60 protein-coding genes and 1 pseudogene (2 of these 61 only partly in view) are annotated in these 56,805 nt (G+C 47.4%); 9 read left to right on the forward strand and 52 right to left on the reverse strand.

Translation table 11 applies throughout. The annotated features are described in order from the left end of the window. Both BUA14_RS11465 and BUA14_RS11470 read right to left on the reverse strand, forming a co-directional pair. Positions 1-223 carry the 5' portion of an alpha/beta fold hydrolase gene (locus BUA14_RS11465; protein WP_072772726.1) on the reverse strand. It extends 554 nt beyond the left edge of the window, so only the first 223 of its 777 coding nucleotides appear in the window; it begins with the start codon at positions 221-223; its stop codon lies off the left edge, out of view. Between the two features lie 95 nt (positions 224-318). Then, the gene (locus BUA14_RS11470) at positions 319-894 is read right to left on the reverse strand and encodes a Uma2 family endonuclease (RefSeq protein ID WP_072772727.1); all 576 of its coding nucleotides are present in this window, start codon (positions 892-894) and stop codon (positions 319-321) included. A gap of 205 nt (positions 895-1,099) precedes the next feature. Between BUA14_RS11470 and BUA14_RS11475 the strand changes: the two genes are divergently transcribed. Then, a complete protein-coding gene (locus tag BUA14_RS11475) occupies positions 1,100-1,786 on the forward strand; it encodes a vitamin B12 dependent-methionine synthase activation domain-containing protein (protein ID WP_072772728.1) in 687 nt (228 codons plus the stop codon). Between the two features lie 75 nt (positions 1,787-1,861). Here BUA14_RS11475 and BUA14_RS11480 read toward each other — a convergent pair whose 3' ends face one another. The 3 genes from BUA14_RS11480 to BUA14_RS11490 all read right to left on the reverse strand — a co-directional run bounded on the left by BUA14_RS11480 (position 1,862) and on the right by BUA14_RS11490 (position 4,191). Next, positions 1,862-3,022: a sensor histidine kinase gene (locus BUA14_RS11480; RefSeq protein ID WP_072772729.1), complete on the reverse strand. Its 1,161-nt coding sequence runs from the start codon at positions 3,020-3,022 to the stop codon at positions 1,862-1,864. Then, a complete protein-coding gene (locus tag BUA14_RS11485) occupies positions 3,015-3,695 on the reverse strand; it encodes a response regulator transcription factor (protein ID WP_072772912.1) in 681 nt (226 codons plus the stop codon). The genes BUA14_RS11480 and BUA14_RS11485 overlap by 8 nt, the downstream gene beginning before the upstream one ends. 76 nt (positions 3,696-3,771) lie before the next feature. Then, complete coding sequence (locus BUA14_RS11490) at positions 3,772-4,191, reverse strand: hypothetical protein (protein ID WP_072772730.1); 420 nt, start codon at positions 4,189-4,191, stop codon at positions 3,772-3,774. A gap of 249 nt (positions 4,192-4,440) precedes the next feature. Here BUA14_RS11490 and BUA14_RS11495 point away from each other — a divergent pair, with 249 nt between their 5' ends. Together BUA14_RS11495 and BUA14_RS11500 are read left to right on the forward strand one after the other, a co-directional pair. Then, complete coding sequence (locus tag BUA14_RS11495; protein WP_242954636.1) at positions 4,441-4,842, forward strand: HEPN domain-containing protein; 402 nt, start codon at positions 4,441-4,443, stop codon at positions 4,840-4,842. Further along, positions 4,812-5,132 (forward strand): nucleotidyltransferase domain-containing protein, encoded by a 321-nt coding sequence (locus BUA14_RS11500; RefSeq protein ID WP_072772731.1) that lies wholly within the window; start codon positions 4,812-4,814, stop codon positions 5,130-5,132. Before BUA14_RS11495 ends, BUA14_RS11500 begins: the two co-directional genes overlap by 31 nt. A 271-nt stretch (positions 5,133-5,403) precedes the next feature. Here BUA14_RS11500 and BUA14_RS28860 read toward each other — a convergent pair whose 3' ends face one another. The 6 genes from BUA14_RS28860 to BUA14_RS11525 form a co-directional block, all read right to left on the reverse strand. After that, positions 5,404-5,748, reverse strand: coding sequence for a DUF4829 domain-containing protein (locus BUA14_RS28860; protein WP_345788634.1), 345 nt, complete (start codon positions 5,746-5,748; stop codon positions 5,404-5,406). Beyond that, positions 5,694-5,825 (reverse strand): hypothetical protein, encoded by a 132-nt coding sequence (locus BUA14_RS28730; RefSeq protein WP_282433355.1) that lies wholly within the window; start codon positions 5,823-5,825, stop codon positions 5,694-5,696. The genes BUA14_RS28860 and BUA14_RS28730 overlap by 55 nt, the downstream gene beginning before the upstream one ends. 419 nt (positions 5,826-6,244) lie before the next feature. Beyond that, entirely contained in the window at positions 6,245-7,309 is a 1,065-nt protein-coding gene (locus tag BUA14_RS11510; RefSeq protein WP_072772732.1) for a hypothetical protein, read from the reverse strand. Between the two features lie 322 nt (positions 7,310-7,631). Continuing rightward, positions 7,632-8,297, reverse strand: coding sequence for an ABC transporter ATP-binding protein (locus BUA14_RS11515; protein WP_072772733.1), 666 nt, complete (start codon positions 8,295-8,297; stop codon positions 7,632-7,634). Further along, on the reverse strand, positions 8,294-9,571 hold the full coding sequence (locus BUA14_RS11520; protein ID WP_072772734.1) for an ABC transporter permease: 1,278 nt from the start codon (positions 9,569-9,571) through the stop codon (positions 8,294-8,296). The genes BUA14_RS11515 and BUA14_RS11520 overlap by 4 nt, the downstream gene beginning before the upstream one ends. Positions 9,572-9,590: 19 nt before the next feature. Continuing rightward, positions 9,591-10,727, reverse strand: coding sequence for an ABC transporter permease (locus BUA14_RS11525; RefSeq protein ID WP_072772735.1), 1,137 nt, complete (start codon positions 10,725-10,727; stop codon positions 9,591-9,593). Positions 10,728-11,032: 305 nt separating this feature from the next. Between BUA14_RS11525 and BUA14_RS28865 the strand changes: the two genes are divergently transcribed. The 3 genes from BUA14_RS28865 to BUA14_RS28735 all read left to right on the forward strand — a co-directional run bounded on the left by BUA14_RS28865 (position 11,033) and on the right by BUA14_RS28735 (position 12,345). Continuing rightward, positions 11,033-11,167, forward strand: a complete 135-nt coding sequence (locus tag BUA14_RS28865; RefSeq protein ID WP_143153451.1) for a transposase — start codon at positions 11,033-11,035, stop codon at positions 11,165-11,167. Positions 11,168-11,402: 235 nt separating this feature from the next. Further along, on the forward strand, positions 11,403-12,176 hold the full coding sequence (locus BUA14_RS11540) for a transposase (protein ID WP_072772737.1): 774 nt from the start codon (positions 11,403-11,405) through the stop codon (positions 12,174-12,176). Further along, positions 12,139-12,345: a hypothetical protein gene (locus BUA14_RS28735; RefSeq protein ID WP_072772738.1), complete on the forward strand. Its 207-nt coding sequence runs from the start codon at positions 12,139-12,141 to the stop codon at positions 12,343-12,345. The genes BUA14_RS11540 and BUA14_RS28735 overlap by 38 nt, the downstream gene beginning before the upstream one ends. Positions 12,346-12,480: 135 nt before the next feature. Here the strand turns inward: BUA14_RS28735 and BUA14_RS11550 are convergent, their stop codons facing one another. From BUA14_RS11550 to BUA14_RS11660, 23 genes and pseudogenes are all read right to left on the reverse strand, one after another. Next, the gene (locus tag BUA14_RS11550) at positions 12,481-12,753 is read right to left on the reverse strand and encodes a DUF4367 domain-containing protein (RefSeq protein ID WP_282433356.1); all 273 of its coding nucleotides are present in this window, start codon (positions 12,751-12,753) and stop codon (positions 12,481-12,483) included. A 235-nt stretch (positions 12,754-12,988) separates the two neighbouring features. Next, the gene (locus BUA14_RS11555; RefSeq protein WP_072772739.1) at positions 12,989-13,891 is read right to left on the reverse strand and encodes a hypothetical protein; all 903 of its coding nucleotides are present in this window, start codon (positions 13,889-13,891) and stop codon (positions 12,989-12,991) included. Between the two features lie 353 nt (positions 13,892-14,244). Next, the gene (locus BUA14_RS11560) at positions 14,245-14,673 is read right to left on the reverse strand and encodes a hypothetical protein (protein ID WP_072772740.1); all 429 of its coding nucleotides are present in this window, start codon (positions 14,671-14,673) and stop codon (positions 14,245-14,247) included. Between the two features lie 168 nt (positions 14,674-14,841). After that, positions 14,842-15,588 carry a DUF4367 domain-containing protein gene (locus BUA14_RS11565; RefSeq protein WP_072772741.1) on the reverse strand — a complete coding sequence of 249 codons (747 nt, stop codon included), beginning with the start codon at positions 15,586-15,588 and terminating at the stop codon, positions 14,842-14,844. Then, positions 15,575-16,144, reverse strand: coding sequence for an RNA polymerase sigma factor (locus BUA14_RS11570; RefSeq protein WP_072772742.1), 570 nt, complete (start codon positions 16,142-16,144; stop codon positions 15,575-15,577). Before BUA14_RS11570 ends, BUA14_RS11565 begins: the two co-directional genes overlap by 14 nt. Positions 16,145-16,361: 217 nt before the next feature. Then, positions 16,362-16,830, reverse strand: a pseudogene (locus tag BUA14_RS11575) (P-loop NTPase family protein); the annotation flags it as partial. Positions 16,831-16,846: 16 nt separating this feature from the next. Continuing rightward, positions 16,847-18,163, reverse strand: coding sequence for a cell wall-binding repeat-containing protein (locus BUA14_RS11580; RefSeq protein ID WP_242954638.1), 1,317 nt, complete (start codon positions 18,161-18,163; stop codon positions 16,847-16,849). 283 nt (positions 18,164-18,446) lie between these two features. Beyond that, complete coding sequence (smc, locus tag BUA14_RS11585; RefSeq protein ID WP_072772744.1) at positions 18,447-22,043, reverse strand: chromosome segregation protein SMC; 3,597 nt, start codon at positions 22,041-22,043, stop codon at positions 18,447-18,449. Next, positions 22,036-22,824: a ribonuclease III gene (gene rnc / locus BUA14_RS11590; RefSeq protein WP_005813421.1), complete on the reverse strand. Its 789-nt coding sequence runs from the start codon at positions 22,822-22,824 to the stop codon at positions 22,036-22,038. Before rnc ends, smc begins: the two co-directional genes overlap by 8 nt. A gap of 20 nt (positions 22,825-22,844) precedes the next feature. Next, positions 22,845-24,083 carry a beta-ketoacyl-ACP synthase II gene (gene fabF, locus BUA14_RS11595; RefSeq protein WP_072772745.1) on the reverse strand — a complete coding sequence of 413 codons (1,239 nt, stop codon included), beginning with the start codon at positions 24,081-24,083 and terminating at the stop codon, positions 22,845-22,847. A 49-nt stretch (positions 24,084-24,132) separates the two neighbouring features. Continuing rightward, complete coding sequence (locus tag BUA14_RS11600) at positions 24,133-25,077, reverse strand: NAD(P)H-dependent flavin oxidoreductase (RefSeq protein ID WP_072772746.1); 945 nt, start codon at positions 25,075-25,077, stop codon at positions 24,133-24,135. Between the two features lie 243 nt (positions 25,078-25,320). Continuing rightward, entirely contained in the window at positions 25,321-25,548 is a 228-nt protein-coding gene (gene acpP, locus BUA14_RS11605) for an acyl carrier protein (protein ID WP_005813415.1), read from the reverse strand. Positions 25,549-25,586: 38 nt separating this feature from the next. Next, on the reverse strand, positions 25,587-26,330 hold the full coding sequence (gene fabG, locus BUA14_RS11610) for a 3-oxoacyl-[acyl-carrier-protein] reductase (RefSeq protein ID WP_072772747.1): 744 nt from the start codon (positions 26,328-26,330) through the stop codon (positions 25,587-25,589). Between the two features lie 5 nt (positions 26,331-26,335). Beyond that, positions 26,336-27,277 (reverse strand): ACP S-malonyltransferase, encoded by a 942-nt coding sequence (gene fabD, locus BUA14_RS11615; RefSeq protein WP_143153452.1) that lies wholly within the window; start codon positions 27,275-27,277, stop codon positions 26,336-26,338. Between the two features lie 18 nt (positions 27,278-27,295). Then, positions 27,296-28,243, reverse strand: a complete 948-nt coding sequence (gene fabK, locus BUA14_RS11620) for an enoyl-[acyl-carrier-protein] reductase FabK (protein ID WP_072772748.1) — start codon at positions 28,241-28,243, stop codon at positions 27,296-27,298. Between the two features lie 3 nt (positions 28,244-28,246). Continuing rightward, the gene (locus BUA14_RS11625) at positions 28,247-29,242 is read right to left on the reverse strand and encodes a beta-ketoacyl-ACP synthase III (protein ID WP_072772749.1); all 996 of its coding nucleotides are present in this window, start codon (positions 29,240-29,242) and stop codon (positions 28,247-28,249) included. Between the two features lie 40 nt (positions 29,243-29,282). After that, positions 29,283-30,287 (reverse strand): phosphate acyltransferase PlsX, encoded by a 1,005-nt coding sequence (plsX, locus tag BUA14_RS11630; protein WP_072772750.1) that lies wholly within the window; start codon positions 30,285-30,287, stop codon positions 29,283-29,285. A gap of 18 nt (positions 30,288-30,305) precedes the next feature. Beyond that, complete coding sequence (fapR, locus tag BUA14_RS11635) at positions 30,306-30,875, reverse strand: transcription factor FapR (RefSeq protein ID WP_072772751.1); 570 nt, start codon at positions 30,873-30,875, stop codon at positions 30,306-30,308. Between the two features lie 291 nt (positions 30,876-31,166). Next, complete coding sequence (locus BUA14_RS11640) at positions 31,167-32,606, reverse strand: hypothetical protein (protein ID WP_015944820.1); 1,440 nt, start codon at positions 32,604-32,606, stop codon at positions 31,167-31,169. 338 nt (positions 32,607-32,944) lie between these two features. Then, positions 32,945-33,124, reverse strand: a complete 180-nt coding sequence (rpmF, locus tag BUA14_RS11645) for a 50S ribosomal protein L32 (protein WP_015944821.1) — start codon at positions 33,122-33,124, stop codon at positions 32,945-32,947. 30 nt (positions 33,125-33,154) lie between these two features. After that, positions 33,155-33,664, reverse strand: a complete 510-nt coding sequence (locus BUA14_RS11650; RefSeq protein WP_072772752.1) for a YceD family protein — start codon at positions 33,662-33,664, stop codon at positions 33,155-33,157. A gap of 65 nt (positions 33,665-33,729) precedes the next feature. Next, complete coding sequence (locus BUA14_RS11655; RefSeq protein ID WP_018307020.1) at positions 33,730-34,929, reverse strand: acetate kinase; 1,200 nt, start codon at positions 34,927-34,929, stop codon at positions 33,730-33,732. A 212-nt stretch (positions 34,930-35,141) separates the two neighbouring features. Then, on the reverse strand, positions 35,142-35,900 hold the full coding sequence (locus BUA14_RS11660) for a patatin family protein (protein WP_072772753.1): 759 nt from the start codon (positions 35,898-35,900) through the stop codon (positions 35,142-35,144). A gap of 81 nt (positions 35,901-35,981) precedes the next feature. Here BUA14_RS11660 and BUA14_RS11665 point away from each other — a divergent pair, with 81 nt between their 5' ends. Continuing rightward, complete coding sequence (locus BUA14_RS11665; RefSeq protein WP_005813391.1) at positions 35,982-37,136, forward strand: nucleoside recognition domain-containing protein; 1,155 nt, start codon at positions 35,982-35,984, stop codon at positions 37,134-37,136. Positions 37,137-37,343: 207 nt separating this feature from the next. On the opposite strand, the gene BUA14_RS11670 is transcribed toward BUA14_RS11665, so the two are convergent. Then, entirely contained in the window at positions 37,344-37,853 is a 510-nt protein-coding gene (locus BUA14_RS11670; protein ID WP_427846687.1) for an ATPase, read from the reverse strand. Between the two features lie 20 nt (positions 37,854-37,873). Further along, positions 37,874-38,416 carry a 16S rRNA (guanine(966)-N(2))-methyltransferase RsmD gene (gene rsmD, locus BUA14_RS11675; RefSeq protein ID WP_072772755.1) on the reverse strand — a complete coding sequence of 181 codons (543 nt, stop codon included), beginning with the start codon at positions 38,414-38,416 and terminating at the stop codon, positions 37,874-37,876. A 294-nt stretch (positions 38,417-38,710) separates the two neighbouring features. On the opposite strand from rsmD, the gene gpr reads away from it, so the two are divergent. Then, positions 38,711-39,697 carry a GPR endopeptidase gene (gene gpr / locus BUA14_RS11680; RefSeq protein ID WP_011460511.1) on the forward strand — a complete coding sequence of 329 codons (987 nt, stop codon included), beginning with the start codon at positions 38,711-38,713 and terminating at the stop codon, positions 39,695-39,697. A 46-nt stretch (positions 39,698-39,743) separates the two neighbouring features. Here gpr and BUA14_RS11685 read toward each other — a convergent pair whose 3' ends face one another. From BUA14_RS11685 to BUA14_RS11710, 6 genes are all read right to left on the reverse strand, one after another. After that, positions 39,744-39,866, reverse strand: coding sequence for a small, acid-soluble spore protein, alpha/beta type (locus BUA14_RS11685; protein WP_005813383.1), 123 nt, complete (start codon positions 39,864-39,866; stop codon positions 39,744-39,746). 139 nt (positions 39,867-40,005) lie between these two features. Further along, positions 40,006-42,528 (reverse strand): ATP-dependent DNA helicase RecG, encoded by a 2,523-nt coding sequence (gene recG / locus BUA14_RS11690; RefSeq protein WP_072772756.1) that lies wholly within the window; start codon positions 42,526-42,528, stop codon positions 40,006-40,008. Continuing rightward, positions 42,525-43,388 (reverse strand): L-serine ammonia-lyase, iron-sulfur-dependent, subunit alpha, encoded by an 864-nt coding sequence (sdaAA, locus tag BUA14_RS11695; protein ID WP_072772757.1) that lies wholly within the window; start codon positions 43,386-43,388, stop codon positions 42,525-42,527. Before sdaAA ends, recG begins: the two co-directional genes overlap by 4 nt. 40 nt (positions 43,389-43,428) lie before the next feature. Continuing rightward, positions 43,429-44,100 carry an L-serine ammonia-lyase, iron-sulfur-dependent subunit beta gene (gene sdaAB / locus BUA14_RS11700; protein ID WP_072772758.1) on the reverse strand — a complete coding sequence of 224 codons (672 nt, stop codon included), beginning with the start codon at positions 44,098-44,100 and terminating at the stop codon, positions 43,429-43,431. Positions 44,101-44,182: 82 nt separating this feature from the next. After that, positions 44,183-45,865 (reverse strand): DAK2 domain-containing protein, encoded by a 1,683-nt coding sequence (locus tag BUA14_RS11705; RefSeq protein ID WP_072772759.1) that lies wholly within the window; start codon positions 45,863-45,865, stop codon positions 44,183-44,185. A gap of 142 nt (positions 45,866-46,007) precedes the next feature. Further along, complete coding sequence (locus tag BUA14_RS11710; RefSeq protein WP_015944834.1) at positions 46,008-46,364, reverse strand: Asp23/Gls24 family envelope stress response protein; 357 nt, start codon at positions 46,362-46,364, stop codon at positions 46,008-46,010. A 279-nt stretch (positions 46,365-46,643) separates the two neighbouring features. Between BUA14_RS11710 and rpmB the strand changes: the two genes are divergently transcribed. Next, entirely contained in the window at positions 46,644-46,835 is a 192-nt protein-coding gene (gene rpmB / locus BUA14_RS11715; RefSeq protein WP_005813371.1) for a 50S ribosomal protein L28, read from the forward strand. A gap of 796 nt (positions 46,836-47,631) precedes the next feature. On the opposite strand, the gene hslO is transcribed toward rpmB, so the two are convergent. The 10 genes in view from hslO to BUA14_RS11775 are tightly spaced (at most 48 nt apart) and all read right to left on the reverse strand, a layout consistent with a single transcriptional unit that may run on beyond the window. Next, entirely contained in the window at positions 47,632-48,516 is an 885-nt protein-coding gene (gene hslO / locus BUA14_RS11730) for an Hsp33 family molecular chaperone HslO (RefSeq protein ID WP_072772761.1), read from the reverse strand. 43 nt (positions 48,517-48,559) lie between these two features. After that, positions 48,560-49,255, reverse strand: a complete 696-nt coding sequence (locus BUA14_RS11735) for a thiamine diphosphokinase (RefSeq protein WP_072772762.1) — start codon at positions 49,253-49,255, stop codon at positions 48,560-48,562. Further along, positions 49,252-49,926 (reverse strand): ribulose-phosphate 3-epimerase, encoded by a 675-nt coding sequence (gene rpe, locus BUA14_RS11740; RefSeq protein WP_005811794.1) that lies wholly within the window; start codon positions 49,924-49,926, stop codon positions 49,252-49,254. The genes BUA14_RS11735 and rpe overlap by 4 nt, the downstream gene beginning before the upstream one ends. Position 49,927: 1 nt before the next feature. Continuing rightward, on the reverse strand, positions 49,928-50,818 hold the full coding sequence (gene rsgA / locus BUA14_RS11745) for a ribosome small subunit-dependent GTPase A (protein ID WP_005811796.1): 891 nt from the start codon (positions 50,816-50,818) through the stop codon (positions 49,928-49,930). A 36-nt stretch (positions 50,819-50,854) separates the two neighbouring features. Next, a complete protein-coding gene (pknB, locus tag BUA14_RS11750) occupies positions 50,855-52,594 on the reverse strand; it encodes a Stk1 family PASTA domain-containing Ser/Thr kinase (RefSeq protein ID WP_072772763.1) in 1,740 nt (579 codons plus the stop codon). Beyond that, complete coding sequence (locus BUA14_RS11755) at positions 52,591-54,009, reverse strand: peptidoglycan D,D-transpeptidase FtsI family protein (protein ID WP_072772764.1); 1,419 nt, start codon at positions 54,007-54,009, stop codon at positions 52,591-52,593. The genes pknB and BUA14_RS11755 overlap by 4 nt, the downstream gene beginning before the upstream one ends. Next, positions 54,006-55,292, reverse strand: coding sequence for an FtsW/RodA/SpoVE family cell cycle protein (locus BUA14_RS11760; RefSeq protein WP_072772765.1), 1,287 nt, complete (start codon positions 55,290-55,292; stop codon positions 54,006-54,008). The genes BUA14_RS11755 and BUA14_RS11760 overlap by 4 nt, the downstream gene beginning before the upstream one ends. Before the next feature lie 4 nt (positions 55,293-55,296). Beyond that, complete coding sequence (locus BUA14_RS11765; protein WP_072772766.1) at positions 55,297-56,016, reverse strand: Stp1/IreP family PP2C-type Ser/Thr phosphatase; 720 nt, start codon at positions 56,014-56,016, stop codon at positions 55,297-55,299. Next, positions 55,997-56,446 carry an FHA domain-containing protein gene (locus BUA14_RS11770; RefSeq protein WP_005811806.1) on the reverse strand — a complete coding sequence of 150 codons (450 nt, stop codon included), beginning with the start codon at positions 56,444-56,446 and terminating at the stop codon, positions 55,997-55,999. The genes BUA14_RS11765 and BUA14_RS11770 overlap by 20 nt, the downstream gene beginning before the upstream one ends. Positions 56,447-56,494: 48 nt before the next feature. After that, positions 56,495-56,805: the final stretch of an FhaA domain-containing protein gene (locus tag BUA14_RS11775; protein WP_072772767.1), read on the reverse strand. It continues 493 nt past the right edge of the window; only the last 311 of its 804 coding nucleotides appear in the window; its start codon lies beyond the right edge, outside the window; its stop codon occupies positions 56,495-56,497.

Raw genomic sequence — 56,805 nt, forward strand, 5'->3', positions numbered from 1 at the left:
CCTTATAACTCTGTATGGAATGAACCGCTTCTCCCTCCGAAAGTCCATGGCCGGGAAGGTCGAGAGCAATAAGATGATAATCCTTAATCCCGGATAGTTGATTTGCCCACTTTTCTCCGGTTCCGCCGGCACCATGCACACATAAGATGGTCGGTCTGTGGGAAATAGCGTTATCGCTTTGCCGGTAAAAAATACTTTTCCCTCGGACTTTAATATAAGGCATTTTTCCCTCCCGTTAAAAAGTTTTTAAAAGCAATGATAACTCTGGATTGTTGCTTTTATGATAAGCAGTATGCTGTTCATCTTCCAACCTTCATGCTAAATATCCTTAAAGACAGCATCAAGATCAACCGTTAAATCAGGAAACATGCCAAGGTGTATCCGACCCTGTTCAGAGTATATCTCCGGCCTGCCATAACGGCCATCCCTTTGAAGAGCAAAGACACTTATAAGCTTGGCCTCCGGTTCAACGATCCAATATTCTTCAACTCCAGCTTTCTCATACTTATTAAATTTATCCAGTCTATCCCTTTTATTCGTTGATGGTAATGTAATCTCTATGACCATAGCCGGAGTCCCAGAGTATCCTGTCCCTTTTAGCCCCGCCTTGTCACATATTACAACCAGATCAGGCTGGACTACAAAAGCAGTCTCTTCATCCTTTTCTTCTTTTTCAGGAATTCTCAAATCAAAAGGAGCAGCAAAAATCATACAGGATGACCCAAAAAGGCCATTGGATATTTGCCTGTAAAGCTCACCCGATACTTTCTGATGCTGCCACGACAGAGCAGACTGCATATAAGGCATACCATCGATGATCTCCCATCTTTCATCAGTTGGCCATGTCAGATAATCTGCATAGGTATACTTCCGGTTCTCCTCCGGCAAGGACATAAACCCCACTCCTTTCAGGAATAATGCAGGCCATGTTAAAAACACTCTTATTACAGATTATACCATGAATTTGAGGAACAAAAACCATCAGGGGGTATATACTTCCCCTTTTGGACATAAAAAATGACATAGTAGTTTTGATTGTGAGAAAATTCCTGTTATGCCATAATTAAAGTAATCCATTTTAACTTGAGGAGGGTACTACATGAATACAAAAGTAATGGCGCCTATTCCCTTTACTATCGATCGTGATTTGCTGTTTAGACATTTAGATATCAAGCCGGACAAACCTTATGCCGAAGAAGTCGAAAACATGATTGAGCAAGCATTGAAAATCGGCAAACCCAAGGCTGCCTACCGATTAGTCTATATAGAATCCAAGGGCGAGGATTTTGTCGTCGTGGATAGGATTAAGTTCACCAGCAGAGTATTGCGGGTCAACCTGGAAGAAACCTTTAAAGTCGTCCCTTATGTTATCACTTGCGGAGAAGAACTTGAAGAATGGGCAAAAACCTTTCATCATATGTTTGAAACCTATTGTGCCGATGGAATTATGGAAGCAGTTATGCGTTCCGCCCAGGTGGGATTTTTTGCCCAAATTGCGGAAGAATATAATTTAGGCCATGCCGTCAATATGAATCCCGGTTCTCTTGAAGATTGGCCGCTCAAAGAACAAGCACCTTTATTCCAACTTTTAGGTGATACCAAGGGTTTAATCGGAGTGGAACTGAAAGAGAGCTTTCTCATGAGCCCTATCAAAACCGTATCCGGTTTCCGCTTTTCCAAGGAAGGAAGCTACGAGAATTGCCAGCTTTGCCCCAGAGAGAAGTGTCCCGGACGGAGAGCCCCCTATGAGCAAAATTTGTATGCGGAAAAGTATCAATTAAAGTGATGCTATTAGATCAGGAACTGGATAGAGCCCACCGGGAGATGTATGAGCATAGCGGCTTGGTTCGCCTTTTTACAGTTACAGGACCACCCTGACTTTCGTGCCCATGTTCAGTTTGCTTTCTACCTGAATCTCTCCACCGTGCCTTTCGATAATCGTGCGTATGATGGACATCCCCAAACCGTTTCCGGGAATCTGCCTGATGCAGGAACGGTCTGCACGAAAAAACGGCTCAAATACCCGCTCCGCTTCTTCTTCCGACATTCCTATGCCTGTGTCGCATATGGATACGGCGGCTTTTCCGTCAGGCGTTTTTTGAAAGGTCACCTCCACCGTACCGCCCTCTTTATTATACTTGACGGCATTTTCAAACAGGTTGTAGAAAGCCGAGCGGAGCAGCATCGAACTGCCTGTGATCAGACAGTCGTTTTGCGGAAGAATACAGCAAAGATTTTTATCTTGAATAGCCTCTTTGAGTTCTTCAACTATCCCGCCAAACAAAGTATGCAGGGAAATTTCGTCATTGAGTTCCGTTTTCCCCTCGGAGGATAACAAAAGCAAATCGTTGACGATCGAAATCAGCCGCTCAATATTGTGCTCCATAACCGCAATGGCATCCTTATAGTCGTCAAGGCTTGGAGAATCGTCCAGTTGCAATACCTGCAGGGAGGTCTTCATGGTGGCCAGGGGTGTTTTTAATTCATGGGCCGCGCTGGCGGAAAAGCGTTTCTGCTGTTCGAAGGAGCCTTTAAGCCTGTCAAGCATACCGTTAAAGGAAACGGTGATGCTGCCCACCTCATCTTTCGCGCTGTTCTCCGCGATGGATTTGCTTAGATTATGGGCGTTGATATCGTGGATGGTTTCGCTTAATACTGTAAGGGGCCTTAACGCCCTGCCCATGATCCAATAGGTAATGACGAGACCAAAGACGATGATGACAATCAACACGGCAATACTTTGAAGGGAAAATCCCCTCTGCGCGGTTGTGATTTGCATCTGGACCATGTTGTCAGGTGGATTTACAAACTCATCAAATCCATGCTCTATCTGGAAATTCTCCAGCGTCGTGATCTCCACTGGCTCTATGGATATTGGCGTAAAAGTGGCCTCCTGTAGCTGGGGCATGACAAAATAATGGTTTGCGCTCAGAATAGAAGCTATGGTCAGCGCCGTTGTCAGCAGCACCAGAATGAGTCCCACCAAAAGGGTAATGCGCAACCTGAGCGATATTTTATGCATCAGCCTTTTCCTCCCGTATGACATAGCCCTGCCCCCGGATATTTTTGATGCAGTCCCCCCCGTTTTCCGACAATTTCTTTTTCAGGGAATGCATGTGGTATTTGAAGGAATTGGAAAACAAATCCGCTTCGCTGTCCCAGACATGCTCAATGATTTCTTCAGCCCCAACAACTTTTCCCATATGGAACATCAGGTACTCTAAGATGGAATATTCTTTATTGGTCAGGTTGACAGGCACGCCGCCGACAGCGACAGCCTTGCCCGGTATATCCAGTTCAAGACCGCCGCAAGTCAAGTGGCTTTCCTTATAGGTAAAGGACCAGCGCAGCAGATTCCGTATTCTGGCGGTCAGCTCTTCAAAATCAAAGGGCTTTGCCAAATAATCATTGGCGCCGCTGTCCAGCCCCCGCACTTTATCCTCAATCTCGCTTCTTGCCGATAAAATCAACACCTTGAGCTCGCTATCGGCTTTGCGAAGGGTATTCAGGACGGTTAGGCCGTCCACCTTGGGCATATTGAGGTCCAGTATGAGCAGGTCATATTCATTTATTTCAAGATATGCCAACGCGTCCTCGCCATCATAAATTTGGTCGACCGCATAGCCCAACTTTCTGAGTCCTTTGGCAATGGCTGATGACAAAGACTTTTCATCTTCCGCCAACAGTATTTTCACCATGTCTCACCGCCTTTAACGCCTCAAAGCCACACAGATATTGTGCGGCTTTGAGGCGATTATATCATTGATGGGGTCATTCTTCAACAACCATCTTATGCATAAACTGAGCGTCGATCGGCATGATGGACATCGCTCCTTCCGGAAGCTGCACCATGTTGAACTTTATTGCGCCTTCCGGGATAACGGGCAGTTCACCTTCGGCGTAGATTTTCAGCTCAATCCCACCTTCAGGGATTCCCCATTGAGCAAAATTAACAAGCGGCGTCCCACTCACCGGCATGAAAGATATCTTGCCTTCAGAGAATATCACTTTGTTGAGATCTATTGCGCCTTCCGGGAGGACAGGCATTTCACCGTCAGCATAGGTCTGGATGGTGAAAGTGGTATTTGGGGATATGTCCTTGATCTCAGGAGTGGCAGCATAGGCGCTTGCCCCTGCGGTTGCAACAAAAGCAAGGGCCAAAGCCGCAATCAGCGTTTTCTTTCGTTTCATGTCTAAAGACCTCCGTTCATTTTTTGTAGCGCGACTACATTCTGAGTTTAACTGAACGAAAGTTAGATGAAAGTTAGATCCGAAATGGGCATACTATTTTAGGATGCCCCTCCGTAAAAGAAAAGCATCCCTTTCAACTCAAGGCCGTTAGGGCCGATGACCTTAAATTTTTCTTCCCATCTTGTTTTGGAAATAATTACAATATCAAAATTATATGCTATACTTTATATAAATATGGGGGGTGCTAAGATGATGCAGACGGAAGACATCATTAACTATTGGAGAGATTCATCAGATAAAGACTATTTTACGATGATGAATTTGTTCAAGAGTAAAGATTATCATTGGAGCCTCTTCCTTGGACATTTAGTTCTCGAAAAACTTCTCAAAGCACTATTCGTTAAAAATATAGGTGAAGAAAATGTACCCCGAACCCATAATTTGCTTCTACTAGCCAATAAAGCAAGGCTATCTACGGATAATGCAAAAGAAGACTTGCTTGACCTTATAACGACTTTTAACATAAGCACCAGATATCCTGATTACCAGCACACTTTCTATAAGAAATGTACAGATACATATACCGAAGAAAGAATAGCCGAGATTAAGGAGCTGAGATTATGGCTAATTTCGATCCTGGAGAGCAATTAAATACAATTATTTTCAAGTATGCCGCCAACCTCAAAAAACATTTGGATTTGCATAGTGTATATCTTTTTGGTTCTTATGCCAATGGCAAACATCAGCAAGATAGTGACATTGATATTGCTGTAGTTGCCGAAGGTTTCTCTGGTGATATTATTGAGGATACACATATGTTAATGAAGTTAAGAAGAAACATCGACAACAGAATAGAACCTCATCCCTTTTCCATCCATGAATTTACTGAGAATAATCCGTTTGTAAGAGAAATAATAAATAACGGCATAAAAGTTATTTAGGAACTTCCCTATAAAAACCGTATCCGGTTTCCGCTTTTCCAAGGAAGGAAGCTACGAGAATTGCCAGCTTTGCCCCAGAGAGAAGTGTCCCGGACGGAGAGCCCCCTATGAGCAAAATTTGTATGCGGAAAAGTATCAATTAAAGTGATGCTATCAGATCAAGCCCCTCACATCGGAGGGGCTTGATCTTTGCCCTACACTCCGGCACCCTCTATCATCCACCCCCTCTCATTATTTTTACTGATTATTAATCACTATAGCCTTAAATTCTCTAATATCCCGAATCGTCTATTCTCCAATTACCTGACTCACTATCTCTGATAAGTATCCAATTCCGGTCATTGTATAGTGAATACGGATTCAAGCTGCCTTTTCCACCGGTACCACCGACATAGAAATTCGAAAATAAAACAATCACATTTTCCTTTTTAACTCCATTGACCGAACCTTTTCCAAAAGACATATAAGTTACAAATTCCGAATTTGATTCTTTTTCGTCATACCATAGTTTGAGAAGATAACACCCCTTGAAGCTTTCCTCAAAATTCTCTATTACACAGTTTACTGCTGTCTGTACTTCTTCTTTGCTAAATTTTGTAGATTCTCCAATATCAATCTTTTTGCATTTAGATCAAATATTAAAACTATAAAACAAACCAAAATCACACAAGCAATTGTTAATATTTTTTTCATTAGGAGTTCCCCCTAAATGCAGAGACTTTTCTTCTGGATAGTTGCAATTTGGTGACAGATTAATTGATAACCCCCGAGAGGAAAGGCTGGCCAGATGGAAGGCCTTTCCTCGAACATTTTTTGGAGAGGTTTAATCGATTAAGTTATCTGTACTTTGACCTCCAAAAAGTCGCTTAACAATTCTCAAGGTTTCTTCGTAGTAAAACTATTTTGGCATCATGTTCGCCACGAAAATAAGATTGCGTACTCTCATCAGATACATTAAGCAAATAGTGGCCCTTTTTTGATCTAACACTTATTGTATAGGGGCTATTCTCTGCAAAAGTAGGAGCAATTGGCCTAATGCCTGCAAACTTAATTGATTCCATTGAAGTCAAGAAGCTTAGGCACATAACTTCTTCATCATGTGCCCTTAGAAATTAAAGCTTATTCTCCTTTATTACGGATCTAAGATTTGCTTTTGAAACAAACAAGAAGAGAGCGCCTATGGTGCAGACAGTATTGCGAATTAAGAACATTTTTTCATCGTAAAGAGAAAAAAACGGCTTGGTCAGCAGGATAAATACTTGACTGTTAATTACAGCTTTTACCCAATTATCTGTTTCCGCATATTGGAGTCCCGTGTAAAACAAACCTATCAGCAGCATGTAAAAAACTGTTACTGAAACAAAGATAAGACCAATAATGAAAATTATCTTTTTTGATTTTGCCGATAAGTGGTCTACGTTAAGAAGCCCAATTTTCGTTAGTAAACCTGCAATCAATAAGGCAGCGCTCACTAGAACCAGAGGCTTAACCCAAACAAGATAGATGATTCCAGTCAAAATATGATGAGATGTGCTTTCCGCCGTCTTTTCAATATATATTCGAAAGCTGACACCGCAGATAAAAGCCAGTCCTAAAACACTATAGAAAAGCAATTGCCCAACGTTTCCTTTTTTTATGTTGGTCTTATTTGGCCTCTCCCTAATCCCGTTCTCCAATCTGTTTTTGGCAAGAAATAGGAAGAGAGCGCCTACGGTACCGACATTATTATAGAAAAAATAAACAGCTTTATAATAAACGGAACGAAATGGCTGGTAAAGTGTTTGATATAACTGACTGCGGTTTACAGCGCTTACCCAGTTATCTGTTCCCGCATATTGATACCCCATACAGAGCAAACCCATCAGTAGCATGTAAAAAGCTGTTATTGTAACCAAGACCAAGCCAATAAAGAACAGTATCTTTTTTGCTTTTGCAGATAATACGTCTGTGTTAAGTAGCCCTATTTTTGCTAGCAGACCCGCAATCAGTAAGGCAGCACTCACACCAATTAAGGGTTTGATAATCAACCCATATATCATTACTAAAATCCTATTGTTAATTTCATCTAAGTTTGCAACGTAGACACTAAATGAAATACTGCAAATCAAGACTAACCCGCATAGGATGAAAAAGAATAGTTCCCTCACCTTGTTTTTATTGGCATCCGTACTATCCATTTGCCCGTTCCCCCTCTTAATCTTATCCTGCATCGATGTGGAAAACATCAGGCCTTAGGCAATATAGTGCCGGTTGATACTTATTACATTTATATAAATACTGGTAAACCTCCTGCTCAATGGTAAAAATAAACCACCCTGCTTGAGCGGATTGCGGCTATGGATCACAACCACTTACCGTTTTCATGTTTAAAAAATCCTTCCTTTCGAATAAACGAAAAAGAAGGATTTCTGCGTATTAATTAGGCTCACTTATATCTATGCTCACCCTTTCATCGCCTCTGGTAAACTGACGACGAACACTTGTAAATTGAAAATAGCATCAAACAATTTCGCCGTCATTAATTGTTATTATCTTATTCGCATAGTTTGCCGTTTTGTTGTCGTGGGTCACGATCAAAATTGTTTTCCCTTCCTGATTAATCTGTTTTAACAGCAACAGCAGATTTTCTCCCGTTTTTTGATCTAACGCGCCAGTTGGCTCATCAGCCAAAATGACTTCTGATTCGCATACCAGAGCTCTGGCGATGGCCGCCCGTTGTTGTTGTCCACCCGATGTTTCCTGGGGTTTTTTCCGAAGAATACTGTTTATTCCAAGTTTTGAGGCATAATGCATGATTTTTTCCTTTTTTTGTTTAGCCGGTATTTTCCGATGAAGAAGGGGTAACTCAATATTTTCATAAAGGCTGTAGTCTTTGAGAAGAGCAAAATTCTGAAAAATAAAACTGACCGTATGATTTCGGATATTGCTTAACGCCCTGTCGGACTGCGAATTTGTTAGAACTCCATTTAAATAATACTCTCCGCTTGTAGGAACATCCATACAACCTAAAATATTTAAGAAGGTAGATTTTCCCGAGCCGGAGGGCCCCATAATCGCCAGAAAATCTCCTTTTTCTATGGCCAGATTTATATTATTGAGCGCGATAGTCCGGTAATCGCTTTTGCCGTAAATCTTATAGATTTCTTTCAGTTCAATGATATTCATCGATCATTGCCTCCTATCATTTCCACCGGTTTTAAGGAATTAACCTTATGAACGGGTAGTATCGATGAAAAAAACGTTATCCCCATAATAATGATGATTGACAATAAGACGGTTTCCAGACTGCTATCTTGCATTGGATTTATCATTTCTCCGTCGTTTATTGCTTGTTTTACGGCGAGATAATTCATAGTCAAAATAGCTAGACTTGCCAATAATGCGGAAATGGCAATAATAATAAAGTTTTCTTTTATGATTAAAGATCGAATATACGCTTTGCTGGCCCCCGTCACCATCCTTATCCCAAATTCTCTCTTCCTGGCTAAAACGGTGGAGACGCTGACGGTAATCAACCCAAAAAGCGACATAACCCCCAGGAAGATACAGATGAATAGGTGGCTAAACATAATCTCCCTGTTATTTTGTTTGTAAAGGAGCAGTTCTTCTCTGATCGATTTACACGCGATTCCGAGGTTCAATTCCTTTGCTTTGTTTTCAATGAGCATGCTGATATTCTCCTGCTCTTCAGTATTGCTGAGGGTATAAAATAACGAGTTGGACTTTTCCAGTATTGAATTTTCCGAAGACGAAAAAGGGGCAACGAATTTATCGGACAGGCTGACCAGCTTATTGCCGATATAATCATGCTCATTGAACCAACGGCTGTCATTGCCGATAAAACCGATCACTTTATATTGAATTCCGGTATTGCTGTCTGTTATCATCTGATCCAGTTTTATTATTTGAGAATAAGCTTCGCCAATTAATATCGGAATCGTTTTCTGATCCGGATTGAAGTCACTGTCCTGAAAATTCCTGCCCTGGACTATTTGTAATTTTGCTAACTGATATACCCCTTGATCCATCTTAATGATCTCGACGGCATGAGGGTATTGCTCCTTAAAGGAGCCTTTGGTTAATTCCTTTCTTTTCGTCAAAAAAGCGTTATCATTCTCAAGTTCTGCAAAAAAGGTATTTGTTAAGTCGTACCCTCCAAAACCTTCAACTCCCGGCAGGTCATTTATATACTCGGCGAGGGTAAGAAAACTTGACCTGAAGTATTCGGCATACGTTACGTTGAATAGCGTTAAATGCATTGTTTTATTAATATCTGCGTTGAGATACCTGTTGATTTGATTTTCTTGATAAGAGTTTGTCTTGATACCCATAACGGCTGTATGCAACATATAAATAGTAATTGTAAACTGCACGATGAAAAGAATCGTTGTCAGTTTTCTTTTTCCCAAAGACTTTAAGGCAATCTTAATGGATGGCATGCTATCCTCCTGCTGGGTTTTACTTTCTCATGATTTCAATAGGTTGAATTTTCATAGCTTTGATGATGGGAATGATGGTAGCTGCAAGAGACGACGCCATGGTGAAAAGGATAGCCGTTAACCAATTAACGTATGTTACAGCTGACGGATAATCCAGCATGTTACTTAAAATTTGGTTTAATAGCATATGTAAAACCAAGGCGATAATGCAGCCTGTCAATAAAACGAGAAACATTTCCGAGAATAACATCATGGCAACCTGAATGTTCGTATGACCAAAAGCCTTTCTTACCCCAATTTCATATCTTCGGTCATTGATCCAATAGGATGTGATATTAACTAGATTTATTAAGGCTATTACATAAACCAAGAGAGTAAAAATCACCAAACTATCCTTCTGTGCAAATAAATCAATGATAATATTTTCGCTGCCTGCGTTTAATTCCTCAGCTGTGATCATGGCGTCTTTATCCACTTGAAGGATTTTATCCTTCAAGGTATTAAAATCATCCATGGGCAGTTTTTCATCATTATACAAGATCATATTGCAGCCGCTGCTTTCAATTTCGCTCCTGGTACTCTCAGGGACTGACGTAAGGGGCATCAATATTCTGGAATCCCATGTCGTGTATTGATTTTTTACACCGATTAAGCCAATCACTTCATACTCTTCGCCCTCAATATCCAGGTACTTTATGCCATCTCTCTTATGGGTAAGCCCTAAGAGGTTTTTACCGATTAAAATTACGCTGGCTCCTTGATCTATTTCACTTGTTTTAAAATATCTTCCATCATAATACGGATAAGTCCATTTGGATTCTTTTTGAAAAAAGATAGCGGTTAAGGGATGTTTGGATTTATCTTCGTTAAAATAAAGGGAGTGGTTCCCTACCATAACGCCGGAATTTACGGAGATATTTTTAATTATTTCTAAATGATCGTCAAAACTGGACTTTTTACTAAAAGCATATGTCATGGCCAAAGCATTTTGCGGCGTGGCATTTTCTTTCATTATGGCGGCTTGTTTTAACCCAAATACAGCACTGGTTCCAATGGATATAAGCAATATTGATACGATAAAGCCTATCAATAAAAATATGATGGAAACGGTGTGGGCTATGAACTGCCGTTTTAATAAAGTTATTATTTTATACAAATTAACCTCACAACTTCTTACTTAAAAATAAGGACAGGATATTGCCCCTCAGGGGTATTGGCGAGCACGGCTTCTGGTTGCCGGATTCAGAACCGAAAAAAGATTACCGTGCCGAATTTTGGAAGGGTACGACCCCTAAAGGGAAGATTGAGCGGATGGGGGATCTTCCCTCGAACACTGCAATTGTATTTAGATTTAGACAAATACTGGTGAATCTCCTGCACAATGGTAAAAATAAACCGCCCCTGTAGTTATGTAAAGGTAGACAGCAGAGATTAAGTTATCGCCTGCCATCTGCCTTTAACATGAGGAAGCCTAGTCACCCTAAATGGATCGACCCGGTCTCCCTGTCTAAAATCGTTTTCATACAGCATCTGTATGGGATTCGAAGCATGCGCCAGACCATTAAAGACATTGAAGTGACCATGGCCTACCGTTGATTTATCGGGTATGACCTTGGGGAAAGCATCCCCCACTTCTCCACCTTTGGCAAGAATTACAGCCGGCGGTTTCAAGGAACTGATGTCTTCCAACGCATCTTTGAACAGATTCTTCAGGAAGCCATTCGGTGTGGCTTTGTGGATGCCCAGGCTCTGTTTATCGATGCAACTCATATCAAAGCCAGTGCCAACCGGAGCAAAGCTACTCAAGTGATGGTGGAAAAGCAGGCCACAATTGGAAGAAGAAATCGAACGGGACCGTACAGAGCATGGGAAAAAGCCTCTGAAAAAGAAGGGCTCGGATGATGACTCGAATCCCCCGACCCCAGAGACCAAAACGGTTTTACAAAGCCAAGTGGATCCAGAAAGCGGGCTGTTTCATAAAGCAGAGCACAAGAAATGTTTCGCGTATGTGGCCAATACAGCCTGCGATCAGCATAACTTTGTCGTGGACTTCGTGGTGGGAGCTGGAAATCTCCATGACAGCGTCCTGTTTGACGACCTGTACAAAAAGCTCTTGTTGAAAGTTCCTGAGGTCGAAGTGATTGCGATGGATTCGGCTTATAAAACACCGTGGATCATGAAACAAATCATTGACAGTGAACGAATCCCGGCGGTACCGTACAAGCGCCCCATGACCAAGAAAGGGTTTTTCAAAAAAAGGGACTATGTCTATGATGACTATTACGACTGCATCCTCTGTCCGGAGAACCAGCTTTTGAAGTATAGCACAACCAACCGAGAAGGATATAGAGAGTACAAAAGTAATCCGGAAGTATGTTGGAGTTGTGCAAAGTGCAATGAGTGTACAGCAAGTCAGGGGTGCCAAAAAGTCGTCACCCGGCATGTGTGGGAAGAGTATATAGAAAAAGCGGAAGATTACCGACATACCCCGGAATACCGGGCCATATATGCACAAAGAAAAGAAACCATCGAGCGAGTGTTTTGCCGATGCCAAAGAAAAGCATGGAATGCGATACACCCAGTTGCGTGGACTGGAAAGAGTTAAGATGCAGGTCACGCTTATCTTTGCGTGTATGAATTTAAAAAAGTTGGCCACCTGGAAACGAAGGAAGAGGATGCTTCCCCGGATTTCGTTATCTCTTGAAGGGTGGACTCAGCTTTTGTATCAATTCAGGTTCATTCTAAGACAAAAAGAGGCATTACGCTTTGCGTAAGCCTCTTTTTGTCTACAGTCTGAGCTTCTCCACCGAGAAGCCTCCAAACAATTATTTTATTACCTCTTTTCCGCAGGATGTATTGCCCATTCAACTTGCGGATTCTGCGATTTTTATGAGCTCTGCCAACGGCAGCTATCCCCTTAGTTTTAATAAAAGCCCCCGTTGATACCACGATAAAACATTCATATCATTCTTCTCTTGTAAAAGGGTTGCCGATGCTCCATTTATAGTAATGGCTTGAGAAACCGAATCATCCGTGTCGGACAACGTCCCCTGGGAAACTGATGAAGTCATATTTTGCTGAGTGAATACGATCAACTGCTCCTGAAGACTGTAATTAATAGTGATCCGGTTAACATCGGCACTAAGGTTAGTCAGGATAATGTTCTTATTCTTTGTGTTCAAAGGTAAATGTGTCGATAAGAGAGAGGCAGACTCCAGGGAAGCTCCCGAGCAAGAATTTAAGACTACCGTAATGAAGTCACACCCATGTAGAGCGAATCCAAACCAGCTTGAATAGCATTTGCAATCAATATGCCAGCAATCACAATGGATATAGCGATTATTATTCCAGCTAGTAAAGTCTGATAATTTTTCATTTCCTGTTAAGACCTTTCGCTTTAATATAATTTAATTCAGTTTAAGGATATACACCAAAGATTTTATCATTACTATATGCGGGGAAAGAATTGCTAGAAGAGCTTAATACAGCTTTAATTCCAGCTGTATTCCCACTAACACCAAATTCGACACTGGTGAGGGAAGTGCTTGCCCATGTATGAATGTAATAACCTGTTGCTAATCCGCTGTAAGTTCCGAACCATGAATCGTAAGTACTAGATCCATACCACTGATATCCTACATACCCAAGAGTTCCGTCATTATTGTATCTGGTATAATCCTGTAACCTGAATCCAAATCCCTTACTGCCATCTCCGTCAGAACGATTGGACGTAGCCACACTTACGGAAGAATCTTTATTTGCAATATATCCCCAAGAACGAACAACCGAAGATTGATATGGTTTTGTTGTATTAGTATATCCGACACCAAAGCCATCATATCCGCCAATATTACCTAGAAGAATTGCTTCATCCCAGTTATCATTTCTCCAATTACCACCACAGGTTACAGTCCAGGTATTTTCCCATGATTCGTAAAAAACAGAAGGTGTTGTTAAATACACATCATTAGTCGCACTATATGGAACTATCGTTGTGGAGGGGGATAGATCGGGAGCATATTCATATACACCGAATTTTTCTAGCGTCTGATTAATTTTCTCTTTTTCTTGTCCTGTTGCAAAAGTGGATTGCCTCATTAACTCTTCGATTTCTTCAACGGAGCCTTTCTTCACCGAGCCATTTTGTAGGTCTGTAGCAAATTTAGCATCCATTTGTTTAGCAAAAGTATTTTTACTATCTGCATCCATATATACTGATGTTGAATCCAAAACTGGTGCGGATGTTTCTGCTGCGGAAACTGGAATTACCATTACGGACAATAGCATTAAGGAAAGAAATAATGATAATAATTTTTTCATTTTCTTACCTCCTAAGTTTAATAATTATTGATTACTCTCGAATCCACCAACTTCACAATAATATTTAGCACATTGGAACAGCGCCTTTGACCTCTTCGGTGTCAAACTCAGCTTGAGTCTGAATCCATAACTCTTTTGCCATTGTGGCCTCCCGCGATATCACCCCCATCATTTAGGAATACTTCGCCTGGACCAATTGAAAAAAATTCTTAATTTCACCCCCAAATTTAATCTTTTTTAGAAGATGCCATTAGATCACCTGTGATCCGACGGCTTTCTATATTGAATGGCAAAAGCCATCCGAATAGCCAAAAGGATAATAATTACTTGACATATACCGCAACCGCTATCCTCTACTGAACATAAACGGCTTCAGTATAAGAGAACCCTGTTTCATAAGTTGACCCGTTATAGGCAGTATGTTCTGCCAACACTCGGTAATAATACCCTTGTGATACACTGAGTTTTTGCCCTCCCGACTTATATGACGCGTTATTGGCCGTGTAGCTATAGGACTGGAGCGTATACCAATTTCCATTGGACAAATACTGAAGGTTCAAGGTTAAACCAACTTCAGTGACCGGAGAATACGTTGAAGTATCCCCGGAAATGCTGATATTTCCGTTCCCGTTGTTCGACAGCTGGCATCCCCCGTCTGCAATCAGTTGATAGGCATAGGGCTGTACCATCTCACTGCTCGTAACCTGGTTCGTTGCTCCCAAAGCGGTTAAGGGAGTTAAGAGAAGCAGCAGGGATAAGAACACGATTGACCATTTTCTCATGAATCATCCTCCTTAAAATGTCTCTCATAAGTTAGACAATTGAAAACAAGCTTTGGTTACAAAAAAATTAAAAAAAATTAAACTTTTTTTGAAAAGAAAAAGCTTCTCACCGAGAAGCCTCCAAAACAATTATTTTATCACCTCTTTTCCGCAGGATGCATTGCCCATTCAACTTGCGGATTCTGCGATTTTTATGAGCTCTGCCAACGGCAGCTGTCCCCTTAGTTTTAATAAAAGCCCCCGTTGATACCACGATAAAACATTCATATCATTCTTCTCTTGTAAAAGGGTTGCCGATGCTCCATTTATAGTAATGGCTTGAGAAACCGAATCATCCGTGTCGGACAACGTCCCCTGGGAAACTGATGAAGTCATATTTTGCTGAGTGAATACGATTAATTGCTCCTGAAGGCTGTAATTAATAGTGATCCGGTTAACATCGGCACTAAGGTTAGTCAAAATAATTTTCTCAATCTTGGCACCCGGCGGTAAATACTTAGGTTCAACAATAAGAAAATTAACCTTCTTTTGAGCCTCTTCTAATGTAGTCTCTTGTTCCACAAGTTCACCGAGATTGTTAACCTCAGGAGGTTTCATACCGGAGGAATCATTATTGATCGTCTCTGTTTTATTTTGAGTAGTCTCACCCACCATATGCGTTAACATTTGTAAAAAACGTTCACCCAAAGCATAGACTTGATTCGGCTTAAATAACGCCAGGGAACCCAGTAATAGAACAACGACCGCCGCAGTAGCAGCAAGGGAGTTTCGAATACGGCGGCTTCTTTGCTCTTTTAAAACAAGACGTTTAAACTCAAGCCATTCCTCATCGACTGAAGGGGCTGGTATTTGCTCCAATTCCCAAGTTATCCGTTCCTTGATTAACTTATCAAGCTCTTCATCACTTAATTTCATTGAACTTCCCCCCATAACCCAGGTCCTCCGCGGCTTCCTCAAGAACCACCGCTTCTCTGAAGTGGGCCCTTGCTCTATGCAAACGGATTTTTACATTCGCTCCTGTTAGATTTAAAATAGTGGCTATCTCTTCTACCGTCAAGTCCAAGTAATACCTTAAAACCAAAATTTCCGCATCATCAGCCGGCAGAACATTGAAGATACGTTTCACTTGATCTTTTATGACGAAGGCATATTCAAAAGAATCGGCGGTTCGGCTGGCTTTCATGTCGTCCGTTATTTCAGCTAGGGGAACAAGATTGAAGCGATTGGCTGATTTGAGCAGATTTTTGGCTTCATTGACTACTATTGTGGCAGCCCAGGCGGAGAATTTTCCTTTGTCCTTAAGTTGATCTCTTTTTCGATACATTTTTAAAAAAGCCTGTTGAACCGCATCACGACTCAGTTCTCTATCTTTCGTTATGGAAAAGGCCAGAGCACAAAGCTTCGTATGCTGCTGCCTATACAAAATTTCGAATAAATCAAACTCTGTATTCCGGTTCCTCCAAAACCCCATTTATCAACGCCTCCTCTCTCTCGCAAAAAACAGAAACTTTTGGGTTATCTTACAGATTATGATAACAAAAGCTTTGTCTTTTGACTAGGCTAAAAACTCAAAGGATGCCTCCCTTTAAAAGAGAAGCATCCTTTTCAACTTAACTCTATTCCTTGATATCTCCAACTAAAGACAATCATCAGGCCTATCTAAACCCATCCAACCTCACGCAATCCTCTCAAGCTGTCCGGGTATCCTTGCCCTGGCCTTCCAACTGAACAGAGAGCAGCTTAAATACACCCACTCCTCCATGGTGATACCATAGAGGACATCGGCTGCTTCCATGGTTCCTTTGCGGTGAGAGAGACCAGGAACTGGGTGGAGTCCGACAAGCCGTGGATGTATTGGGCAAAGCGGCTGATATTGACATCATCCAGGGAAGCCTCGATTTCATCAAGGACACAGAAATAGCTAGGCTTCACCTTCAGCAGGGCAAAGAGCAGACCGATAGCGGTCAAGGCCCGTTCTCCTCCGGAGAGGAGGGACAGCAGCTCAATCCGCAGTTTAATCTCCTGCACCCTGGCCGCCAGCTCGGCACAGCTTCTTTCACTTTGATAAGTTTGAGCCTCATCCCAGGTCATGTCGAATTCTTCCAGCAAACGCTTGGAGCCGGTTTCCCATTCGGCATCCCATTGGCCCCTATTTAAGCGGCTCAAAGTTTAATTATCTGGAATTTCTCCAAGCCGGTTCAACTGACTTAAGAAAGGCATCAATCTTATTAGTATCTAAATCACCTTTTACAACATCATAGTATTGCTCATTGATTTTTATAGGATTCACAAAAGTAACATCCATTATTCTGACGTTATTTTCATCATAGAACACAGCCTTATGTATCCATCCTATTATATTGGGATCAGATATTTTTTTTACAACATAACCATCCAAGTAATCAATGAACTCCTTAATATCTTGTTCATCCTCAATGATTAAGGGTTTATTTAATCCCCTTCCATCATAAAATACTATTTTCGTAATATCATTAAAGTTTGTTTTAGCTGCATCGCTTATTTTCTTTTCTTCAAAATCAATAGTTGGAGAGCTGACTAATTCCATATTATTTACCCTACCGCCAAGAACAACAAGATTGTAGTTGGTTATTGAATTATTATCTAAATAGTCTTTTGGTGCTTTGGCATTTTCAGCAACTAAAACTATTGGATTATAACGTATACTTGCTAAAGCAGCACCGGATAGTCCATCTGCATAATCTTCCCCAGTAGTTAAGTAGATGGAATCCAAATCCAATTCGCTTTTGAATTTATCAATAATAGCTAGGTTCCTCTGATATTTATCCATTCCATTTATTTGCTCAACATTGGGAAGCTCATCTAATAATGATTTATCCAGCGAAGATCCGGCACCCACAACGTAAGTTTTAGTCGGTTTACATGTATCTAAAAATTCCTTTACATCATCAGGAATCTTATTATGCTGAATCAATAGTATTGGCATATGCTTATTTGCAGCAATAGGGGCTATTGACAAAGCATCTGCGAAGTCTTCGCCGGTTACAACTGCGATCTCGCTAATATCATTCTTACTGCTGATTTTAAAATGTTTAGCAATATTAACACTGGTTTCATATCGGTCACGACCATCTATTCGACTAGTTCTTATACCTAAGGAGGCTAGTTCACTTTCTACGGATGTCGTAATTACGCCAGTTCCACCGACTATAATCATATCAGTTATTTCTAATTGCTTAATGGCATTTAAAATATCTGTTGGAATATAATCTTTCTTGCTTAATAGAATTGGTGCTGAATAGTATTTTGCTAAAGGAGCGGCACTTATAGCGTCTGGAAAATTATCGCCCGGAACTAATATTGCATACATAGAGCGGTTCCAGCCAGTTAAGGCTATTTGTGCCGATGTTTCATATCTATCAATACCTAATAATTTTTGGGTAGATGCTAGAGCAGTAGTAGAAAAAGAAAATAATAAAAATACCACCAAAAGGAATATTAGCTTTTTCATTATGATTCCACTCCTTATAATTAAATCTCCTTCATTTATAATTTAAATTCTCCAAATATATCAAAATGCCTTCATTTATCAATATCAACAAAAAATTACAAATAAGAAATAAACAAATCCAGAAGGAATTGTAATACGAAAAGATTTAAGAAGTAGCTAAAAGCCAAAGGATGCCTCCCTTCAAAAGGGAAGCATCCTTTTCAACTTAACTCTATTCTCTGATATCTCCAACTAAAGATAATCATTAGGCCTATCTAAACCCATCCCAACTTCCGCAATCCTCTCAAGCCGTCCTGGTATCCTTATCCTGGCTTTCCAACTGAACAGAGAGCAGCTTAGATACACCGGACTCCTCCATGGTGATGCCATAGAGGACATCGGCTGCTTCCATGGTTCCTTTGCGGTGCGAGATGACCAGGAACTGGGTGGAGTCTGATAAGCGGTGAATGTATTGGGCAAAGCGGCTGACATTGGCATCATCGAGAGAAGCCTCGATTTCATCGAGGACACAGAAGGGGCTGGGCTTCACCTTCAGCAAGGCGAAGAGCAGACCGATGGCGGTCAGAGCCCGCTCTCCACCGGAGAGGAGGGACAGCAGCTGGGGCTTTTTCCCCGGGGGCTGGGCGATGATCTCCACCCCTGTGTCCAGGAGATTGGTTGGGTCCACCAAGCGGAGTTCCGCATAGCCTCCGTTGAACAGCTCCTTGAACACCACTTTAAAGGCTTCGTTGACCGCTATAAACCCTTCTTCGAAACGTTCCGACATGGTCTTATCCAGTTCGGCAATGAGTTGCTGGAGGGATTCATTAGCTTCCTCCAGATCCTGCTTTTGCACCGATAGAAAATCGTAGCGCTCCTGGAGCTTCGGATATTCTTCAATGGCCGCCTGATTCACAGGGCCCAGCAGCTCCATCCGCAGTTTAATCTCCTGGACTCTGGCCGCCAGCTCGGCACGGCTTCTTTCACTTTGGTAGGCTTGGGCCTCATCCCAGGTCATATCAAATTCTTCCAGCAAACGCCTGGAGCCGGTTTCCCATTCAGCATCCCAGCGGGCCGTTTTAAGCTCCAGGTTATGCAGCTTTTGTTCCAGGGCTTGCTGCTCCTGCCTTTTCTTTTGGGCAAGGCTTTCCTGAGCCATCAGCTCTTTGGATAGGACCTCCCGCTCCTTGCGCAAAGCGATGAGGACCTCCTGGGCTTGCCGCTGTTGCTCTTCTGCTTCCCTGCGCCGGCTCTCCCAGTCTCCCTGCTCGAAGGCCAGACGGGCTTTGCTCTCTTCTAAATCCTGCAAATCCTTGCGCTTGCGCTCCAGGAGATGCTTGTTCTCCCCCAGCAGGGCCTGATCCTGGGCCAGGCGCTCCACGGCCTGCTTGAGCTCCTGTTCCCATTTGGCAGCCTGCACCTTGGTTTGGGTCAATCTTTCCTGAAGCTGTTCCATCTCCCGGCTTGCCTGGCGATTCTTTTCTTCCTGCCGGGCCAAGGCTTCCTGAGCCTCTTGGATGCTGTCTGTAAGCTTGCTTTGCTCTTCTGCCCCCAGGGCCTTATGGCTTTGCAGCTTATCCCGTTCCTGCTCTATCCCGGCCACACGGGTGATTATGGCGATTATTTCCTCACGAACCCTCTGGGTCTGGGCCCGGAGATTAAGCTCTTGAGTTCTTAACACAGCCAAAGCGGATTTAAGCTCCTGCTCTTCACCCATCAGCTGCTTAAGGTTTTCCTCACTCTTTTGGATCTGAGTCATGAGAGCCCCTGCTTTGAGTTCCAGTTCCTTTTGCTGGGTACGTCTCTCTTCGCACTCCTGCCGGAGTTCCTGGATTTCCCGGGAACGTCCCAAGATGTTGGAGCCTTTTCTTTGCAGGCTCCCCCCGGTCAGGGAGCCGCCAGGGTGAACCTGATCCCCTTCCAGGGTCACGATGCGGGCGCGATATCCCGAGGCTCTGGCCACCCGGGTGGCCGCCTCCATATCCGTGACGATGAGGGTTCTCCCCAATTGGGATTCAAAAGCCTTGCGGTATTTTTCGGCGAAGGTGATAAGATCCACCGCCACGCCGATAAAGCCGGGGTCCTGGGCGGCCTCTTTGGCCACAGTGGCCTTGCCCCCTTGAATCACATCCAGGGGTAAAAAAGTAGCCCGGCCCAGATTGTGGCTTTTCAGATAATGAACGGCTTCCTTGGCGCCTCGTTCTGTTTCAGTAACGATATTCTGAATACCTGCCCCCAGGGCCACCTCGATAGCAACCTCATAACGCTCTTCAACCTGAAGGAGATCAGCCAGGGTGCCGCAGAGATCCCCGCAGGAAGGCTGGTTTTTTTTCTTGGCCAGCATCAGCTCCCGGACACCCCGTTGATAGCCTTCCAGGGAGTCTTCCAGGTTCTTCAGGGCATGATAGCGGGCTGATTTTTTCTCCAGGTCACGGTTCAGCTCCCGGAGTTCCTGCTGCCCTGCCTTGCTCTGCTCACGAAGTTGGGCTATCTCCTGATGGGCCCTCTCTGTCTGTAGCCGGATATCCGTCTGCAGCCCTTCCTGGGCTTTAAGCTGCTCCTGAACCTGAGCCTCCTGCTGCTCATGAGAGAACAGGGCTGCTTCTTTATCCTTTTTTTCTTTAATTAATTGTTCATGGGTTGAATTCAAGGTAGCCAACTGATGGGAAAGGCGATTTAATTCTGCGGTAGACTCGGCCAGCTTACTCTGCAGATGGGAGAGGCTGCCCCTGAGAATTTCAATTTCCCCTAAGCCATTCCTGGCTTTGGCTTCAGCCAGGCGCTGTTCATCCGCCGCCAAAGCCTGATTAGCCTGGTCCAGAGTCTTATGTAAGAGGGCTTTTCTGTCCTCTAAGGCTCTGAGCTGTTCTGTACTCTGGCGAACCTTCTCCTCATGGCTGGAGAGCTCCGTGGTGACACGGTTAATTTGCTCGCCGAGATAACCTTCCCTCTCCTGACGGAGCCGCAACTCCTGAACGATTTGATTGACTCTTTGATCCAATTGGTAGGTGGTTTCCTGTTGCTGCTGGATCTGCTCATCGAGAAGGTTGAGCTTCACTTTGTTGCCGAGGATTTCGCTTTCCTTCTGGCTTAGAGCCGCTACTGCCGCAGCGATGGCCGACTGAAGTTCTTCCGTTTCCTGAACGGAGGTTGTCAGCTTATGGCGAACTTCTTTTAAATCAAAGGCCACTATCTCAATTTCCAGGGCTTTTTGTTCCGTGGTCAACTCCACCGCTTCCCTGGCTATGGTGGCTTGCTCTTCCAAAGGTCCTAATTGCCCTTCGATCTCGGCCAGGATATCCCTGATCCGCTCTAAATTATGTTCCGTTTCATCCAAACGCTTAAGTGCTTCCCGTTTGCGCATGCGGTATTTGGTGATTCCTGAAGCTTCTTCGATCAAGGTGCGCCGTTCTTCGGAGCGCAGATTGAGAATCTCCTCGACCCGGCCTTGACCAATAATGGAAAACCCTTCTTTGCCCGCACCGGTATCCATAAAAAGTTCATGGATATCCTTAAGGCGGCAGGAGGAGCGGTTGATAAAATATTGTCCCTCTCCGTCCCGATAGACTCTGCGGGTGATGATCACTTCCTGATACTCCAGGGGGAAAATCCCCGTGGAGTTATCAAAAAACAAGGAGACCTCGGCCATCCCCACGGGGCGCCGCACACTGCTGCCGGAGAAAATGACATCCTCCATCTTGCTGCCCCTGAGGTTTTTGGCGCTCTGTTCCCCCAGAACCCAGCGGATGGCATCGGCCACATTGCTTTTGCCGCTCCCGTTGGGCCCCACTACCACACTCAAGCCCTGCCCTAATTCCAGCTTCACTTTGTCCGCAAAGGACTTAAACCCTTGGATTGTAATGGATTTCAAGAAAACAGGGAGAGTATCGGCTTTAGCCATTGTTCTCCCCCCCAAACTCATCTAAAACTTGTTGGGCTGCCCGTTGTTCGGCTTCCTTTTTGGTCCGTCCGATGCCCTTGCCCCGCAGGTTTCCCTGGAGAAACACTCCGGCTGTAAAGCGCTTATTATGATCGGGGCCTTCCTCGGCCAGGATGCGATAGGTTACTTCCGTCTCTTCCCGCTGGGCTTTTTCCTGGAGCATGGTCTTATAATCGCCATAGTTGCCTTGGGCTACTTCAGCAATCTCTTCCTTCAGCAAGGTCAGAACCACTCTCCTCGCCTCTTGGAAGCCATACTGCAAATAGACAGCCCCTACAATAGCCTCCCAGGCATCGGCTAAGATGGAAGGCCTTTCCCTGCCCCCTGAGACCTGTTCTCCTTTACCCAGGAGCAATTCTTCCCCCAGCCGGATCTTCTTGGCGGTGCGGGCCAGGGTGCTCTCATTAACCACCGCCGCCCGCATCTTCGTCAATTCTCCCTCCGGCCGCTCCGGATAACTCAGGTAAAGGTACTCCGCTACCACAAAATCCAGAATGGCATCACCCAGAAACTCCAGCCTTTGGTTGTTCTCCAGACCGGATTGTGGATTCTCAAACAAATACGAGGGGTGGGTTAAAGCAGTCGTGAACAAGCGATTGGGGGACTCATCCAACTCCAACCGTTTCGCTAAACCTATTCCTGTAGGAATCCGCTGCAAAGTATCGGCATGATACTTATGACGTTTATTCCCCTGCAGATTATGCTTAGTTGTTTTTGCTGTACCCTGATGTTTTTTTTCCACCGCTCATACTCCTTACTTACCTAATAACGTTTTAATACAATTGTAGCATTATGTCCTCCAAAACCAAAGGTATTTGATAAAGCAACCTGAACTTCTTTTGGCCGGGCGGCATTGGGAACATAATCTAAATCGCATTCCGGGTCAGGCTCTCCATAGTTTATGGTGGGTGGAATCATGCTATTCTTAATGGTTAAAGCACAGGCGATGGCTTCGATAGCTCCTGCCGCTCCTAAGAGATGCCCGGTCATGGACTTGGTGGAGCTGATGGCGACGCTTTGCGCCGCTTCGCCAAAGAGGGCTTTAATCGCCGCCGTCTCTGCCGAATCGTTGGCATTGGTTCCTGTGCCATGGGCGTTGATATAATCCACTTCTTCCGGCCGCACCTCAGCCCCTGCCAAGGCCATTTGCATGGATTGGATGGCTCCTGCTCCTCCCGGCGCCGGAGAGGTGATATGATAGGCGTCACAGGTGCTGCCATATCCGGAAAGCTCAGCGTAAATCCTGGCCTGCCGCTTTTGGGCATGCTCCAGGGATTCCAGAACGAGGATCCCCGCTCCTTCACCCATGACAAACCCAGACCTTCTGGCGTCGAAAGGACGGCAGGCTTCCCGGGGATTTTCCTTCTCCGTGGACATGGCTTTCATGGCACAAAAGCCCGCAAAGGCCAAAGGTACAATGGGTGCTTCCGTGCCGCCGCAAAGCACTACATCAGCATAGCCATGCTCAATAAGACGCATGGCCTCCCCGATGGCATTAGTAGCCGAGGCGCAGGCGGTGGCCACACTTAAGCTGGAGCCCTGAAGTCCGAATTCAAGAGAAATATGACCGGCAGCCATATTGGAGATCAGCATAGGAATAAAGAAGGGGCTGATTCTTCCCGGCCCTTTATTCATGAGGACTTCTTTCTGCTGTTCCAGGGTGGTGACCCCGCCCACTCCGGTTCCCACAATACAGCTGGCCCTTTCCTTATTGACCTGGTCGAGATTTAACCCGGAATCCTGGACGGCCATTTTAGCCGCAGCCATAGCCAATTGGGTAAAGCGATCCATATGGCGGCTTTCTTTACGATCCAGCCAATCCGTAGGCTCAAAATCCTTAATCTCCCCCGCTACTTTTGTGGGCATATCCCCCACATCAAAACGAGTGACAAAATCTATCCCTGATTGTCCGGTAATTAAGCTGTTCCAGAATGTTTCCAAGTTACTCCCAACCGGGGATACCACACCCATTCCTGTAATAACCGCTCGTTGCTTTTCCATCTTTATCCTCCTTTAATCCCACTGTCAGTAAGAGTAGATCTATCCTTGTCTAGGCCCGGAGTATTTGTTCACGAATATCTTCAAAGATCTCATGGACCGATAAAACCTTTTTGATGCGGGAATAATGAGCTCCTGAGAAGACAAGGCCTTCTTTCATATCCCCTTGCTGAGCCTTGATCAGGCGCTCCATGATGCAAAAATTCCGCTCACAATGCTTGAGGCATTGGTCGCAGCCGATCCGACGGACATTCTTCCCTGCCGCCAGGGCCTCGGTAAAGGGATTGCGGATGCCCCGCCCCGGCAGGCCCACGGGGCTATGGACAATGACCATATCCTCTGCCTGGGCGTTAAGAAGATGCTGCTTCCATTCCGGAGCGGCGCTGCTCTCGGTACTGAGGGCAAAACGGGTGCCCATTTGTACTCCGTCAGCCCCTAAGCGCAGAACCTCCGCCACATCTTGGCCATCCATAACTCCCCCCGCGCCAATGACGGGGATCTTCACAGCTTCCTTAACCTCAGGCAGAATCTCCCGCATCGGGCGCTCGGTACCTAGATGTCCCCCTGCTTCATGCCCTTCCACAATCACCGCCGCTGCACCGAGCTTTTCGGATAAGCGGGCCAGCTTTGCGGAAGACACGATAGGCACCACAGGAATTCCCGCTTCCTGGCCCCAGGTGAACATATCTCTGGAAAAACCTGCCCCGGAAACCAGCAGGTCAATTTTTTCATCAAAGGCCGCTTTGACAAGCTGAGCGAACTCACGCACCGCAAACATGATGTTAACCCCAATAATCCCCTTGGTGCGCTTCCTGGCTTCTCTGATTTCCTGCTTTAATTCTTCAACGCTCAAACCACTTCCGGCAATCAAGCCGATTCCACCTTCCTCAGCAACAGCCGCTGCTAAAGGAGCCATGGATATTCTAACCGCCATTCCTCCTTGAATTACAGGCATCTTAGCTATATGATGGGCGATGCGGAGTTCTGGAATTTTCACTTAAGTTCCTCCATTCAAATCCAAAGCATTATGATACCGATATTTTCCATAGTGATGCTTCATTTCATTCTTATATATTAACCTTCTCAATGCCAGGGGCAAGGCTGTCGCCGGGACAGAAAATTAGGACCTGATACTAAAATCAGCTTCTGACTCACCCTTGGGAATTGGCAGGAAGAGAGCTTTAAAGAAAGTCCCGCAGTATTCTACGGGACTCTCTATGTACTTAGGGGACCTTGAGTCTTATTGGTTTTCCTTGATGTAATTTACTGCATCACCGACATTACGAATTTTCTCTGCATCCTCATCCGGAATATCGAGATCAAATTCTTCTTCAAGAGCCATAATAAGTTCAACGATATCCAGGGAATCCGCATTAAGATCTGCGAAGGTGGTTTCTAATGTAATTTCATCTTCTTCTACCCCAAGTTGATCCACTACGATTGATTTCACTTTGTCAAAAACGCTCATGCTGCCTGTTCACCTCCTCTCAAGGTTCGCTGAAACTATTACATAGCCATGCCGCCGTCTACGGCCAAGGTTTGCCCAGTGATATAGGAAGCGGCCGGTGAAGCCAAAAAGACTACCGTCCTGGCTATATCCTCAGGCTGACCCATTCTGCCCAGAGGAATCTGGGTCATGACCTGCTCCCGGACCTCTTCTCCTAAGGATTCCGTCATATCTGTAGAAATATACCCCGGAGCCACCGCATTGACCCGGATGCCACGGGAGCCCAGCTCCTTGGCAATGGATTTGGTAAAGCCAATGATTCCCGCTTTGGCCGCTGAGTAATTCGCTTGTCCTGCATTGCCGGTAATACCGACGACGGAGGAGATATTGATAATCACTCCGGAGCGTTGCTTCATCATGGACTTGCTGACCGCCTTCGTGCATAAGAAAACCCCTTTGAGATTGGTATCCAGTACCGTATCCCAATCCGTTTCCTTCATCCGCAGCAGCAGGGTGTCACGGGTAATTCCGGCATTATTGACCAGAATATCGATCTTGCCATAGGTTTTAAGGGTGGTCTGAATCAGCCGTTCCACATCTTCAACCTGGCTGACATCAGCCTGAACTGCCAAAGCCTCTCCGCCCGCTTCCTGAATCAGGCTCAGAGTCTCTTCCGCCTTTTCCCCATGTCCGGCATAGTTCACCACCACTTTAGCCCCGGCACGAGCCAGTTCCAAGGCGATGGCACGTCCAATGCCACGACTTCCTCCGGTGACAATGGCTACGCTATTATTCAGCAACATTTTATCTACTCTCCTTTAAATATGCAAGTAGCTTTTCCTAAAGAAGAAGAATCTTCTACATTAATCAGGGTCACACCGGGGAGAATTTTCTTAATCAATCCCGTTAAAACCTTCCCCGGACCCAGCTCGATAAAGGTGTCAACCCCTTGCTCGCCCAGATAGCGGATGGATTGCTCCCAAAGCACGGCCCCGCTGACTTGCCGCACCAGACTCTCCACAATCATGCCGCGCTCCCTGACTTCTTCCCCATCAATGTTGGCAATCACAGGAACACAGGGGTCTTGCCAATCTACCCCTTCCAGCACCTGACGCAGCTCCTTGCCGGCTTCCGCCATCAAGGGAGAGTGAAAGGGACCGCTGACCGCCAAGGGCAGGGCTCGTTTGGCCCCCAGGTCTTTAGCATACTGACAAGCCATCTGCACTCCCTCGGTCTCGCCGGAGATCACGACCTGCCCCGGAGAATTATAATTGGCCGTGCCAACAACCCAACCGCCTTCTTCCCGTGCTTTGCGGCAGGCTTCCTCCACCTTGCCATTCTCTAAGCCGAGAATGGCGGCCATGGCACCCCGGCCCTCGGGAACGGCTGCCTGCATCAGCTCTCCCCGGCGGCGCACGACCCTTAAGGCCTCTTCAAGGGAAAGACTCCCTGCCGCTGTATAGGCTGAATACTCACCCAGACTATGGCCGGCCAAGTAGTCAGGGCGAATCCCGGCCTCCTGCAGCCCCTGCCAGGCCGCCATACTGGCCAGCAGGATGGCAGGCTGAGTATGGGCGGTTTTTTTCAATTCCTCCTCCGGTCCTTCCAGGAGGATCCTTATAAATTCTTCCCCAAGAACACGCTGTCCAGTCGCCAGCACTTCCTGGCCCCCAGGGGTGGCAAAAAGTTCTTTGCCCATGCCTACGTATTGGGAGCCCTGACCGGGGAAAATGCATGCTATTTTGGCCAAATCCGCTGCTCCTTTCCCCTATCTGCCAAAGCGCTGGCTGAGCCGTGCCAGCTCCTGCTCAGCTCCCAGCATTACATCCTGAATGATGCTTGCCGCCGGTTCGATCTTCTGGACCGCTCCGGCGATTTGCCCGGACATCACGGAGCCATTCTGAGTATCCCCCTCCACCATGGCCAGACGCAGCTTGCCTGCGCCCATTTTTTCCAGGACTTCCGGATCGGTTCCCTCTTTCTCCAGCTGCTCGAACTCCCTGGTCAGTTTATTGCCCAGGCAGCGGACAGGATGGCCTGTGGAGCGTCCCGTCACCACGGTGTCCCGATCCTTGGCCTTAAGGATCATTTCTTTAACCTTAGAGGAAATGGTGCATTCTTCAGCACACATGAAGCGGGTTCCCATTTGCACGCCCTCGGCCCCTAAAGCCAGGGCTGCCACCATTCCCCGTCCATCATAAATCCCCCCGGCGGCAATCACAGGAATGCTTACCGCATCCACCACCTGAGGCACCAAAGGCAAGGTGCTGATTTCGCCGATATGGCCGCCGGATTCCATCCCTTCAGCGATCAGAGCGTCCACTCCGGCTTTTTCCAAACGTCTGGCCAAAGCCACCGAAGCCACTACCGGAATGATCTTCGTCCCCACCTCTTTGAGCATGGGGACGTATTTTCCCGGATTGCCCGCTCCCGTAGTAATGACGGGAACCCTTTCCTCCACAATCACTTGCATGACATCCTCGACAAAAGGAGACATGAGCATGACATTGACACCATAAGGTTTGTCGGTTACCTTTTTAATCTTATGAATTTCCTGGCGCAGCCAATCCGCCGGAGCCTGCCCGGCGCCGATAATACCTAAGCCTCCTGCTTCCGACACCGCCGCCGCCAGTTCACCGGTAGCAGTCCAAGCCATACCTCCTTGAAAAATAGGATACTCAATGCCGATGAGATCACAAAGTTTCGTTTTAATCATTCACTAAACCCCTCTCTTGGACCACTTCACAACAGCGGCTCCCCAGGTTAATCCTCCGCCGAAGCCCACCATGACCATAATATCTCCATAGTTTAAACGTCCGCTCCGTGCTGCCTCATCCAAGGCCACCGGGATGGAAGCCGCCGACATATTCCCATAGCGGTCCAGGTTGACCACCACTTTCCCGGCATCAATCCCCAGCCGTTTGACTGCCGCATCCACAATGCGGGTGTTGGCCTGATGGGGAATCAGGCAATCCACATCTCCGATCCCTAAACCTGCCTTGTCCAGAGCTTTTAAGGCAGTTTCACCCATGATGCGGACGGCAAATTTGAATACTTCACTGCCGGCCATCTGGATGGTGTGCATTTTCTTGGCCACGGTTTCTGCGGAAGCAGGGTGCATGGAGCCCCCTCCCGGCATGGTCAAAAGATTGCCCCCCGCACCATCCATACCCAGGTCATAACCCAGGAAGCCATAGCCCTCTTCCACCGGCTGCAGCACTGCCGCACCGGCCCCATCCCCAAACAGGATGCAGGTCCCCCGGTCTTCCCAGTTTAAGATCTTGCTTAAGGTTTCCCCGCCAATCACCAGGGCATTTTTATAGATACCGGTAGCGATGAATTGAGCGGCAGTGGCTACTCCGTACAAAAATCCCGTGCAGGCGGCCTGCAGGTCAAAACCGGCCGCCTTTTTGGCTCCCAGGCGTTCCGCCACCAGGCAAGCTGTGGCTGGGAAGACAAAATCAGGGGTTATAGTAGCGACGATCACTAAATCCAGCTCTTCCGGAGCGAGTTTGGCATCCTCTAAGGCCCGCACCGCCGCCTGGTAGCAAAGCTCGGATACCGGAGTCTCAGGCTCGGCAATGTGCCGTTCCTTAATCCCCGTCCTGCTCACTATCCATTGATCATTGGTGTCCACCATCTGCTCCAGATCAAAATTCGTCAAAACCTTATCGGGTACATAGGAACCTGTGCCCACGATTCCAACACTAACCATGCTGCTTCCTTCTTTCTTAAGTACAGTAATCGATCACAGTCTACTCCTGTGCAGCGGTAAATCGCGGCAGCTCTTTTTTAATCTCCTCAATAAAGCCGCTCTCCACACATTCTTTAGCGACGCGGATGGCATTAAATATGGCTTTCTCGTTGGAACTGCCATGGGAAATGATGCTGATGCCATTCACACCCAGCAGAGGCGCTCCCCCATATTCTGCATAATCCATCATTTTAGCGATTTCTTTCAAGCCGGGTTTAATGGCCAAAGCCCCCAGTTTGCGCAGGGGTGTGGCGGTTATCTTCTCTTTAATCAGTTGAAATAACGCTCCTGCCAGCCCTTCGGTGGTCTTGAGCACCACATTGCCTACAAACCCTTCACAGACCACCACATCCGCCGCCTGACCATAAGGTATGGCCCGGCCTTCCACATTGCCGATAAAGTTTAAGGGAGCCTTCTGGAGAAGGGGATAGGTGGCTTGGGTCAGCTCATTGCCTTTGCTTTCTTCTGTACCGATATTTAAAAGCCCTATTTTGGGGTTTTGGATGCCCAGAATGCTCTCCGCATAAATGCTTCCCATCATAGCATACTGGACAAGGTGCTCCGGTTTGGCATCAGGATTGGCCCCCACATCAAGGAGGAGCTTTCCTCCTTCTAAAGTGGGCAGCACGGTCACGATGGCCGGGCGGTCAATCCCCTTGATCCGGCCTAAACCAAGCAAGGAGGCAGCCATTTGGGCTCCTGTGCTTCCCGCGCTGACCAGGGCATCTGCTTCTCCTTCTTTCACCAAACGGGTGGCCACCACGATGGAGGAATCCTTTTTCCTGCGCACGGCTTGAGCCGGATGCTCATCCATCTCCACCACCTCAGCGGCTTCTTTGATGCGCACCCTGGCCGGCAATTCACCCTGAGGCAGAAATTCTTTGATACGTTCCGGCTGCCCGACCAAAATGACCTCTATATCAAACTGTTCAATACTGCGCAATGCTCCTTTGACGATCTCGGCCGGGGCATGATCCCCTCCCATGGCGTCTACAGCGATTCTCATCACATTAACTCCCCCTTCTTACACTTCCAAGGGCTTTTCCACGGCAAACACTACCCAGGTCCCGGTCAAAACAAGATCCTGGTTGACATGGGCTGTAATCTCCACCCAGTATTTATTCCCTTTGCGGCGCAGGACTTTTCCTTCAGCCAAGACTGTTTCTCCATAACGGACCGGACGCAGGAACTTCATATCCACGCTCCCTGTGAGCACGATCTCCGCATCCACCAGGGCAATGGCCAGAGAATTGGCCTGAGCGAACAGATGATGTCCCCGGGTGACCCGTGCTTTGCTTAAAACCATGGATTCTTCGATCTTGAGCAGGGTGGAGCCTGATTCCCCAATATGGAGGCCCCGGAGCTCCCCAACCAGCTCAGCTTCACCTAACGACTTCAAGGTGTCATAAGCTTCATGAGCCACAGCCTTGGTCCGTTCCCGCAGCTCAGGAATACTGAGCTCCGTCCGATCCAAGCGAATGGTGGAGACGCTTACCCCAAAATGCCTGGCCAGCTCTTCATCTGTAGAAAATGGATTCTTGTCAATTTCGTCTCGTAACGCTTGATGGCGTTCATGTTTATGATGTCTTGTCATAATACCACCAACTTTGCTTATTTTACGACCTGGTACTAATATTATAGATCAGGATGATTCTGATGACAAGCAGTAAGCCCTCTGTGAATCAGGATCCTTTAAAATTTAGGAGAAAACGACAGAAAATGCAAAAAAGCACAGTCAAACGACTATGCCTTAAAATCCAATTTGGAGAACATCACCCTCTGTGCCTGCACCTCTTTTCTAAGGGAGCATACAATCTTAGACAGAAACCAATGATGGATTATACGTTCTGCCCCCGCTCAATCTCTCTTACTGATAGTTAAGATATCATACTTGCAAACGTAGAACATTTGCAACTTTCAATGCCATCTCAGTATCCTTTAATAATTCTTCAAGCGCTATAACCAAGGCCAAAAGTGGCACAGATACGCCATCATAATCATTATATCCGATTGGATGTGTTTGGGCTTTTATTCTTTTCAGATACTCCTTTAAATCGTCAATAGTACGAATTCTGTCTACCAAAACCGCTTCTTTTTTTACCTCAGCCGCATTGGGTTTTATATCGTTGTAATTGACATCTATGTAAGAAATGCCCAGCATCTCCGGCTTCCCATTTCTTTTGAGCCATCTGAAGAAGCCAATGACATGTGTTTCGCCGAATTTCTCAATTCTTTGGCGCTTCTGTTTTCTTGGACATTTGAAGCCGGTTTCTTCCCACAATTCTCGCTGCATTGCATAGGTTATGGTCTTTCTAAAGTCATCTCCACAAATATCATCATAATCGCACGAGCCACTTCCAGAAGGGACGATAAGCTGCCCACTTGACTGAGCTCTGTCAGATTGGATTAATTGAAAAATATAATTATCTCTCGTAATAGCAATTGTTGATACGCCAAACTCATTATTTAACAGAGTGTTTCTATAAGCTCTCAAAGTATCACTTTCACTAATGTCCGCCTTATTATATTTATCACCTTTTTTTGAATAAGGTCGCATTTGGCTGAACGCTTCTGATGCATATGCTATACTTTTCTTATCACCATTCTTATCACGTAAACGGTGCTCATATATATTGTTTGTTAGATAGGAATCGTAGTAGCCTCCTTTTGAACAATTTATCTTCAGTACGTGAGCATCGCTATTCAGGCTGAAGCCATCAGCCATACATAATTTATCTTCATTATAAAAAGCTTTACCATTTTTAAATGCTTCTGTCGCCTTATGTATAAGATAACGAGACAGAGTATCCCAATGTCCTTTAATGAGCCTAGTGATTTGCTCTTTTTTTACAGAATCATCTTTTTGATCTTCTAATTTCAATGTATAAGACGTATCGCAAAGATATTTATTTAATTCATGTGACATAAATATCCAATCTATATCTTTCTTGCCTTCGCTATTTTCGCTAAGGATTAATTCTTCTCGAGTAAATTCCACAGTTCCTTTATCAGATGAAAATTCAGATTCACACTGTATGATTTTTGTTATATCAAATGCATTCGTTCTTTTGAGTTCATATTTAGAATATTTTCCATATTTAATTATGTTCAATATTAGACCAATAAAAAAGATTACCGCACCTAAAACACTACAAACGAGCTGCGTGCTGATAATAGCTACTGGCAGTCCTATTATTAGCATTATAAAACCAACTATTTCTAAAATTATATCTGCAAAACGCAAAAGTGATTGAAAAGATGCTTTCTTAAAAACATAAAAAGCAAAATCCCGCCTTGTTCGAATTTTGTCACTTATAATTTTCATTAAGCCGCCTAACCTCCCGATACTCCAATAAATCGGAAATCTCTTCCATGGGGCTCGTCGTCAAAAGAATCATCACATCTCAATAAAAAACGGCTCAAACGAAGAATAAACCGTTCAAACCGTTGCTATAATTGTATTGGTGCGAGTGGTCGGAGTCGATCCGACACGTCCGTTAAGATAATGATTTTTGGGGAGCTATCCATGCTTGCTAAGATCAAGTTTACCAGTGAAATGCAGTAATTGCAAGAATTTTATGATTTCAGCATTGGGGATAAAAGGGCTAATTTAGGGGTACTTTGAATAAAAAAAGAAGCCCTTCCGGCTTCTTTCTCTTGACCTTATTCACCCATGGAAATAACTTCTTTGGCTTTATAATAACCGCAGCTTGGGCAAACATGATGAGACAGTTTTGGTTTATGGCATTGGGGGCATTCGATGTGGTTTGGTGCAGTTAACTTCCACATAGCCCGGCGTTTACGTACTCTGGATTTGGATTGGCGATGTTGAGCAACACCCATTGATTACACCCCCTTTAAACTTTCGAATAATCAATCTTCACGAGGCCAGTTGGCCAAGGCTGCAAAACGTGGATCAATCTTGTCTTGGCTACACTCACAAGATTTTTCATTAAGATTCACACCGCAAACAGGACACAACCCTTTGCACTCAGAAGAACAGATAAACCTCATTGGCAAAGCCAACACGATTTGCTCAAGAATACGCTCGGTGAGATCGATCTCATCCTTATGGAACACCAGCGCCGTCTCCAATTGCTCTTCTGTAGCTTGAGCAGCAAAGACCCATTCATCCTCATAATCCTGATGGATCTGATAGTGAAAAGGTTCGAGACAGAGACCGCACTGAGCTTTAAGCTCAGTCTCAATCGACCCATTAACAATCAAGGATTTCTCCGTGTTGTTCACCTGAAGTTGAACGTGTACAGGAGCGACAAAATCTACCCCCTCAAGTTCAGACTCAAAGGCCGAAAAATCTTCCTTTAAATCAAAATGAGCAGTTCCATTTTCATCACGGCGAATTTGAGCGACATTAATATGCACAATGACCACTCCAATACACAACCATTATTATAGTTTGCTGGATTTTCTTTGTCAAGGAAAACTCCTTAACCCTTCTGAATAATATCCAAAGTATCCAGGGCAATCATCAACTCTTCATTGGTAGGAATGACGAGGACCCGGCAGGTTGCCTCAGGCGCTGAAATATCGGCTTCCTTACCGCGGACCTTATTCTTTTCCAGATCCAGTTTGGCACCGAGGTATTGCAGGCCATCGACAACCGCTTCCCGCATCTCCGCAGAGTTTTCCCCTAAACCGGCTGTAAAGATAATGGCATCGGCACCGTTTAAAACGGCTGCATAGGAGCCGATATATTTTTTCACATCATGAGCAAACACATCGAGAGCCAAAGCGGCGCGATAGTTTCCTTGATCACGGGCTTGTTCGATATCTCTAAAGTCACTGCTCACTCCGGAAAGCCCCAGCACTCCGCATTTTTTATTGAGAAAATCATTGACTTCATCGGAAGACAGGTTTTCTTTTTGTTGAATGAAGGAGACAATGGCCGGATCCAAATCCCCGGAGCGGGTTCCCATCATTAAACCTTCCAAAGGGGTAAAGCCCATGGAGGTTTCAATGGATTTACCATCTTTAATCGCCGTAATCGAGGAGCCATTGCCTAAATGACAACTGATCAGCTTCAATCCTTCTGCAGGACGATTGAGCATCTTAGCGGCCCGTTGACTCACATATTTATGCGAAGTCCCATGAAAACCATATTTACGGATTTTGTATTTCTCATAAAATTCATAGGGCAATCCATAAAGGTAGGCATGGGGCGGCATGGTCTGGTGAAAGGCAGTATCGAAAACAGCTACTTGAGCCACTCCCGGCATTAATTTTTGACAAGCCTCAATTCCGGCAATATTGGGGGGGTTGTGAAGAGGCGCTAATTCGATACACTCTTCGATGGCTTGCATGACTTCATCCGTGATCAATACGGAACTGGCAAATTTCTCGCCGCCATGAACCACACGGTGACCCACCGAACCGATTTCCTCAAGGCTTTTCAATACGCCATATTCAGGATTCACTAAGGCATCCAGAACCAATTGGATAGCTATGGTATGATTAGGAATTTCCGCCGTAATAATTTCTTTTTCACCATCAGCCGGGCGGTGTGTCAGCACGGCGCCCGGAAGTCCGATCCGCTCCACTAAACCTTTGGCTATCGGTGTTTGTGTGTCCATATCCAATAATTGATATTTCAGCGAGGAACTTCCACAGTTAATCACAAGAATCTTCACTATTGATTACCCCCTATTTTTCTTTTCCACCCATTTTCTTTCTGTCTTTTGTCTCTTTTAAGCAAAGGTTCTTCTGCTTCATTTTGCCCCAAAAGCGACTTTTTCTTTAATACTTTTAAAAAATAACCCAAAATTTCGTGTGAATCTCTTTTTCTGTCTCACACGATAAAACACCTTAATTAGTTTAACATAATTCGTTTGCATTTCAAGAGTCAATAGAAATTACGAACAATTTCAGAAAGTTGTGACTTTGCTGCAGTTCTTCCTAAGGCGATGGCCTCCTCCGCCAAATCAAATTGCAGGACTCCTATATGGCCCACTTCAGGCTGTATCAGTACATCAGCCTTTTCTTTCTGTGTGCAAAAAACCTCTTCTTCTAAGATCTCCAGAGCCTGCAGCATGACATCCATAGCCGTATTGAGCTTCGTGGAAAGCCCCTTTTTCACATCCACTGCCAATATTTTCTCTGCTCCCATATCCTTAGCCACTTGGATGGGCAGGCGGTTTTTGACAGCCCCATCTACAAAAAGCCGTCCTTGATAGCGATAAGGTTTGAAGATGCCGGGAATGGAGATGCTGGCCCGCACGGCATGAGCCACACTGCCTTCGCGCAATACTACCCTTTCCCCGGTTTCCAGATCGGTGGCGACAACGGCTAAGGGAATCTTCAACTCGGCGAAGGTCAGATCCCTCGTCAAAAGGCGCATGGCCTCAAGAACTTTTTCCCCTTTGACCAAGCCATCCCGGGACACGGCAAGATCCCAAAGCCTCTTACTGAATCCCTGATAGGTAATAAGCCGCTCCAAGCGGTAGAGATCCATCCCCGCTGCCCAAAGGGCACCAAATACGGCACCAATGCTGCACCCCACGATACAATCCACCTTGATGGATTCCTCTTCCAACACCTGTAAGAAACCCAGGTGGGCCAGCCCCCGTGCTCCCCCTGCTCCCAAAACCAAGCCTCTCTCCATCATCACAACCCCCTGTGATCAAAAATCCTTCTAAGGAGCCCCCTTTCTCCATATATATTTATGTGGAAGGGCGGGTGAGATATGGCTTCTATTCTTCGTGTTATCCCCTTTTTTCTTTTAGCCATAGGGATGTTCTATTACCCCCAGGAGGTGGTACGTTCGGCAGCCGACGGTCTGTCTTTGTGGTGGAATTACGTGGTTCCTGCCCTGCTGCCGTTTTTTATTCTTTCTGAGCTCCTTCTTGCCTCCGGCTTTGTTCATTTCATAGGTGTACTGATGGAGCCTTTAATGCGTCCGGTATTCCGCTTACCCGGTCAGGCTTCCTTTGTGGTAGCCATGAGCCTCACCTCAGGGATTCCCATCGGAGCGATCCTTACCACACGACTTTGCCAGGAAAATGCTCTCACCCAAACGGAAGGGGAGCGGCTCCTGACCTTTACCTGCAATCCCAGCCCAGGCTTCATGTTTGGAGCCGTGGCCTCCAGCATGCTCCTCAAGCCGGAATTAGGAATCGTCCTGGTGGGTTCCGTTTACTTAGGCAACATTTTAGTGGGGATACTTTTTCGCTTTTATGGGGGTCGGGGTACATCCTCCTCCCCTGCTCCCACCTCTCTCGGCCGGGCTTTTCAAGCGCTGAGAAAAGCTCAAAGTCAGGACTCGCGGCCTTTTGGCCAAATGTTCGGGGATGCTGTACGGCAAAGCGTTAACACCATCCTGGTGGTGGGAGGCTTTATTGTCTTCTTCTCCGTGCTGGTGAATATGCTGGAAACCTATCACATCACCGGTGGCATCGGCAGTCTGATTCACGGGCTGTCCGGCGGCTTGGTCAGCGGCCAGGAAGTCTCCGCGTTGGTGAACGGCACCTTGGAAGCAACCTTAGGCTGCCGTTCGATCATCGACTCTTTTTCCAGCCTTAATCTTACGATTGGGCTGCTTGCCGGGGTTTTGGGATGGGGAGGGCTATCCGCCTTTGCTCAGGTCGCCAGTTTTACCGGCTCTGCGAATTTACGCTTCCTGCCCTTTGTCATCGGCAGGATCCTGCACTCCATCTTTGCTTTCCTTTTAAGCCAGCTCTTCTTAACCCTGATTAAGATTCCTGTCTTTGACCTGCACCTCGCTCCCGGTCCCTTTGGGTTCATGGAGACCTGGCAGATGAGCTCCTGGATCTTCTGCGGGATAATGCTGTGTTTCCTGCTGCTCAGTCTGGGAGTCCGGGTCTTTTATTCATCGAAATAGCTTCATATTTCCATCATACCACACTTGTAACAAAATGCACATACTCTATTCTGAAAAAGGCCCGAAAGGCTCTCCATGATTTTGCTTTGGGCATTCACTCCTGAAGCAAAACCTGGGGCCATCTTTCGGGTCTAAGCAGTTAAGATGAAGAATAAGTTAATCAGGCTTCAGAAACAAGTGAGATAGCTCCACCGGAACCAGCGGGAATCAAGGCTCCCCCTGTGCCGGGTTTCCTTTATCGCCGGGCTTTTCCCTCTGATCCCGTTTAGCCAGACTCCGCAGTTCTTCCCGATTGCGACGGACAGCCTGCAAGGTCTCGGCCACATTTTGCTCTACTTGGAGGAGCATTTCATCGGTATACTGAATGGCACCCAGTTTAACCTCTTTAGCATAAGTCTGGGCCTGACGGGCAATATCCTCTGCATAGCCTTGAGCTTGTTTGACAACCTCGCTCTCTTCGGCCATTTTCTCGATATAAGTTTTTCCACGCTCCAGCAACCGTTCCGCTTCCGTATGAGCCTCGTCCATAATCTTTTGCCTTTCCGACAAGACCCATTTAGCATTCTGAAGTTCCTCAGGGAGAGCTGCTCTTATCCGATCAAGCAAATCAAAAACCACATTATCATCCACTAATACTTTTCCAGTCATCGGAATCTTGGTTCCCCGATCCACGATTTCTTCTAATTCATCAAGCAAAGCCATAACATCATTTTCCAAGACTATCCTCTCCAATCTGTTCATTCCATTCTTTGCAAATACCAGATCTTTGTATCTCCATATTCCCCAGTTTTTTTAATTTCAAAGGGATCGTAACTCTCCAGGTTTTCATCCTTGGCTGTTTCGGCGATAATCACGCCTGAGTCAGTAAGCCGGCAAGGATCCGCCAGCAGCTTCAAGGATTTCTCCACCAAACCCTGATGGTAGGGCGGGTCAATAAAAATCAAATCAAAGCGCTCTTCTCCATGCTGTTCAAGATAAGCAAAGGCATCCATCGCTATGAGTCGGGCCTGTTCTATTCCCATATGGTCAATATTCTCACGAATAATTTGTTGCGCCGTCCGGCTTTTTTCAATAAGTACCGCTTCTTTTGCCCCCCGTGACAAAGCTTCCAGAGCTAAATTTCCCGTACCTGCAAACAAATCCAAAACCCGGGCACCTGGGGTTTTTCCCTGCAACACATTGAAAATGGCACCTTTAATCTTGTCCGCTGTGGGCCGGGTGTTCATCCCGGGAACAGCTTTCAGGCGCTGCCCACGGTAATCTCCGGCAATAATTCGCATATCATTTCACGACCTTCGAGTGGGGTTATCCAGAAAATATCACTTTATATAATTAATTTCAGCATAAGTATAACACAATCTTCTAAATTCTTCCCTAAAAAATATTGAATAAAAGCATTTTTGCTGTAAATACTAAAACTGGTCGTCGAGATTTTCAATCTCCGAGACCTTCCCCCATCCAGTTCTTCCTTTCGTTTTCTCCTCTCTGGTCACTGGTCGCGAGGGCCAGTGATTTTTTTTCACTATCAAAATGGAGAAGATTTTTTTGGCAGATAGCATAAGGAGGGTTATATTTTGAAAAAAGCAGATCTATTCCGCAATTTTAATGTAACTATCGATCTGGCCGTTGAAGCCCATGAATTATTGAGGGGAGATGCAGACACCGAGGTCCCTGGCGTCAGCATGGAAGAAGAAGACTTTGAACATGCCACAGTAACCACGATTAAAATTTTGAATGAACAAGGGGTTCAGGAAATGGGACGGCCCCAAGGTACTTATATCACCATCGATGTGCCGGAAGTTCATGATAACAATTACTTAATCCACCAGGAGATTACCAAAACTCTATCTGACAAGCTTTCCGAGCTGATGAACCTGCCTGAAGACGCCAGCATCCTCTTGGTTGGGTTAGGCAATTGGAATGCCACCCCCGATGCTTTGGGGCCTCAGGTCATTGACAAAAGCCTTGTCACGCGTCACTTATTTAATTATACACCCGCGGAGCTCCAAGGCAAACTGCGCAAAGTCAGCGCGATAGCTCCCGGAGTTCTCGGCATCACCGGCATCGAAACGGCGGAAATCATTCGCGGCATCGTGGAACATGTCAAGCCCGATCTGGTAATCGCCATCGACGCTTTAGCAGCCGGTTCCCTGGAACGGATCGGGACCAGCATTCAAATCTCCGATACAGGAATTTCACCGGGAGCCGGTGTAGGAAACCACCGCACGGGAATCAACGAAGAGACTTTAGGCTGCCGGGTCATTGCCATCGGTCTTCCTACGGTCATGAATGCCGCCATTATCGCCAATAATTGCCTGGAATCCCTCCTGGATGAATTAAAGAGCAGTCCATCTCTTTACCGCCTATACAAGGAATTCAGTCCCAAAGTCTTTGAGCAGATTCTTAACAAGGCTTTGTATCCTTATCACAACAATCTCATGGTCACACCTAAAGAAATCGATTCCCTGATTGAGACCACCGCCCGCATTATCGCCGGAGCCCTGGGCATGAGTCTCCATCCCGGGATCAGTGTGGAAGAGTATCAGATGTATATGCAATAACAAGAAGAGAGCGATGACCTCGCTCTCTTTTGGCTGAATCCACAGATTAGGTATTCGGGAACTTCTTGTGCTTACGATTTGCGATGCCGATTTCCTGAGCCACTTCATACTTGAATTGCTCTAAAGCAGCACTGAGTACAGGTTGGTTCGTTTGTTTGGTATCTGCCATGCGTAAGCCCTCCTCTTTCTTTCCCTAATTTTTTACGGCAGACCTGCATCGCTGCCTTTCATTCTTTTACTCCACTTCACTTTTATTATCGTCTAAGACGGTCATAAACATTCCCGACAATAGCTGGTGAAGTTGGAATTTAATGAAGGCCAATGTTTTCTAAAGAAAAAAACTGATCACATTCTTGCCATACTCCGGGATAACGGTCAGGATGGGTGAGAACTTTTTGAGCCAATTGATAGGCTTGCTCCACGAGACGGCCATCCCGGGATAAGTCGGCCAGACGCAATTCCATCACCCCATGCTGTCTGGTCCCCAGCAATTCCCCGGCTCCTCGGATCTTTAAGTCTTCCTCAGCAATCTTAAAACCATCCTGAGTCTCACAAAGGACTTCCAGGCGGCGGCTGTTTTTGGCATCGGACAAGAGGAAACAATAGGACTGCTCACTACCCCTGCCTACTCTGCCCCTGAGCTGGTGCAACTGGGCCAGGCCAAAACGTTCCGCTCCCTCGATAACCATCACGGTGGCATTGGGGACATTGACTCCTACCTCCACCACCGTGGTAGAGACCAGGATATCCACTTCCCCTTTCTGGAAGGCGGTCATGATCTCTTCTTTTTGAACCCCTTTCATGCGGCCGTGGAGAAGGCTTACCCGACGGTTAGGAAACCGCTCCAGCAGGGATTGAAAACGCTCCGTGGCTGAGATCAGATCCACATTTTCCGATTCTTCCACCAGCGGGCAGACCACATAGATTTGCCGGCCTTTTTCCATCTGCTCTTCCATGAATTTTTCCAGGCTGGGCCGGCCCCGTTCCGTCAGCTTTCGCGTCATGATGGGCTTGCGGCCCTGAGGCATTTCATCCAAAGCGGAAAGCTGGAGATCGCCATAAAGAGTCAGAGCCAGGGTCCGGGGAATAGGAGTGGCGGTAAGAACCAGGACATGGGGGTTTTCCCCTTTGGTCTGGAGAGAGGTTCTTTGTTTGACACCGAAACGATGCTGCTCATCAGTGATGGCTAATCCCAGGGAGTGAAACTGCACACTTTCTTGGATTAAAGCATGGGTTCCGACGATGACATGGGCTTTTCCGTAAGCGATCTCGGTAAGAATCTTATCCCTTTCACTTTTGGCCTGGCTGCCCAAAAGACAAACGACATGCAGCCCCAAGGGCTTAAAAGCGGCCGCCAAGGATTGGTAATGCTGCAAAGCCAGGATCTCGGTGGGAGCCATCATGGCCCCCTGATAGCCTGACCCCACAGCCATCAGCAAAGCGGCCATAGCCACTGCGGTCTTGCCTGAGCCCACATCCCCCTGGACCAGACGGGCCATACCTTGAGTATTGGCCATATCCCGGAAGATTTCCTGAATCACCCGCTTTTGGGCCTGAGTCAGTTCAAAAGGCAGGCTCGCTAAAAACCGCTGAACCAGGCTCTCCCCACTCTTAAGCTGGGGACTGTTTTCCCTTTGTACTCCGGATCTTAAACGGGCAACAGACAATTGCAGAAAGAGCACTTCTTCAAAGACCAAGCGTTCACGGGCTTGACCCAAACTGTGGAAGGTCCGGGGAAAATGAATCTCTTGATAAGCCTGGGCACGGGGGACCCATCCCTTTCCTTCCTCAGGAGGCAGAAACTCGGGAAACAGCTCGGGAGCCTGACCCAAAACTCCCTGCACAATGGTTCGTATCACTTTGGAGGAAAGGCGGGCTGTTTCCGAGTAGACCGGCAGGATGGCTGCCGGCTGTGCTGCTCCTGCCTTTTGAATATCGGTGGCCTGGATTTCCGGCACCCGCTGCTGCCACCTGACCTTTCCCGTCACAATGACGGAGGTTCCTACAGGGTATTGCTTGAGGATATAGGTTTGGTTAAACCAGACTGCGTAGACTAAGCGGCCATCCTGCTCGATGCTGAGCTTAACCACCTTCAGCTTCCCTCTGGCTATTTGCCCGGCCACTACTTTTCCGGCCACAGAGGCTAATTCTCCATCTTTAAGTTCGCCAATGGATTGCAGACTTCTGTCTTCATAACGACGGGGAAAATAGAAGAAGAGATCCTTGACTGTATGTAAACCGATCTGAGCCAGAAGCTTCGCCCGTTCCGGTCCCACCCCTTTAAGGAACTGCAGGGAGCGGGATGGAGAAGACTTTAGGGCTCCTGCTTTTTTATGGGGGCCGGATTTTTCGGAGTCAGAAACAGGAGAACTATCCGCTGTCTGCGCTGTCTGAGATATCTGCGGCTGCAAAGGCTGCTGCGGTTGCTTAGATTTACCCGAACCGCTATATTCCATAATTACAGGCTCCAAGGAGCTATGAACCCGAGGTTCCTTTTCCGGCAAGGACCGGTTTCCCGGCTGGACAGGAGCCTGACCCTGGCTCCCCGGTTCCTGATGTGCTTCCAGCTCCTGATGCTCTTCGATAAAACGACGGAGATGGGCCAGAGCCTGGCGGCGCTGTAGAGGGCTCCAGTCTTTGTAATGGCCGGTAATATCCTTCAGTACCTTAAAGTCTTCATCCTTCTCCAATTGCTCCAGGCGGCTGAGAATCCCTTTTAAAAAGAGATGAAACCCGCCGATGACGCCTGTGTTGCAGCAGCCTTGCTTTTCTTCCGCAGCAATAGCTCGTTGGAGATGATTCAATACTATTTTTCCTTGGTTGCCGATCATAAGAATTCCGCCTGAATTCTCTGCCCGGTTGGGGTAATGGCTAATCCTCCCTGAGCCGTTTCCCGAAGGGAGCAGGGCATACTTTTGCCGATTTCGTTCATGGCATCAATGACTTCGTCTAAAGGAATCGCACTTGCTATCCCGGATAAAGCCATCTCCGCCGCCGCAAGAGCCACAGTGGCTGCGGTGGCATTGCGTTTGACGCAAGGAACTTCCACAAGACCGGCTACAGGGTCACAAGCCAACCCCAGGAAGGATTTCATCGCTATGGCTGCAGCATGGATACAAGCTTGGGGACTCCCACCTGCCAATTCCGCTGCTGCTGCCGCGGCCATTCCCGCAGCAGAACCAATCTCAGCCTGGCACCCTCCCTCCGCTCCCGAGACATTGGCCCGATCGGCTATAATCATGCCGATTCCCGCAGCACAAAAGAGGGCGGTCATCATGTCTTCCTCAGAAGAGCCAAGGGCCTCCTCAGCAGTCAGCAATACCGCCGGCAGGACCCCACAGGACCCGGCCGTGGGAGCTGCCACGATTTTACCCATACTGGCGTTGACTTCTACCACGGCCAAAGCTCTGGCAATCGCTCCGCTGACCCGCTCCCCGATCAAGCTCTTCCCGGAACGGCACAAAGTTTCTACTTTGAGGGCTTCTCCGCCCACCAATCCTGATAAGGATTTCCTTTCTCCCCTCAGTCCGCTTTGGACAGCTTCCCTCATCACCTGAAGATTGGCGGCCATTCTTTTTCTTAACTCATCCTGGCTTTTCTCTGCCTCTTCAGCCTGCTCCTTCAAGACGATTTCGCCAAGCCTTTTTCCTTTTTCTTCAGCCAGGGCCAGATAATCCATGGTGGAACGCATGAACTTCCCTCCTTATACACCTTTCGGTAATTATTAGTCTTCAATCCAAGGGTTCTATGGCCATAGCCTGATTCACTGCCGGAAGCTTTTTGATCAGGGCTAAGGCTGCCGGATCGATGGCTTGATCCGTCTCGATAATCATCAGCGCGTGAGCTCCTTTTTTCTCCCTGGAAACCCTCATCTGAGCGATATTGATTTGTGTGGCGGCGATCAGGGAGCTGACCTGAGCCACCACACCGGGCAGATCATTCTGCAGAACCACTAAAGTATGGTAATCCCCCATGATCTCTACCTTAAATTGATCAATGCCGCCAATGATGATGCGGCCTCCGCCGATGGAAGAACCTACTACTTCCACCTCTTGTCCTTCCTTAGCTTTCAACTTGATCTTGACGGTGTTGGGATGGACATCTCCCAAGTCTCCGCTTCTAAAGCTTATGGCGATTCCCTGCTCTTCGGCCATCGCCAGGGCTTGAGGAATCCTCTCGTCATCGGTATGCATTCCTAATAGTCCTGCCGCTAAAGCCAGATTCGTCCCGTGGCCTTTGCCCGTCTCGGCAAAGGAACCATGAAGAGTTAATACAGCTTCAACGATCTGCCCGCCGCATATCTTTCGGGCCATCGCCCCCAGCCGCACTGCTCCTGCGGTGTGTGAACTGGAAGGGCCGACCATAACCGGACCGATTAAATCAAAAACGGTACTCCGTCCCATAACATTCTCTCCTACTCATGGTCTCATCTATTGATTGTAAAAACCCCTCCGGATGGCTCCGGAGGGTATTGTTCATTGCCTATTATTCTACCCCGAAAATATAATAATACAGGGGTTGATTGCCGGGATAAAGCTCCAGTTCGATATGGGGGGCTTCTGCTTCAATCCACGCTCTGAGCTCTTGCGCTTGTTCTTCGGAAACATCTTCTCCGTAGAAAACGGTGAGCAGGTCATGTTCTTTCCAATTCATTTTGCCCAAGGTCTCCTGAGCAACCTGAAGGCGTTCTCTACCTGTGACTTGGATAACATCCTCAATTAAACCCAGAATGTCCCCTTCTTTGATCTCTAAATCACCAAACTGAGAATCCCGGACGGCATAAGTAACCTCTCCCGATTTGATCAGGGACAGCCCTTCTTCCATCGTCCTGGCATTCTCCTCGGCAGCGCCATAAGGATTGTAATTGACCAGGGCAGAAATACCCTGAGGGATAGATTTAGTAGGAATAATAAATACATTGCGATCCGTCACGATATCTTTAACCTGGCGGGCCGCCATGACGATATTGCCATTGTTGGGCAAGATATAAACATTTTTAGCAGCAACCTTGCGAACGGCTTCCACTAAGTTCTCTGTGCTGGGGTTCATAGTCTGGCCGCCAAAAATGACTTCATCCACGCCTAAGCTTTTAAAGACCTCGGCTATACCTTCACCCATGGCTACAGCCACGATACCGTGCTCTTTCTCTTCCCCCGAACCCGGTTCTTGCTCTTGACCGGCTTTTGACCGGTTTTCCTCCGGAATGTCTTCCATCTTTTGAGCATGGGCCATGGCTTCATTTTGAGCTAACATATTATGAATCGCTACCTCATGAAGGGTTCCCCATTGGATAGCATAATCCAGAATTTTTCCCGGATTCTTCACATGAACATGAATTTTTACCACTTCTTCTGTGCCCACAACCAAGAGTGAGTCTCCGCGGTCCGCTAAATCTTCACGGATTTTTTCAACCTGAAGGTTCTGGCCTTTAACTAAGAATTCCGTACAATAAGGAAATTCCAGATCCTCCACCGCAGTAATTCCCCGCACTGTTTGCGGTTCAACTTGCGACACAGGGAGAACGTTTTCTTCTTCAATCTCCTGGCCTTCCAGAGCTGCAATCCAACCGCTCAGTATAATGAGGAATCCTTGTCCTCCGGCGTCGACCACCCCGGCCTGCTTCAAGGTGGGAAGCATATCCGGTGTTTTTTCCAGGGTAAGCTGTCCGCGTCCATAGGCATCTTTCAGAACCTTCACAGGATCCGAGCCCTGCTTGGCACTGCTTTGTGCCCCTTTGGCCACTTCTCGGGCCACCGTGAGAATAGTTCCCTCCACAGGCCTCATGACGGCTTTATAGGCAGTGTCCACGCCCATCTGCAAGGCCTGGGCGATTTGCTGGCCGCCGGCTTCCTTATGCCCTTCCAGACCCTTGGCAATCCCCCGTAAAAGCTGCGATAAAATAACCCCGGAGTTCCCACGGGCTCCCATCAGAGAACCCATAGAGACGGCGGCGGCGACTTCAGCCACGGTCGCTCCCGAAGTTTTATCGGCATCCCTTACAGCCGATTGAATTGTAAAATTCATATTCGTTCCGGTATCGCCATCAGGTACGGGGAAAACATTCAATGCATCCACATCATGCTTCTTGCGTTCCAAGGCTCTCGCACCGGAGCGCATCATTTGTTTCCACTGTTGTCCTGTAATCATATTGCCTGTATCTCCATTCAAAATAATCCCCCTACTCTTCAGAACCTCGATCTATCACTGAACCAGCCCGCCCTAAATATAGCCGGCGGGCGCCCAAGAGCGGTTAAGTCCAGTATGGACTCGACTAACCTTCAGTGGTCCCCCACTGAAAAGTTGGCTTCGTTCAATCCAAGACACGGACACCCTGGACATTGACATTGACCTGCGCTACCTTGAGACCGGTTAGGTTTTCAGTGGTATAGCGAACCCGTTCGATGACATTGGCTGCTACTTCAGAAATCTTAACTCCATAACCGACAATAATATACAGATCAATAACCACCTGATTATCATCGATGGATACAACAACCCCACGGGCTAAATTTTCGCGGCCCAAGAGTTCGGAGAACTTATCCGAGGATTTTCGGGAAGCCATCCCGACAAGACCATAACATTCAACTGCGGCAGCACCTGCTATCGTCGCAATAACCTCTTCGGAGATGTCGATTTTCCCCAAATTATTATTAATCTCTTTACCCATATACAAGGACCTCCCTTTATCGGCATGTGTCCATATCGTCACTATTTTACCAAGTATTCATGAAATGTTCAAAGAAAATTATCCTAATATACAATTAATCTTATGTCTGAGGTTTTATTGTATGCAACTTGTACAAATTATGGATTTTTTTGGAGGAAATAAGGCCAGCAAAAAAGATTTAACCATCTTTCACGGAAAAGGCCCGGAAAAACCTTGCCAACCCAGTAAACATTTGATAGAATACATAGGTATCATTTCCGGTGTAAAGGAGGTAAGAGCATGGCTAATGTATGTGCTATTTGCGGAAAAGGGGTTGCTTCAGGTATTCAGGTCAGCCACTCCCATATCCGGACAAAGCGGACTTGGAAACCTAACCTGCAAAGGGTTCACGCCATCGTCAACGGCACTCCGACCCGGATCAGTGTTTGCACCAGATGCTTACGTTCCGGTAAAGTTCAACGTGCAGTATAATGTCTCAATTCCATCACATAGAGTGTAACTTGGCTGGTATCGTTATGACGGTGCCAGTTTTAGTTTTTTAGAGCCTGGGGAAACCCGGGCTTTTTTCTTTGGCTTGCCCCTGCAAGAGCCGAAAGTGGTGTCTCCAGGATTTTTCTTTACACCGGTCGCTCCATAAGCTGCGCGGACAAAACTAACGCTCAAGCCCTCCGCTCCGAAAGGTGCCCGGCTAAATCGGCTCCTGCCTCATAGCCGGTTGGAAACGTCCTGTTTCCAACCTTTCTCCGCTGCAGGCTTTTCGCGAAGTTTTGTTTCCGCTCGCTTAAATTCGCTCCCTAGCGTAAAGCAAAATCCTTGGGCTGCTTTTCTGGTCTGTATGTTCGTGCATGTGAGGCTTTGTAGAGTAAGTAATATGACGGGCCGTTTTTTCCGTCTTTACCGACGCCGCTTAAGCGGCATGGTCGGCCATTCGCCTGGGGAACTCCCAGGAAGCGATCCAGGAAGCCTCCAAAGAGTAGCCCGAAGAACCCCCAAGCACAGCTTATATACCAAGCCCAAAAACAGGGCTAAAAAAGCTAAAAGACCCATAAGTGTAGCTTTACGCACAAAAGCGGACGGATTTAGCGGAGGGGCGGTCAGGTGAACAAGGCTTTCTTAACCTAGCGCAGCCACCGGTTCACATCAGGTATTACCCAGAGGTTTGGCGCAGCTGTTAAGAAAGCGAGTGAACCAGCCCCGGAGCTATGGAGTACGCGTTGGGCGTGAAGCTACACGACCCGGACGCTTGCACTTGTATAGATTCTAGACTCTACTTCGACTGCTCATACAGCTCACGCAGCTCTTCTTCGTTAAAATGGTAGCGCTCATTGCAGAAGTGGCACACCAATTCCGCCTGTTGATCCTTGATCAGATCTTCAAAGCCTTCTTTACCGATACTGATCAAGGTCTCGCTGACCCGCTCTTTGGAACAGGTGCATTGATAGTGTACCGGTCTTTTTTCCAGTACACGATAATCCAGATCTCCGATAAGCTGAGCGACTAATTCTGCCATGGTGGAACTATCCGCGGCGATTTGGCTGATGCCTTGAATCCGGGCCAACTGGGCTTCCAGTGCCTGAATACTCTCTTCAGAGGCATCAGGCAGTAATTGGAACAGCATCCCGGCAGCTCCTGCCACATGGGCGTCCTTCCCCACCATTACACCCAGCAGGGCAGCGGAGCGCACCTGTTCGGAATTCAGGAGATAATGGACCAAATCGTCGGCGATTTCCCCACTGACCATCGGCACCATCCCGGTATAGCTTTCGCCATTGCTCAGACTGCGGCTTACGACAAACTCCCCGGCTCCTACGGCACCGGACACATCCAGCTTTCCCTGGGGGTTTAAAGGAAGCTCTACCTGGGGCTCATGGACATAACCCCGCACCTCTCCCTGAGCGTTGCCTACGGCAACCACTCCTCCCAAGGGACCGTCTCCAAGCAGCCGTAAAGTGATGGCCTCCTCCGCTTTCATAGAGCTGGCCAGAAGCAGGGATGCCCCCATAAGCCTTCCTAAGGCTGCAGTGGCCACGGGTGTGGTGTGATGGCGGTTAGCCGCCTCTTCCACGGTATTGGTCATTCCTACGGCAACCCAGCGAATCTCACCCTTGCTCAGGGTACCCAGCCATAGTTCATCAGCATATTTATTGTTCATCTTCTTATTCAACCTCATTCAATTCAATTGGGTTATGTACAAATTATCTTCTATTGTCAGGGCTCAAAACCACAATCAGGGCCGTTCCTTCCGAGACATCTACTATTGCATCTTCCCCCAAAAAAACATTGCTTATCCCTCGGGGAGAATCCCGATACAAAGTCTCTTGATAAAGAGGATAATAGAGGCCTTCAGTGCGTACAACAGCTTTTTCCGTTATGGGTATTACCGATAGTTTTTGCCCTCTTTTCCCTGTTAATTTCCCCCGCCCCTCCAAGAGCCAGAGCTCCTGACCGGGCCCTTTCATGCGAATCCGAACTCCCCTTTTTAAGAAGCCCTGCAAAAGAAAAAGGTTCCCCAATAAGTGATCGATTCGCCCGCCCATTGCCCCTAATAGGAAAACATCCTGGCTTTCCCGGTCTTGGACTCCTGCCTTCTCCGCTTTCACCGTCCGCTCTTCCTGCTCCATAAGCTTGACAGCATACTCCAGGGCCAGCTCCAGGTCGGTCTCATCCTTTTCGGCGGGATAGCTGAGGATAACGGTTCCCTTCTGGCGACAGACTTCCAGGGTCTCAGGCTCCGCGGAGTCCAGATCGCCGAGCAAAGCATCCGGAACGAATCCCGCCCGGACGATATGATTGCTCCCACCGTCCGCTGCGATCAGCCGGTTATAAGCAGCCAGCTCCTCTTTACCCCATTCCTGATCCCATTCACCATTGGCCACTACGGCAATCCTCACTTTGGATCACCCTTATAGCCTTGGGCTGCTTCCCGAAGCTCTTGAACTGCCCGGGCCGGGTCAGCGCAGGCAAATACCGCCGCCCCTGCCACCAGGATGTTGGCACCGGCTTTGACCACGGCAGGAGCCGTGTCCAGGTTGATTCCTCCGTCCACCTCAATCTCACAGGAGGATTGCATCTGATCGAGATGCCGATGAAGAACCTCGATCTTAGGAAGAACCGCGGGAATAAATTTCTGCCCTCCAAAACCCGGATTAACACTCATAATCAAAACCATATCCAATTCATCGAGAATGTACTTGATTCCGTCCAAAGGGGTGGCCGGATTAATGGAAACCCCGGCAGTAAGACCTAACCCCTTAATCTGCTGGATGGCACGATGGATATGGGGGGTGGCTTCCAGATGCACTGTAATATGATCCGCCCCGGCTTTCGCGAATTCCTCAATAAAGCGTTCCGGGTGTTCAATCATTAAATGGACATCAAAGCGCATCTGGGAATAAGGCCGCAGCGCTTTAACCACCAGGGGGCCAATGGTAATGTTCGGTACAAAATGCCCATCCATCACATCAATATGTAAGACTTCAGCCCCTGCTTTTTCCACTAAGGCAACCTGATCTCCCAAATGGGCAAAGTCTGCCGATAAAATGGAGGGAGCAATTTTTATCATTCTAATATCTCCTCTCAGCTGCAATAACTTCCTCTAAAAACTGACAATAGTGCTCATAACGGGATGGCTGAATTCTCCCTGATGCCACCGCAGCTTTTACCGCGCAATCCGGCTCTTTATGATGCTGGCAGTTGGCAAAGCGGCATTCTCCTACGTCCTGAAACTCCCAAAAATAATCCGTCAGCTCTTCCCTCTTCATGGCGGGAAGATAGAGGGAGGAGAATCCTGGGGTGTCTGCCAACAGCCCTTCCCCGCAAACCATCAGCTCCACATGGCGGGTGGTATGGCGGCCTCGCTTCAGCTTGCGGCTGACATCCCCTGTCTTTAACTCCAGACCGGGGGATAAGGCATTGACAAGGCTGGACTTGCCGACACCGGAAGGACCGGCCAGAACGCTGACCTTCCCGTTGATATGCTCCTGCAATTCAGCCAGCCCTTCCCCTGTCTTTGTCGATACCTTAACCAATTCGCAGCCCAGCTGCCGGTAAAAATCCAGCCCATCGGCCGGAAAGGTATTCTCGGCGGTGCTTTCGCCCCTGCTGCCCAAGTCGATTTTATTTAAAATGAGAATGGGCTTAATCTGAGCAGCTGTCACTTGAACGATAAGCCGATCAAGCAGGTTCAGATCTGGTGCGGGGGATACACAGGCAAATACCAGAAAGGCCTGATCCACATTGGCTATGGTCGGCCTGACCAAGGAGTTATGGCGGGTCTCTACTTCTTCAATCGTCCCTTTATCCCCTGTTCCCGGTAAAATCTTTACCCGGTCTCCCGGCAGAAATCCCTGATTGCGAATGCGAAAGCGACCGCGCAGGGAACATTCCCATACCCGGCCTTCCGCGAATACATAATAAAATCCACTGTATCCCTTGAGTAATATTCCAGAAATCATGCGTTCCTTTTACCCTTTCTCAAAGAGTCCTGCCTTTCATTGAGCAATTTTATCCAGCTTGGCCACATGGCCTAAAATGACCGGATTAAAGGCTATAGGCCCCGGCCCCCGGGAAATGATGATTCTGACCGTATCTCCTTTTTTAACCATATCACCTGGTTTAGGATCGGTTGCCATTACCACATCCTGCGGGTATTCGGTGGAATTTTCACTGTCCACGATCACTTTTAACTCATACTGCTGCTCCAGAATTGCTTTAGCATCAGCCGGTGATCTGGAAATGACATTGGGCATGGGCTTTGGTTCATCGACTTTCCCGGCGCTGACCGTTAAGGTGATCTTCCCATTTTTGGGCCAGTCTGAACCCGGGGCGGGATCCTGCTCCACCACAATGCCTTTGGGCAGAGAAGAGTTTTGATCCTCCTGGGGAACAATGTTATCTCTTTTGAAACCCTGGCTCTCTAAAAAATTAATGGCCGCTTCCTGAGTGATATCTCCGGTCTTAAGGTTAGGAATTCTTGCTTGTTCGGGACCTAAGCTCACCCAGACCTTGATGCCCCGTTCTTTTTTCACAACGGCACCCTCTTCAGGGTCGGTTCGGGTAATCTTCCCCTTCTCCATGTCATTATTGTATTCTTCCTGAGTCTTCGGGTCTAAGGATAAACCTTTTTGTTCAGCAAAATAACCGGCTTCCTGAATTGTTTTTCCCACCAAGGGAGGAACTGTGGTGGTTCCCACATTAAACCACTTGGACAGAGCAATCCCGGTCCCCCCTATGATGATTACCAAGGCAAGCAAGGCCACCCAGGGCCAGCGTTTACGAAATAGTGGGACCTTGGCCTTTTTCCGGCCTGCTTCCTTTTCCTCGGAGGCTAAAGCTGAGTTCACTCCGGCCCTTAGCGAGCTATGGACCCGGGTGCTTTCCAAGTCCTGGTCCTCATCCACCGTCTTGTCCACAGGCAAGCCGGCCTGAACTTTGCGCAGATCCAGCAAGAGATCTTTGGCCGTAGCATAGCGCTGATCCGGAGATTTGGCAATGGATCTCATCACCAGATTCTCCAAAGCAGGACTGACCCTGGCGTTCAGCTTGCTGGGAGGGACGGCTAATTCCTGCAAATGCTTAAGAGCAATGGAGATCGGGGTCTCGCCGTCGTAGGGCACCTTCCCTGTCAGGAGTTCATAGAGAATAATCCCTAAGGAATAAAGATCGGATTGTTCGTTGGTCTGGATTCCCCGGGCCTGTTCCGGAGAAAGGTAATGAACGGAACCCACGATATCTCCCGTATGGGTCATGGTGGCTGCTGAAACAGCCCGGGCGATGCCGAAATCAGTGACCTTAATCCGCCCGTCTTCGGTAACCAGAATATTATGAGGTTTAATATCCCGGTGAATAATATGATGCTCATGGGCATGGCGAATGGCCTCCGCAATCTGGATGCCCAGCTCCAGGGTCTGTTCCGTGGATAAGGGGGCATAATTGCGGATGATATCCTTCAGATTCTGTCCTTCAATATATTCCATGACAATGTATTCCGTCTCTCCGTCCTTGCCCACATCGTAGATGGAGACGATATTGGCGTGGGAGAGACTGGCTGCCGACTGGGCCTCCCTGCGGAAACGGCGGACGAATTCCTCGTCTGCGGTAAACTGCTCGTGGAGAATTTTAATGGCGACGATCCGGTTCAATAAAAGATCCTTGGCTTTGTAGACAATGGCCATACCGCCGGACCCGATCTTTTCAATTATTTCATAGCGATTACTCAATATCTTGCTCACGAGTTATCACCTGCTTTCTGCCTTAATGCGGTCTCAATGATGGCGCGGGCAATGGGCGCCGAAGCCCCTCCCCCGGTACCCCCATTCTCGACCAGGACTGCTACAGCGATTTGAGGATTATCCGCCGGAGCAAAAGCAATATACCAAGCATGGGTCCTGACATTTCCTCCCGGTTCAGCCGAACCTGTTTTGGCGGCTACCTGGAACCCGGCAATGCCACCGGGAGCCGCTGTCCCCTCATTAACTGCCGTGACCATGGCGCTCTTAATCCTTTCCGCTTCCTGGGAGGACAGAGGGGTTAACCAAGGTTCAGGCTTTTTTATATAAAGTACATTCTGATTCTCATCCATCACCTGATCCACAATGTGGGGCTTCATAATCACACCTTGATTGGCAATTCCTGCTGTGATCAAGGCCATATGGAAAGGTGAAACCAAAACTTCCCCCTGCCCAAAAGCACTGGCTGCCAGCAGGTTATCATCCATGCGGCTGGGTACCGCCTCTTCATTGGTCAGGGTACTGCGCTTCACCGGCAATTCAAAAGGTATCTCCTGGCCAAATCCGAAAGATTTAGCTGCTTCCAGAAAATACTTATCTCCCGCCTGCACACCGTAGGTTGCAAAATAAGTATTGCAGGACTCAGCCAAAGCCAGATTATAATTCACCCAGCCATGGGCCTTGTCATTTTGTTCACGGATCACTTGTCCATTAATGATCGCCGTACCTGTACAATGATAGAGATCACTTGTATCTAACCCGGCCCGCAGGAGAGCCGCCGAGGTCATCACCTTTAACGTAGAGCCCGGGGTATAGAGAGCAAAAGCATGATTCAGAAAAGGGCTCCCCGGCTTCTTGCTGATGTTCTCCCAGTCTTCATCCACAGTATTGCCATCAAAGCCCGGCTGACTGACTAAAGCCAGCACTTCCCCATTGCGGGGGTCGATGGCTACCGCCGAACCGATCTTTCCTTTTAGGCCTTCATAGGCCACCTTCTGTAGACCATAATCCAGGGTAAGCACCACATCATTGCCCTGGCGGGGAAGTTGGAACACCTGCTCCAGGGTCTGTTCAGCAGTGGCATCTTTGATCCCCAAAAGCCAATCGCCAAGATGAGCCTCCAGCCCGGAAGAACCGCGCAGCAGGGTTGCATACCCGATAAGGGGCTCTAAAGCTTCACCTTTAGGGTAAATTCGAGTTTTCTCGTCTTCTTTTACTTCGGTTTGTGCCAATACTTCGCCGTTTCTGTCGAAAATTCCTCCTCTAACCACCCGCTGCTCCATGAGAATAAGCCGACGATTGGCGGGATTGTCCATCAATTCCGCAGAACGGGCCACCTGCCAATAGACAAGACCAAAGCTCAGGCCAATGATGCTTAAGGAGAAGCCTATGGCTACATTTCTTAAACCTTTTTTCATGCGGCATACTCCCTTCCTTTATTCTTGATATGCAAAGGACCTGCAGCTTCCGCATGAGAAATATTAGCTAGAATTCCCAACAGTAAAAAGTGAATAAGCAAGGAGCTTCCGCCATAACTAACCCAAGGCAGTGGGATTCCCGTTAAGGGCAGGAGCTTGGTGACTCCGGCCAGGATGATGATGGCTTCCGTCCCCACCAGGATTCCGATACCTGCTGCTAAAATCTGGCCAAAGCGGTCTGCCGCTTGAATACTAATGTGGAAGGCCCGCAAAACCACCACCAAAAAGAGCATCAGGAGGGCCATAGCCCCGGCAAAACCAAGCTCTTCAGCAATGATGGAAAAAATAAAATCCGTGCTGGCGGCAGGTACCTGAGAGGCACCAATACCATTGCCCAGACCTGTTCCCAGGATCTTGCCCCCGCCAATGGCAAAGAGGGATTGAGCAATTTGATAGCCGCCACCGCTGGGATCCCCCCAGGGATTGAGCCAGGTGGCAACACGAACCTGAACATGGCTGAAAAGAAAATAGCCTAAGGTTCCCGTACTTAAAAAGACAGGCAGGGCAACACCGAGATAAAGCACCCGCTCCGTCACCACATAGAGCACCAAAACATACAGAGAATAGAAGACCAGGGCTGTACCCAGGCTCTTCTGGGCAGCCAACAGGAGCAGCGAAAATCCTCCCATGACCAGAAAGGGTCCCAGGGTGCGCCAGTCCGGCAAGGAAAGCCTGCCGATCTGTACCGTCCCTACACGCAGAACCTCTTCATGCTCACTCAGGTAAGAGGCTAAGAAGATCAGCATAGCAACCTTAACCAATTCCTCGGATTCAAAGCCCATACCACCGATATGCAGCCAACTGGTTGCTCCTCCTTGAGTCACCCCAAAAAGCAAGGTGATCATCAACAGGACCACAGCACCTAAACCGGAAAGATAACGAAAGCGTCCCAAGGCCCGATAATCCCGCAGAGCATAAAGCACACAATAAAAGATGAACAGCCCCAGACAAGCCCACCAGAATTGCTTTAAGGCCGAAGCCGGGCGGATGCGGGTGATAAAGACCAGTCCAATCACCAGAATCATCTGCACTGTGGGCAACAGAAAGGGATCCCCTTGATAGGCCACAAGTTTTTCCAGAGCTGCGCCGATTAAGAGCAGCAGCGAAAAAACCCCCGCCTGCCAAAGGATTTGCTCGTTGGCTTTGCCGTCTAAGGCTAAGACGCCCAGTCCGACCCAGAGAATACTTAAAATTAATAGACGTAATATCCAGACCCTTTTCATTTTGTCACTCCGTAATACAGCATAAGGCTGTAAAATTATCGGGTGCACCTCGTTCTATGATCAGTTGATGAAGGCGCTCCAGGTGCTCTTCCCATGAACCTTTCTGCAAGAACTCCTCCTCTAACTCCCGATCGCTGATCACATTGGATACCCCATCCGTACAGAGGAAAAAGATATCACCTGTCTGCAACTCCAGGGACTGAGAGTCCACCTCTACATCCCACCCGGCTCCCACAGCTCTTACCAGCATATGACGCTTGGGATGGCTATCCGCCTCTTCCGAAGAAATCTGTCCCAGACGCACCAGCTCACCGACTAAAGAATGATCACGTGTCAGCTGAATCAGTTGCTCATTGCGCCATACATAGGCTCTGCTATCTCCGACATGGGCGAGAACGACCTTAGTCTCTCTGAAGACCAGAACGGTCAGCGTCGTCCCCATTCCTTCCGTAGCAGGGTTGCGGGTCGAGCTCAGATACACTTCCCGATTGGCCCGCACCAGAATCTCCCTGACCTGGTTCTCCAGGTCCTCGTTTTCTTGGGCCGCCAAATGGGGAGCACCCTTGATTAATTCGTCCAGGGCTGTCCGTGCCGCTACTTCCCCTGCCAGATGCCCGCCCATACCGTCGGCTACTGCATATACACCGTACTCCGGCAGAGCAAGGCAGGCATCCTCATTATTTTTGCGTACGCAGCCTGTTTCACTAAAGCTTAGAACTCTCATTTTGCCACCTCGAATATTGGAAAGTAATACTTCCAATTTTCACATAATCTCCGGCAACCAGTTGAACCGGGGAAGAGATCCGCTCTCCATTAACCCAGGTTCCATTGGTGCTTCCTAAGTCCTCCAGGGTCGTTACCCCCTTATGATGACGTACCAGGACATGATCCATGGAAGCGAAGTGATCGGCTAAAACCACATCGTTATTTTTCCCACGGCCTATTTTCAGGCCTTTTTGGTCAATGCGAAAGACTCGGCCTTTAGGCAATAACTCTCCCCCCGAGAGCACTTCAAAGCGCCCAAATTCCTTTTCCCCTTTGCGGATCAGCCCCTTAACCTGCAAATCTGCCAATAAGGCTGTGAGTATCCGAAAAAGAAAAAGATAAATTAGTCCAATGAAAAGTATCCTTCCCAGTACTAAAATTCCTTGCATAGAAACCTCCGCACTTTACTGACCTTCTTAACCCCTCCAGCCCCCCGTTCAATGGTGACGCAGGATAAAGATCGTCTGCCCTATTTCCACCCGGTCCCCCAAGCCTATTTTCTGCTTGGCAATCCTCTGTCCATTGAGCCAGGTTCCGTTGGTGCTGCCTAAGTCGTCAATCACCCAGTCTTCCCCGTCGCAGCTGAGCTTGAGATGCCGCCGGGATACTTCGGGATCCTGCAGGACAATTTCACACTGACCATGGCGCCCGATATGAATCATCTCTTCCTCCAAAGGGAAAGTTTTTCCAGAATCCGGTCCTTGAATTATTTCGAGAGCATAACGAATTTTCCTGCTCTGTTCATAGG

The sequence above is a fragment of the Desulfitobacterium chlororespirans DSM 11544 genome (assembly GCF_900143285.1).
GTDB lineage: Bacteria > Bacillota > Desulfitobacteriia > Desulfitobacteriales > Desulfitobacteriaceae > Desulfitobacterium > Desulfitobacterium chlororespirans.

What these genes read in the sequence shown, in the direction of transcription:
- hslO (WP_072772761.1), bottom strand. Translation starts at nt 48,516, where the DNA reads ATGAACAATAAATATGCTGATGAACTATGGCTGGGTACCCTGAGCAAG.
- BUA14_RS11570 (WP_072772742.1), bottom strand. Translation starts at nt 16,144, where the DNA reads ATGGGGTTTTGGAGGAACCGGAATACAGAGTTTGATTTATTCGAAATT.
- BUA14_RS11490 (WP_072772730.1), bottom strand. Translation starts at nt 4,191, where the DNA reads ATGAAACGAAAGAAAACGCTGATTGCGGCTTTGGCCCTTGCTTTTGTT.
- BUA14_RS28730 (WP_282433355.1), bottom strand. Translation starts at nt 5,825, where the DNA reads ATGAAAAAAATATTAACAATTGCTTGTGTGATTTTGGTTTGTTTTATA.
- BUA14_RS11500 (WP_072772731.1), top strand. Translation starts at nt 4,812, where the DNA reads ATGGCTAATTTCGATCCTGGAGAGCAATTAAATACAATTATTTTCAAG.
- BUA14_RS11560 (WP_072772740.1), bottom strand. Translation starts at nt 14,673, where the DNA reads ATGAGAAAATGGTCAATCGTGTTCTTATCCCTGCTGCTTCTCTTAACT.
- BUA14_RS11765 (WP_072772766.1), bottom strand. Translation starts at nt 56,016, where the DNA reads ATGAGAGTTCTAAGCTTTAGTGAAACAGGCTGCGTACGCAAAAATAAT.
- BUA14_RS11755 (WP_072772764.1), bottom strand. Translation starts at nt 54,009, where the DNA reads ATGAAAAAAGGTTTAAGAAATGTAGCCATAGGCTTCTCCTTAAGCATC.
- rsmD (WP_072772755.1), bottom strand. Translation starts at nt 38,416, where the DNA reads ATGCGAATTATTGCCGGAGATTACCGTGGGCAGCGCCTGAAAGCTGTT.
- smc (WP_072772744.1), bottom strand. Translation starts at nt 22,043, where the DNA reads ATGGCTAAAGCCGATACTCTCCCTGTTTTCTTGAAATCCATTACAATC.
- BUA14_RS28865 (WP_143153451.1), top strand. Translation starts at nt 11,033, where the DNA reads ATGAGGAAGCCTAGTCACCCTAAATGGATCGACCCGGTCTCCCTGTCT.
- BUA14_RS11555 (WP_072772739.1), bottom strand. Translation starts at nt 13,891, where the DNA reads ATGAAAAAATTATTATCATTATTTCTTTCCTTAATGCTATTGTCCGTA.
- BUA14_RS11625 (WP_072772749.1), bottom strand. Translation starts at nt 29,242, where the DNA reads ATGGTTAGTGTTGGAATCGTGGGCACAGGTTCCTATGTACCCGATAAG.
- rpmF (WP_015944821.1), bottom strand. Translation starts at nt 33,124, where the DNA reads ATGGGTGTTGCTCAACATCGCCAATCCAAATCCAGAGTACGTAAACGC.
- BUA14_RS11480 (WP_072772729.1), bottom strand. Translation starts at nt 3,022, where the DNA reads ATGCATAAAATATCGCTCAGGTTGCGCATTACCCTTTTGGTGGGACTC.
- sdaAB (WP_072772758.1), bottom strand. Translation starts at nt 44,100, where the DNA reads ATGGGACGGAGTACCGTTTTTGATTTAATCGGTCCGGTTATGGTCGGC.
- BUA14_RS11710 (WP_015944834.1), bottom strand. Translation starts at nt 46,364, where the DNA reads ATGGGTAAAGAGATTAATAATAATTTGGGGAAAATCGACATCTCCGAA.
- BUA14_RS11580 (WP_242954638.1), bottom strand. Translation starts at nt 18,163, where the DNA reads ATGAAAAAGCTAATATTCCTTTTGGTGGTATTTTTATTATTTTCTTTT.
- BUA14_RS11470 (WP_072772727.1), bottom strand. Translation starts at nt 894, where the DNA reads ATGTCCTTGCCGGAGGAGAACCGGAAGTATACCTATGCAGATTATCTG.
- BUA14_RS11565 (WP_072772741.1), bottom strand. Translation starts at nt 15,588, where the DNA reads ATGAAATTAAGTGATGAAGAGCTTGATAAGTTAATCAAGGAACGGATA.
- fabG (WP_072772747.1), bottom strand. Translation starts at nt 26,330, where the DNA reads ATGTTGCTGAATAATAGCGTAGCCATTGTCACCGGAGGAAGTCGTGGC.
- acpP (WP_005813415.1), bottom strand. Translation starts at nt 25,548, where the DNA reads ATGAGCGTTTTTGACAAAGTGAAATCAATCGTAGTGGATCAACTTGGG.
- BUA14_RS11515 (WP_072772733.1), bottom strand. Translation starts at nt 8,297, where the DNA reads ATGAATATCATTGAACTGAAAGAAATCTATAAGATTTACGGCAAAAGC.
- BUA14_RS11510 (WP_072772732.1), bottom strand. Translation starts at nt 7,309, where the DNA reads ATGGATAGTACGGATGCCAATAAAAACAAGGTGAGGGAACTATTCTTT.
- BUA14_RS11520 (WP_072772734.1), bottom strand. Translation starts at nt 9,571, where the DNA reads ATGCCATCCATTAAGATTGCCTTAAAGTCTTTGGGAAAAAGAAAACTG.
- fabF (WP_072772745.1), bottom strand. Translation starts at nt 24,083, where the DNA reads ATGGAAAAGCAACGAGCGGTTATTACAGGAATGGGTGTGGTATCCCCG.
- fapR (WP_072772751.1), bottom strand. Translation starts at nt 30,875, where the DNA reads ATGACAAGACATCATAAACATGAACGCCATCAAGCGTTACGAGACGAA.
- sdaAA (WP_072772757.1), bottom strand. Translation starts at nt 43,388, where the DNA reads ATGCGTTCCACCATGGATTATCTGGCCCTGGCTGAAGAAAAAGGAAAA.
- BUA14_RS11640 (WP_015944820.1), bottom strand. Translation starts at nt 32,606, where the DNA reads ATGAAAATTATAAGTGACAAAATTCGAACAAGGCGGGATTTTGCTTTT.
- rpe (WP_005811794.1), bottom strand. Translation starts at nt 49,926, where the DNA reads ATGATAAAAATTGCTCCCTCCATTTTATCGGCAGACTTTGCCCATTTG.
- fabK (WP_072772748.1), bottom strand. Translation starts at nt 28,243, where the DNA reads ATGATTAAAACGAAACTTTGTGATCTCATCGGCATTGAGTATCCTATT.
- rsgA (WP_005811796.1), bottom strand. Translation starts at nt 50,818, where the DNA reads ATGATTTCTGGAATATTACTCAAGGGATACAGTGGATTTTATTATGTA.
- rpmB (WP_005813371.1), top strand. Translation starts at nt 46,644, where the DNA reads ATGGCTAATGTATGTGCTATTTGCGGAAAAGGGGTTGCTTCAGGTATT.
- BUA14_RS11475 (WP_072772728.1), top strand. Translation starts at nt 1,100, where the DNA reads ATGAATACAAAAGTAATGGCGCCTATTCCCTTTACTATCGATCGTGAT.
- BUA14_RS11660 (WP_072772753.1), bottom strand. Translation starts at nt 35,900, where the DNA reads ATGGAGAGAGGCTTGGTTTTGGGAGCAGGGGGAGCACGGGGGCTGGCC.
- BUA14_RS11760 (WP_072772765.1), bottom strand. Translation starts at nt 55,292, where the DNA reads ATGAAAAGGGTCTGGATATTACGTCTATTAATTTTAAGTATTCTCTGG.
- recG (WP_072772756.1), bottom strand. Translation starts at nt 42,528, where the DNA reads ATGATCGGCAACCAAGGAAAAATAGTATTGAATCATCTCCAACGAGCT.
- BUA14_RS11770 (WP_005811806.1), bottom strand. Translation starts at nt 56,446, where the DNA reads ATGCAAGGAATTTTAGTACTGGGAAGGATACTTTTCATTGGACTAATT.
- plsX (WP_072772750.1), bottom strand. Translation starts at nt 30,287, where the DNA reads ATGAGAATCGCTGTAGACGCCATGGGAGGGGATCATGCCCCGGCCGAG.
- BUA14_RS11665 (WP_005813391.1), top strand. Translation starts at nt 35,982, where the DNA reads ATGGCTTCTATTCTTCGTGTTATCCCCTTTTTTCTTTTAGCCATAGGG.
- BUA14_RS28735 (WP_072772738.1), top strand. Translation starts at nt 12,139, where the DNA reads ATGCGATACACCCAGTTGCGTGGACTGGAAAGAGTTAAGATGCAGGTC.
- BUA14_RS11685 (WP_005813383.1), bottom strand. Translation starts at nt 39,866, where the DNA reads ATGGCAGATACCAAACAAACGAACCAACCTGTACTCAGTGCTGCTTTA.
- BUA14_RS11495 (WP_242954636.1), top strand. Translation starts at nt 4,441, where the DNA reads ATGATGCAGACGGAAGACATCATTAACTATTGGAGAGATTCATCAGAT.